Here is a 57,671-nt window from a genome sequence, read left to right on the forward strand (position 1 = left end):
CGCTTCCGGGGACAGACCATTGCGGCCGAGACCGGTGTCGACCTTCAGATGGGCTCGGGCGGTGACGCCGGTGCGGCGAGCCGCCTCGGCGAGTCGGTCGAGGGCTCCGACCGTCGAAATGCCCAGTTCGATGTCGGCGCGCACCGCCTCGTCGAGATCGGTGGTCGGTCCGTAGAGCCAGGCGAGGATCTGCGCTTCGGGGCCGAGCAGGCTGCGCAGGCGAAGGGCCTCGGGGATCGTGGCCACACAGAACTCGCGCCAGCCGGCCGAGAAGAGAGCCGGAGCGACGAGGTCGATGCCGTGGCCGTAGGCATTGGCTTTGACGACGCATTTGAGGCGGGCGGGAGAGAGGCGATCGGCAAGGACGGCGGCGTTGTCGCATAGGGCCGCCTCGTCGATCTCGGCCCGTACGAGAGCCTCGGGGATGTCGAAAGATGTCACTGAATAAGACTACCGCCGACCCCCGCCGACCAGCACCTTCGTTACGCTGATCCCCCGCGACATTCGGCTCCGGCGCAGGTGTCGCAGGTGCAGCCGACGAGGTGTTTGGCGAAGACCGGCTCGACGAGCCATTCGATGAAGAAGGAGACATCATGCACACCACTTCAGCCCGCATCCTCGCAATGGTGATCACGGCTGTCCTGTCCGCGGCGGGCCTCACCGTGATCGGACAGACCGATCCCGCCGAGGCGGCCGCGAAGTACTGCACCGGCGTCGAGGCGAACAGCTCGGTCACGGCCGCGAAGGCCATCGAGGTCAAGCAGCGGTCGACGATCACCGCCGATATCTACCTGTGCAAGAAGTCCGGCGACCGGTACGTCCGCGACAGCGGACCCTACAAGGCCCGCCTCGGCTACAACGGCACCACGTCGAGCAAACGGGAAGGCGACGGCAAGACCCCGAAGGGTGTGTTTTGGATGCGCGATGGCTTCGGCACCTCGGCGAATCCCGGGTTGGGCAAGCCGTGGACGAAGGTCACCCGCGATCACGTCTGGGTCGACGGTGACGCGACGAAGGCCGAGGGCTACAACACGATGCAGCTGAAGTCCGAAGGGTACGAAGGCGAATCCCTCTACCAGCCGAAGCCGTACAAGTACGCCCAGGTCATCGGCTACAACGAGGCTCGCACACCGGGGAAGGGATCGGCGATCTTCCTGCACGCGAACGCGGAGTCGATGAAGACCGCCGGCTGTGTGTCGATGTACGAGGCCAGTCTTGTCAAGGCGATGAAGTGGGAGGGCACGACGAAGACGCAGATCCTCATCCACTGAGGTGGGTGAGCGGAGTCAGTCGGTGCCGTGGATGAGTTCGCCGACCACCTCGGCGAGGGCATCGGCGAATCCGGACGCGGTCACCGCACGTCGGCCGGCCTCGTTGTGCAGCAGCACTCCGAGTCCGGCCAGGCGAGCCCACTCGCGGGGTGGACGCGTCCGGTCGTCACTGTCGTAGCGGCCGTGGGCGGCGGTGATCGCGGCGAGCGTGCCGAGGATCCCGGCGAGCACGTCCCCGGAGCCCGCGGTGGCGAGGGTGCCCGGCCCCGGCGTGGGCAGAACGACGTGTCCGTCGGGGGCGGCGATGACCGTGTGATGGCCCTTGAGCAGGACGATCGCGTCGGTCAGCTCCGCGGCTCGCTGCGCCCACCGCATCGGGTTCGCCCCGATCCGACCTGCGGTGATGATCTCGCCGAGGAGGCGGCTGAGCAGCCGCGCCAGCTCGGCGCCGTGCGGGGTGATGATGAGCGGGCGGTCGGCCAGCCAGGTGCCTGCCATCGATTCGGCGCGGGCGATCATGTCGAGGCCGCCTGCGTCGACGACGACCGGTGTGCGGTTGCCGGCCAGCGCCTCGGCGACGCCCTGCACGAATTCGGGTTCGGGGTCGCCCGGGCCGAGGACGACGGAGTCGATGCGTCCGGAGGCGTTGACGACCTCGGGGTGGAGGCCGAGGACGTATTCGGCGACGAGCGGGGAGCCGAGATAGCGGACCATCCCTGCTCCGGTGTTCACCGCCGAGGTGGTAGTGAGCACGCCCGCGCCAGGGTAGTCCTCGGAGCCGGCGAGGACCCCGGTGACACCGCGGGAGTACTTGTGCCCGGTCTCATCGGGGCGCGGGAATCCGGTGACGAGATCATCGCGATCGAGCAGTTCCGCAGTGGCCGAGCGGGGGTCGAGGCCGAGGCCGATATCGATGACGTCGATGGTTCCGATGAACTCGTCCACACGCGGATCGATGAGTTCGGCCTTGAGTCCACCGAAGGTCACAGTGCGGTCGGCGTGGAGTCGTTTCTCTGCCCCGGTGTGGTTCGGGTCGAGGTCGGAGGGGACATCGACGGCGATGAGGCGGCCGGTGCGGTGCGGGGCCCAGTCGGCGATGAGTGAGGAGATGTGGTCGGGCAGGCCCTTTCTGCCGCCGGTGCCGAGGATCCCGTCGAGGACGAGATCGGCACGGGAGAGTTCGCGCAGAGCGTCGCCCCGGGCCGCATCGACCTCGGCCGAGGTGAACGCGATGACCTGCGCACCAGCGCTTCGTGCCGCAGCCAGTCCATCGTCGTGAGTGCGGTCGAAGAGGGTGATGACCGTGATGGCGGCACCGCGCCTGCCCAATGTCGCCGCGGCGAAGAGTGCGTCTCCGGCGTTGTTGCCCGGTCCGGCCAGTACGCTCACGCGGGTGCCGGCGACCTGTCCGTGGTCGGCCTTCAGTATGGCGGCCGCACTGTTCGCCAGCGCTCGGACAGCACGGGCCATGAGCGGGATGCCGGCTTCGAGCAGCGGCTTCTCGGCCTCCCTGATGGTGTCACTCGGGTAGGCGAACATGCTTACCCCTCAGCTAACTGCGCCAGCCGGCGCCCGGCCAGATGGGCGAGAAACAAAGCTTGGTCGGCCAGGCCGTCGTCGCTGTGGCGGGCGCGCGGGGAATGATTGGCTTCGCGTTCTTCGACCGGCAGATTCGGCAGGGCAACCCCGAAGTGTCCGTAGGCTCCGGGCACGGCGTCGAGCACGCGGGAGAAGTCCTCAGAACCGGGCAGCGGATTCGCCTTGCGCACGGTCCGCTCCTCGCCGAAGAGGTCGGTGAAGGTCGAGAGGAAGAACTCGGCTTCGGCGTCGTCGTTGATCGTCGGCGGCAGGATCTGCTCGTACTCGACGTCGGTGCTCAGACCGTGGGCGGCGACGAGGTCACGAACGAGCTGAGGCAGCTCCGCCTCGGCGCGGGAGGTCACCGCTTCAGAGAACGTGCGCACACTGACGACCAAGGTCGCGAAGTCGGGGACGACGTTGGGAGCGGTGCCGCCGTTGAACTGGCCGACGGTGATCACGAGCGGGTCGAAGATGTCGAAGCGGCGGGTGACGTACTCCTGCAGCTGGCCCACGAGCATGGCGCCGACCTGGATTGGGTCCTTGCCGGTGGCCGGGCGGGAGGCGTGCGTGCCTTTGCCGTTCACGGTGATCGTCATCTTCGAGAACGCCGCCATGTACGATCCGGGTCGGGAGCTGGCGACACCGAGGTCGGCGTCGGCGGAGACGTGGATGCCGAAGGCGGCCTTGACGCGAGGTCCGGCAGCGTCGAGGACGCCTTCGTCGATCATCTTTCCGGCCCCGTCATAGCCTTCTTCGCCGGGTTGGAACATGAACACGACGTCGCCGGGCAGGGAGTCGCGGTCGCGGTGGAGGAGTTTGAGTGCGCCGACGAGACCGGCGGTGTGCAAATCGTGGCCGCAGGCGTGCATCCTCCCCGAGGTGGCCGCGAAGTCGAATCCGGTCGCCTCGGTGACGGGCAGTCCGTCCATGTCCCCGCGCAGGAGGACGGCGGGTACGACCCCGGTCGAGTCCTCCTTGCGGGCGCCTCCGCGCAGAACGACGACGATCGACGACAGCCTCTCCCCCGTGCTCACCTCGACGTCGAGGCCTTCGATGGCGTCGAGGACGAGCTTCTGCGTCACCGGCAGGTCGAGTCCGACCTCGACGTTCTCGTGCAGCGCCCGGCGCAGGGTGACCAGGCCGGGCGCGATGTCGTTCGCGTCATCGGCCGTGGGCAGGTGCACGGAGGTGGCGGCCGCCTCGGCGGGGGTCGGGATCGTGGGGGTGGCGGGGTCGGTGGCGGTTTTGTCGGTGTCGTTGGGAAGTGAACTCATGCCCTGAGTCTATTACCACCGTCGATTCCCGCTTCCGCGATATCGACCCTGTTCGCCGACGTGGAACCCCGACCGTCTGGTCGATCAGCGCTCCGGCATCTCTCCGAGGCGCGCACCCTTCCCGTACATCGAGTGGGTGAAGTGCTCGGCGGCACCTTCGATGCCGGGGCTCAGCGACGGCCCCTCCCCCTCGGCGATGACGAAAGTCATCGTCAGGTGCGCATCGTGGGTGATCGACAGGTGGATGTTCGTTCCGCCGATGGCACGGAAGTGCTCGAGGACGAGCCCGCGCAGACGGAAACTCGGCGCACCCGATAAGGCGGGGACCACCTCGGCGGACTGCCACGGCAGCCATCCGGGAAAGCCGATCGCCTTCTTCAGCGCCTCCTTCGCGGAGAACCGCGCCGCCAAGGAGGCGTCCGTCCGGCGTTTGCCGTTGCGTTTCAGCTGCTCACTCGGGGTGAGCAGACGGTCGAGGAGCTCGGGCACCCGCTCGATGTGCTCGGCGAAGCGCGGCACGTCGGCAATATCGGTGCCGATTCCCAAGATCGCCATGCTCGCGTCCTTACTCGACCGTGACCGACTTCGCGAGGTTGCGCGGCTGGTCGACGTCGAGGCCCTTGGCCGTGGCCAGCTCCATCGCGAAGATCTGCAGCGGAACCGTCGTCAGCAGCGGCGCCATGAGCGTCGTCGTCTCGGGCACGTAGATGACCTCGGAGGCGAACTGATCGACCTCTTCGTCACCCTCCTCGGCGATGACGACGGTGTTCGCACCGCGGGCACGGACTTCCTGGATGTTCGAGATGACCTTCGCATGCAGCGAATCCCGGCCGCGCTTGGACGGCACGACGATGATGACGAGCTGACCGTCGTCGATGAGCGCGATCGGTCCGTGCTTGAGCTCACCGGCGGCGAAGCCCTCGGCGTGGATGTACGCGAGCTCCTTGAGCTTGAGCGCACCCTCCATCGCCACCGGGTAGCCGACGTGACGGCCGAGGAACAGCACCGAACCGACATCCTGGTTGCGGTCGGCCAGCGCAAGGACCTGCGACTTCGTCTCGTCGAGGATGTGCTGGATCTTCGCAGGGATCGACTGCAGCTCGGCGAGGATCGTGCCGATCTCGTCGCGGAACTTGTTGCCCCGCAGCTGGGCGAGGTAGAGGCCGAGCAGGTAGCAGGCGACGACCTGCGACAGGAAGGCCTTCGTCGAGGCCACGGCGATCTCCGGGCCGGCGTGGGTGTACAGCGCGGCATCGGATTCGCGTGGGATCGTCGAGCCGAAGGTGTTGCAGATCGCGATGACCTTCGCACCCTGCTGACGTGCGTGGCGGACGGCCATGATCGTGTCCATGGTCTCCCCGGACTGCGAGATCGCCACGACGAGCGTCTTCTCCGTGACCACCGGATCCCGGTAGCGGAATTCGTGGGCCAGCTCCACCTCGGTGGGGATGCGGCACCAGTGCTCGATCGCGTACTTCGCGACCTGACCGGCGTACGCTGCGGTGCCGCAGGCGATGACGACGATCTTGTCCACGGACTTGAGCACGTTCTCATCGATGTGCATCTCGTCCAGCGTCAGGCGGCCCTCGGTGTCGAGGCGGCCGAGCAGGGTATCGGCCACGGCCTGCGGCTGATCGTGGATCTCCTTGTCCATGAAGGACGCGAAGCCGCCCTTCTCCGCCGAGGCGGTGTCCCAGTCGACCTCGAACTGCTCGCCCTCGACGGAGTTGCCTTCGGTGTCCGTGATCGTGACCGTCTCCGGGGTGATGGTGACGACTTCGTCCTGGCCGATCTCGACGGCTGTGCGGGTGTAGTCGATGAACGCGGCGACGTCGGAGCCGAGGAAGTTCTCGCCCTCACCGAGGCCGATGACCAGCGGTGAGTTCCGGCGCGCGGCGACGACCTGACCGGGAGCGTCGGCATGGACGGCGAGCAGGGTGAACGCACCTTCGAGTTCGGTGGCGGTCTTGCGCATCGCGGCGGTGAGGTCGCCGGTCACCTTGTAGTTCTTCGCCAGCTGGGCGGCGGCCACCTCGGTGTCGGTCTCGGAGAGGAACTCGACGCCTTCGGCGACGAGGTCCTTCTTCAGGTGGGCGAAGTTCTCGATGATCCCGTTGTGGATGAGCGCGAGCTTGCCGCCGTCGGCCAGGTGCGGGTGGGCGTTGAGGTCGGTGGGTCCACCGTGGGTGGCCCAGCGGGTGTGGCCGATTCCGGTCTGCGCAGCGGGCAGCGGGTTGGCCTCGATCTCCTCGGTCAGGGCGGAGAACTTTCCGGCCTTCTTCGCCGAGGCGAGCTGACCCTCGGGCGTCACGAGCGCGACGCCGGCCGAGTCGTAGCCGCGGTACTCGAGCCTCTTCAGGCCGCCGAGCACGACATCGAGCGCCGAGTGGTCGGCATTGTCAACGGGGGCCTTGGATACATAGCCAACGATTCCACACATGAGGGAGATTTTACGCACTGATAGCCGATCTCGGGTATTCCGGCGAGTCACGATCGGGTCAACGTGACGAACTGCACGCGCACGCGGGCACAATGGGACCGCCTCGGTGAGGGTGGGGGCTTTCGCCGACCTGGGGCGGGCGGCGAACATGACGCATGACACAATGGTGGAATGAGCCATGTCGACCCTCAATTGGACCGTGCGCGCAAGCTCGCCGGCCTCAATACCGCCCGGCGCAGCGAGCCGGACACGACGTCTCCGTTCTGGGAGTTCGATCGGGAGGTGTGGGGTACGCTCGCCCAGGCTACGCCGCTGCCGCTGAAGCAGCGCGATATCGAACGGCTGCGCGGGCTCGGCGATCGGATCAACCTCGACGAGGTGGCTCAGGTCTATCTGCCCCTGTCACGGCTGCTCAACCTCTACGTCTCCGCACGGCGGGCGAAGCACGACCTGACCAGGGAATTCTTCTCTCCGCTGCACGAACGCGGGTTGGAACCGCAGGATGCCAAGCGCACGCCCTTCGTCATCGGCGTCGCCGGATCGGTGGCCGTGGGCAAGTCGACGACGGCACGTGTGCTGCGCGAGCTGCTCGCCCGCTGGCCCGACACTCCGCGCGTCGAGCTCATCACCACCGACGGATTCCTCTACCCCAATGCCGAACTCGACCGTCGCCGCCTCAACGGGCGGAAGGGATTCCCCGAATCCTACGACCGGCGCAAGCTGCTCAAGTTCATCTCCGCCGTGAAATCCGGGGCTCCCGAGGTCCGTGCGCCTGTGTACTCGCACCACACCTATGACATCGTTCCCGGCGCCGAGGTGGTCGTGCGCTCCCCCGATGTCCTCATCGTCGAGGGCCTCAACGTCCTCCAACCCGCCCGCCCCCGTCAGGACGGAACCGTGGGCTTGGCCATCAGCGACTATTTCGACTTCTCCGTCTACGTCGATGCGCGCTCCCGTGATATCCGCCAGTGGTACATCTCGCGGTTCCTCAAACTCAAGCACGGTGCGTTCCAGGACGAGGACTCGTACTTCCACCGGTACTCGCAGCTCGACGACGACGAGGCGATCACCTTGGCCACGGAGATCTGGGACTCCATCAACTTCCCGAACCTGCGCGAGAACGTCCAGCCCAGCCGCGGCCGAGCCGATCTCGTGCTCCACAAATCCTCCGACCACACGATCCGGAAGGTGCAGCTGCGGAAGCTGTGACGGTAGTTGCCGGGTCGGAGCATCAGGTCTTGGCGGCCGCCTCGGCGAGCTTGTAAGCGGACCTGTGAGGGGAGTCGCCGGGCGGTGGGGAAATAGTTTCACCGCTCTGGCGGTTGCACAGTATGCACTGAACTACTCACCGCCGGCAGGCCACCCGCCCGCGGCGGCGGCCGGATGCGAGCGATCCTCGCGCCGTCACGGGCTCCCCCGTGCATGCTCGGTCGTTTCGGCAGCAGAAAGGGACCCAGTATGAGCGTGCCATCCGCACATCACCTCATGTACTCCTCGGTCAAGAGCAAGAAGACCCCCGAGACGCGCATCCAACCGGGCATCTACAAGCGGATCGCCGGGTATGCAACCCGGCACAAGCGCAAACTCATCATCTTCCTGCTGCTGTCCGTACTCACCGCGGGCATCGGCGTCCTCAACCCGGTGCTCGCGGGCGACGTCGTCAACGCGATCACCGGCGGCGGGCCCGTGTCCACGGTCGTGTGGCTGGCCGTGGCCATCGGCGGGTTGGCCATCGCCGATGCGGCCATCTCGATCACGAACCGGTACCTGTCCTCACGGATTGGTGAGGGACTCATCTTCGATCTGCGCACGGCCGTCTATGATCACGTCCAGTCGATGCCGATCGCATTCTTCAACCGCACCCGCACCGGCGCCCTGGTCTCCCGGCTGAATACGGACGTCATCGGTGCGCAGCGAGCGTTTTCGAACACCTTGTCCGGCATCGTGTCGAACTTCGTCTCCCTCGCCCTGACCGTCGGCGTCATGGTCACGATCTCCTGGCAGGTGACCGTGCTGTCGATCCTGCTGCTGCCGCTGTTCATCATCCCCACCCGTATGCTCAGCGGGAAGCTCGCATCCCTGCAGTTCGAAGCGGCCAACAATTCCGCAGACATGTCGACCCGCATGACCGAGCGCTTCTCCGCCGCCGGTGCCACCCTGGTCAAACTCTTCGGCAATCCTCGCCAGGAGAACGAGGAGTTCGCCGACCGCGCCGGCCAGGTCCGCGATATCGGGGTCAAGGTTGCGATGCTGCAGTCGACGTTCGTGTCCTCGCTGACTCTGGTCTCCGCCCTGGCGCTGGCTCTCGTCTACGGCGTCGGCGGTGCACAAGCCGTCGTCGGCAACCTCAACGCCGGACAGGTTGTGACCCTGGCACTGCTGCTGACCAGGCTCTACACGCCGCTGACGATGCTCGCCAACGCACGCCTGGACATCCAGAGCGCCGTGGTGTCGTTCCAGCGGGTGTTCGAGATCCTCGATCTCGTGCCCTACTTCAAGGAGCCTTCGCAGCCAAAGGCCCTGCCCACCGGTGGGCTGGATGTGCAGTTCGATCACGTCGACTTCGCCTACCCCAGCGCCTCGCAGGTCAGCCTGGCCAGCCTCGAAGACGTCTCCGTGCTCGACACCCGCGGCGGCGATCAGGTTCTCCACGATCTGAGCTTCACGATCCCCGCCGGGCACACCGTTGCCCTCGTCGGATCCTCGGGTGCGGGAAAGTCGACGATCGCGGCGCTGCTGCCTCGGCTCTACGACGTCACGGGCGGCACGATCACCATCGGCGGCGTCGATGTCCGCGATCTGTCGTTCGCCGATCTGCGCGAGGCCGTCGGCGTCGTCACCCAGGACGGTCATGTATTCCACGAGTCGATCCGCGCCAACCTGGCGCTGGTCAATCCCGATGCCACCGAGGAGCAGATGCTCGATGCCATCGACCGGGCACAGTTGAGAAGCGTCATCGATGCGCTTCCCGATGGACTGGACACGGTCGTCGGCGAACGCGGGTACCGTCTCTCCGGAGGCGAGCGTCAGCGCCTGACCATCGCCCGGATGCTGCTGGCGTCTCCGGAGATCGTCGTGCTCGATGAGGCCACCTCGGCGTTGGATTCGACGAATGAGGCCGCGATCCAGCGTGCCCTGGCCCAGGCGATGCACGGGCGGACGGCTCTGGTCATCGCCCACCGTCTGTCGACGATCCGGCAGGCCGACACGATCCTCGTCGTCGAAGCCGGTCGCATCATCGAGAAGGGCACTCACGAGGAGCTCGTCGGTCGCGGCGGCCGCTACGCCGAGCTCTACGCCACCCAGTTCGCCTCGAGCTGAACGTCGATCAAGGGCCCGCCCGAATATGCTGCGGCGTACCGCGACATATCTGAGCGAGCCCTTGATCGAGCAAAAGGCACCGGCACCGCCTACAGCGCGAGGTGCTCCTTGACCGACGCGGCCAGGCGCTCGGCCTGGGCGGAGGCGGCATCCTCGGTGGCGGCTTCGACCATGACGCGGATGAGCGGCTCGGTGCCCGAGGCACGCAGCAGCACGCGACCGGTGTCGGCGAGTTCGGCCTCGACGGCGGCCACCTCGGCAGCGACCTGCGGGTGATCGACGTTGTTCTTGTCCACGCCCTTGACGTTGACGAGTGCCTGCGGCAGCTGCGGGATCTCCGCGGCGAGGTCGGCCAGAGTCCGCTTGGCGTCGGCCATCCGCTTCATCAGGTGCAGGGCGGTCTGCACTCCGTCGCCGGTGGTGCCGTGATCGAGCATGAGCACGTGTCCGGACTGCTCCCCGCCGAGCGCATACCCGTCGGCGAGCATCCGCTCGAGCACGTAGCGGTCGCCGACAGCGGTCTGCACCGTCTCGATGCCGTACTTGTCCATCGCCTGCTTCAGACCCAGGTTCGACATGACGGTCGTGACAAGGGTGTTTCCGCGCAGCACGCCGAGCTCCTTGAGTCCGATCGCCAGGATGCCCATGAGCTGGTCGCCGTTGACGACCCGACCCAGCGAATCCACGGCCAGGCAGCGGTCGGCGTCGCCGTCGAAGGCTACGCCGAGGTCGGACTGAGTCTCGACGACGAGCCGCTGCAGCGGTTCGAGGTGGGTCGAGCCCACACCGTCGTTGATGTTGAAGCCGTCGGGTTCGGCGGCGGAGACGATGACTTCGGCGCCGGCCTGGCGCAGTGCGGCGGGTCCGACGATCGAGGCGGCACCGTGGGCGCAGTCGACGACGACCTTGAGCCCCGACAGCGGACGCACATTGTCGGCGTCGACGCAGCGCACGAGGTGCTCGGTGTACTCATCGGCAGCGGCCGGGTAGCGCGAGATGCGGCCGACGTCCGCGCCGGTCGGACGGTCCCAGTCCTCATCGAAGATCGCGAGGATCTCGTCCTCGACTGCGTCGTCGAGCTTCGTGCCTCCGGCGGCGAAGAACTTGATGCCGTTGTCGGGCATGGGATTGTGAGAGGCGGAGATGACGACACCGAAGGCCGCGCCGGTGTCCTTGACGACCTGGGCGATGCCCGGCGTCGGCAGCATTCCCGCGTCGAGGACGTCGACTCCGGTCGAGGCGATGCCGGCGCTCAGTGCTGCGGAGAGGAATTCGCCGGACACACGCGTATCACGTCCGACCACGGCGAAGGGGCGCTTCTCACCCGTCCAGCCGCGGCTGAGCACGCGAGAGCCTGCGACCGAGAGCTGGAGCGCGAGTTTGGCCGAGATATCGCGATTGGCCAGTCCGCGCACTCCATCGGTGCCGAAGAGTCGAGACATAGTGGAGATCCTTTCGTCAATGTCGGAGTCGATCTTAGTCGATCCGCGGGGTGTCGCTCGTGATATCAGCACCCTCGCCGAGGCGGCCGACCGCAGTCGCGGTCGAGCGCAGCGCCGGCCACGTCAGTGACCGTGTGAGATGAGTCCGGATATGAGAAATGCGGCCCCGAACCAGGTTCGGGACCGCATTCTCATGTTCATGATGCTGAACTGTCGATGACTGCGACTCAGTGGCAGACCAGCCGCAGTCGGTTCGCCAGCGAGATCAGCGCTTCGAGAACTGAGGTGCCTTGCGGGCCTTCTTGAGACCGGCCTTCTTGCGCTCAGGGACGCGAGCATCGCGGCTGAGGTATCCGGCCTTCTTCAGCTCGGCGCGGTTGGACTCCGCGTCGATCTGGTTGAGCGAACGAGCCACGCCCAGGCGGACGGCACCGGCCTGGCCGGAGGGTCCACCGCCGGAGATCCGGACGATGACGTCGAAGCGTCCGCCCAGGTCCAGCAGGGTGAAGGGCTCATTGACGAGCTGCTGGTGCAGCTTGTTCGGGAAGTACTCTTCGAGAGTACGTCCGTTGATGGTCCACTCACCGGTGCCGGGAACGAGGCGCACACGAGCAATTGCCTGCTTGCGGCGGCCGACTCCGTTGCCGGGGGCGGTCAGGGACTGTCCACGTCCACCGGCGGTGCTTTCGCCCAGGCCTGCGGATGCGGGAGTCTCGGAAGTGTATTCGGTGATCTCTTCTTCGACAGTTTCTGTCGCGTTGGTGGTATCAGCCACGGTTCTCCTCGGTATGTCTAGAGCTCAGGCGCTTACTGCGCGACCTGGCTGAGTTCGTACGGCTGCGGATTCTGAGCGGCGTGCGGGTGCTCGGCACCTGCATAGACCTTCAGCTTCTGCATCTGGGCACGTCCGAGACGAGTCTTCGGGACCATACCGGCGACAGCCTTTTCGACTGCACGCTCGGGGTGGGTGGCGAGGAGCTCGGCATAGTTCACGCTCTTGAGGCCACCGGGGTATCCGGAGTGGCGGTAAGCGCGCTTCTTCTCGAGCTTCGCACCTGTCAGCGCGACCTTGTCGGCGTTGATGATGATGACGAAGTCACCGGTGTCGGTGTTCGGAGTGAACGTAGTCTTGTGCTTGCCGCGCAGGAGGCGTGCAACCTGCGAAGCAAGGCGACCGAGCACCTGGTCAGTGGCGTCGATGACGTGCCACTGGTGCTCAACGTCACCGGACTTAGCTGTATACGTACGCAAAAGTAGCCTTCTTTTCGTATCTGTGTTCAGTGCAGCGCCGGATCCTCATCGGGTCGTGAGTCCAATGGGTCTCAAGCGCTGGTTGTCTTCAATCGGGTGAACCTATCGACGCATTCCCCTCACCTACGGGCCTGCAACGCATGAGGCTATGTAAGGGAGTGCGACAAGCACACACAACGACAATCAAATATACATGCCCGCAGGCCCGGGGAGCAAACGACCAGAGCGGTCTCAGGGCCAGCTGAAACCCGAGCCGATAGTATTGATCTGTGCCGACTCACTCCAGCCTGCCCTTCCGACTTCCCGCATTGAGAATCCTGATGCTGGGTCTCCTGGTCGGGCTCCTGACGGCAGGCCTCGCACTCGGCCCCTCCTCCGCGTCGGCATCAACCGACGGTCCGGCATCAACGGACAGTATGGCGTCGGACGACGGTTCGGCTGCGAACGCGAATGCGTCCTCCGCGCAGTCCACTGACACCAGCAGGCCCCCGGCCGGGCAGACGGTCGTCTTCGGCGTTCCGGGTCTGACCATCGATGATATCGATCCCGAGCGCACTCCGAACCTTTACAGTCTGCTCTCCGAGGGTGCGGCCGCGAACCTCAATGTGCGCACGATCGGCTCGGCCACCTGCCCCGCCTCCGGTTGGCTGTCCTTCGGGGCAGGCGCCCGCGCACAAGCCGGACCTTCCCCCATCGCCGAGGATGCCGACCCCGATGACTCGGCACGCTGCCCGACGATGATCGCCCCCACCACGGACGGATCCGTGGACACCGAGGACGGGGCCGCCTCGGAGAAGGAGGTGGCGAACAGTGATGAAGCTCATGGCGACGAATCCGCGGCCGGAACGACGACGGCTCGGATCGAGGGCTTCGATGCGGTCAAGGAACCCAATATCGGCTCCGGCTACTCAGTCGACTACGGCATGCTCGCGCGCACCGTGACTGAAGCCGGCAAGGCCGTGCCCTCCGGCACCGATGCGACCGATGCGGACTCCCTGCTCGAACCATGCCTCGCAGCCGAGGGGCCCGGCGCAGCCTATGCAGCCGCGGACGAAGACGGGGTGGTGACGAACTTCACGGACGATGCGACGGCCACGGACTGCCGCCTCGGCGTCGTCGACCTCGGCGCGATCGGCATCCGCTCCTGGCTGTTCGACCCGATCCCGAACTACTCCTATACCGTTCCGCCGAACTACGACCGGGAGACCCGCGTCGCCGAAGCCGACCGCCGCCTCGGCGTGCGTCTGCAGGAAGTGCGGGAGAAAGCGAAGGACGGGGCCGCGGATCCGACGATCATCGTCGCCGGCCTCGGTGACAGTTCCGGACTGCCGCAGCTGCGCGCGTTCATCGCTTCCGGGCCCGGCTTCGAACCCGGGTCCCTGTCCTCGGCGACGACCCGCACCCCGGGGCTGCTTCAGATCACCGATCTGGCGCCGGGCATCCTCGATGTCCTCGACGTCGATTCCCCGCGCGCCGTCGGCTTCGACTCCACCCCGACCGATGATGATCCGCAGCAGCGCATCGACGATCTCGTCGCCGAGGCGCAGAAGTCGACGACGATCCATCAGAATCTCTCGACGTTCTCTATCACTCTTGACGTCATCTTCTACGTCCTCTTCATCGCGTGCGCGGTCCTGCTCAACCGCTCCATCCTCGGTCGCCGAGGCGGCGCCACCCTTGCGCCCCACGTCCACCGATTCCTCGGTTGGGTGTCCCTGGGCGTCGCGGCCCTGCCGATGGGAGCGTTCCTCGCCGGGCTCCTTCCCTGGTCGAGAATGGCCGACCCCGGGCTCGGCCTGTTCCTCTCGGTCATCGGCACGGCCGCCGTTCTGTTCGCCTTCGCCCTTATCCCGCCATGGGGTCGAACCTGGAGAGGACGGGTCGGCGCCCTGGCCGGGGCGAACCTGCTCATCCTCGCGACCGACCTGGCCACCGGGTCCCATCTGCAGGCGAACTCGCTGCTCGGCTACAACCCGATCGTCGGCGGTCGCTACTACGGTCTCGGCAATCAGGGTGCGGCGATCTTCATCGTCAGCCTCTTCATCTTCCTTGGGCTGATGGTCTCGTGGTTGCGGGCGCGCGGGCACCGAAAGGCAGTGATCATCGTGCCGGTCGTCGTCGGACTGGCCGCCGTGTTCGTCTCCGGTAATCCCTCCTGGGGAGCGAAGTTCGGCGGCACGATCGCCATCCTCGCCGGTCTCATGGTCCTGCTGGCGCTTCTGTCGAAGATCCGACTGACTCTGCTGCGCCTCGCCCTCATCGGTCTGTCTTCGCTGGCCGTGCTCATCGGCATCGCCTTCCTCGACTGGCTGCGCCCGGCCGGGACACGCTCTCATTTCGGCACGTTCTTCGACCAGATCGTCACCGGTGAGGCCCTGCAGGTCGTCGGCCGCAAGCTCGGCGCGAACCTCCACATCATCCAGGTCAATCCGGCTCTGGCCATCGTCACCCCGCTCGCGGCCATCGCGATCCTCATCTTCCTCCGCTACCTCCTCCACTTCCCTCGCGTCCACGCCGGCAGCCGGACCGGGCGTCTGGTCAACAAATGGCGCGGACGGCTCCCCCAGCTCTTCACCGATTCCGACCTGCACTATGGATTCTTGGCCGCCGCCACCGGACTCGGCGTCGGGCTCGTGCTCACCGATTCCGGGGTCGCCGTGCCCTCGACCGGAGCCATGGTTCTGCTGCCCTTCCTGCTGGCGCTCAGTGCTGAACACGCCGAGGAGGCTCACCGATGAGAGCCCCCGTGACCTCCCCCGCCGCTCGAGTTCTGCTCGGGATCCTGGCCATCGCCCTGTTCGTCCTCGGCCTGCCCCAAGCCGGGCAAGCGGCGTTGGGCGCGGGTCCGTCTGCAGGTGCGGGCGCGTCGGCTCGGGCCGACTCCCAGGCGGCAGGCAAGAACGGGGGCACGGCTCCGGCCACGGAAGACGACGACAGTGGGGCCGCCTCGGCGAATCCTGGGGTCGTGTCGATCAACGTCTCCGGGTTCAGCTTCGAGGATCTCGATCCGCGCACCACACCGCACCTGTGGGTGATGATGAAGGGCGGGCAGATCGGGACGATCACACCGCGCAGCGTGCGCTCGACGAGCTGCCCGGTCGACGGCTGGTTGGGACTCGGATCCGGGCGGCGGGCCGCCGACGAACCCCGCGATCAGTGCCGCGAGCCGGCATCTCCCCTCGACGGCTGGGTCGCCGATTGGGACGTGTACGCACAGGTGGCACGCGGCGACAACTACGATGCCTCCCTCGGGGCGCTGGCCGAGGCAGTGCCCGATATCCGCGCCTTCGGCAACGGTGCCTCCATCGCGGCGGCCACCCCAACCGGCCGCGTCGAGAACTGGTCGCCCGTCGGATCCGACCTGGGCGCGGACGTCGCGAAGTCGGCCGCAGACGGCGAGCTCGCCCTTGTCGATCTCGGCAATACCGCAGCCGACGGCTATTCGCTGAAGAATCTCGACGCTCAGGTCGGGGACATCCTCGAATCGACCGGGTGGATGAGCCCGGATCGGCCGAACCGCCTCGGCGAGGGACGCGTTCCCGTGATGTTCTCCTCGATCGCCGACGGCGCGCACGAAGGGTCGTCGATGCAGGCGACGATGGTGGTCGCCCCGGGCGAGCAGGCGGGGCTGCTCACCTCGTCGTCGACGCGGCAGCCGGGACTGGTGCAGGTGCCCGACCTGGCGCCGACGCTCGTGGCATTGTCCGGGGCCGAGGAGATGGACAATGCGGCCGGGGCGCCGATGACCTCGGGGGCGCATGGCTCCGATTGGCACTCGCGCTATCAGGCGGTGCTCGACCGGCAGGTGGCGGTGAAGACGCAGAACGATCTGTCGACATGGTTCTTCCCGGTCGTCGCGGTGCTCATGATCGGCCTGTTGGCGTTGGCATGGTTCATGCGGAAGAACCACCGGGAGCTCGTCCATTCCGGGGCGTACCGCCTCGGTGTCATTTTCGCGGCGATGCCGATCTCGACGTACCTGGTCAATACCGTGCCGTGGGAGCGGGCGACGAACCCGGACATCGCGATGCTCGGAGCTTTGGCCGGGTGGGCGCTGCTCCTCGGGGTGCTGGCGCTGCTCGGGCCCTGGCGGCGGCACAAGTTCGGGCCGGTGCTCTTCGTGTCCACCGTGACCGTCGCCGTGCTCGCCTACGACGTCGTCACCGGATCTCAGCTGCAGATGTCGACGCTGTTGGGTGAGCCCCTGCTCATCGCTTCCCGGTTCTACGGGATCGGGAACTCGGCGCTGGCGCTGTACTGCTGTGCGCAGCTGATGGCGGTCGCCGGGTTCGCGTCCCTGGTGACCAAGCCGCTGCATCGCGTCCTCATCGTCACCCTTCCCGTGCTCGTCTCCTGCGTCATCCTCGCGGCACCCGGACTGGGCACGAAGTTCGGTTCCGTGCCGACCCTCATCATCGGAGTCGCCTACCTCGTGCTGGCCGCGGCGAGCATCCGGTTCTCGCTCAAACGGCTGGGGCTGACGGTGGGCATTGCCGGATTCGTCATGCTCACCGTGCTGTTCCTCGACTGGCTGCGCCCGGCCGATCAGCGCACGCACTTCGGACGGTTCTTCGACTCGATCATCAGCGGTCAGGCGCTCAGCGTTCTGGCCCGCAAGATCGGTATGAATATCGACATCCTCACCCAGTCGTGGATGACTCTGGTGCTGCCGCTGGTCATCATCGGTGTGTTCTGGATGGCGCTCGACCCTGCGCGCTTCCGACTGCACGGGCTTCAGGACACTTATCGGCGGATCCCGCTGTTGAGGGCGGCGTTGATCAGCTTGGCAATTCTGCTGGGGGTCGGCACTCTCATCAACGACTCGGGCATCGTCGTGCCGGCCGTCGGCATCCTCTTCCTCGTCCCGGTGCTCACTCACCTCGAGACCTTCCGCGCCGGCCGCCCGCCGGTCCCGCCGACGTCGCCCACCGGCGACGGTGCCGACGGCTCCGATGCATCGTCACGCCCCTGACGCTGCGGGCATCACGCACCGGTAGCGTCAGCACCCACCCTTCCTCGCAAACCGCCCCCGCAGCGAATCAACGCCTCGGTGCACCGGGGCGACGTGCGACTACCGGGTGGAGATGACGTCAAGGGTGCGGGATGCATCGCGCCAAACGCCCCTCACCGACACATCTGTCACCGTTAGTCGCAGCACCCACCCTTCCTCGCGAACCGCCCCCGCAGCGAATCAACGCCCCGGTGCACCGGTGCGACGTGCGACTACCGGGTGGAGATGACGTCAAGGGTGCGGGATGGTCCCGCGGGAACTGTTCCGGTGAGCAAAGAGTCTGAGAATGACGGCGGGCCGGAGAGAAGAACTCTCCGGCCCGCCGGTCTGATGCCGGCCTGACTCAGCTCTGGAGGCTGAGCTTGCGGCGGCGGACGATCGTGACCGCAGTGGCGCCGGCGACGATGAGCGCCAGAGCCGCAGCGACGATGTTGAAGGTCTCGAAGCCGGTGCGCGGCAGGTCGCCACCGTCCTTCGAACCGTTCGCATCAGCCCCGGAGCCATCGGCCGAACCGCCGTCGGCCGATGCATCTGCACCGTTCGCGTTGCCGCCAGCTGCGCTGTCGCCGCCATCGGCATTGCCACCGGCCGCACTGTCTCCGCCGTCAGCAGCGCCGCCATCGGCATTGCCGCCGTCGGCGGAACCGTCATCGCCGGCCGAGGCATTCGCATCGTCACCGACTGCAGCGGTGGCTTCGAACTCATGCGCCAGCGGCAGCGGGTTGTCATCCCACCATGGACCATCGACGTTCGCCTGCACGTCAGCTTTGACGGTCACCTCACCGGAGGCGTCCTTCGGTGCCGTCACCGTCACAGCAGTCTGGGACTCCCCCGCCGGGATCGAATCGAGGGTGATCGTCTTGGCCGCCTCGGCGCTGACCTCAGGGGCCTTGCCCTTGGTGGCGCTGCTGGAAGCAGACTGGGACTCGGACTGCGCGGCCGCCTCGGCGGTATAGCCCTCCGGCAGATCGACGGTGACGTCGATGGGACCCGCGACCTCGGACTTCGCATTCGTCTTGAGCGCGAACTCAGCGCTCTCACCGGGCTTGATGGCCTTCGGCCCGGTCAGCTCGGCGCTCAGATCACCGTTGTCGATGACGTCCTTGGCCGCGTCTGCCTGGCGTTCGTTCTTGTCCGGGGTGACGTCCTCGCCTTCGGCCTGGTGCTTGTTGAAGTAGTTCTCCCAGGTCTCGAAGTCGGTGAGTCCCGACTGCTCGAAATCGCCCTTGGCGAAGGAGGAGAAGTTGTCACCGCCGGTGGCGAGGAAGCTCAGCGTCGCGACCCGGTAGTCCTTGTTCGGGTCGATGTCCTTGCCATCGACCTTGACGGACTTCACGTGCTCGCCCTTGTCGGCATCCGTGTCATAGACGACGTCGAGGTCCTCGGAGATGCCCAGGTGGAGGAACGACCGAGAGGCGCCGTCGGGCTGCCACTGCTCTTCGAAGAGGCCGATGACGTCCGACCCCTTCATCGTCACGACACCATGGTCGTTCGCGAAGGGAAGCACGCTGTTGAGCTCGGCAACGGTGACTTCGCACTTCTCTTCGGTGTTGTAGATGTCATCGCAGAGCAGGTCGGTGCGCAGTCCACCCGGGTTCGTGATGCCGAAGTCGGCTTCTTCCAGCTGGGTCTCTTCGACACCTTCCTTGAGCGCATCCGCGACGAGGTTGCCGAGCGTGGACTCGGCACCGCGGTCCTCCTCGCCGTCCTTCTTCGCTCGGGTGATGTCTTCGCTGATCGTGCCGGTGACCTCGGAGCCGAGCTCCTTGGCCTTGTCCTCTGCGTCGCTGACGATGCCGGCGACCTTGTCGACGACCTCGGAGTCATAGCTCTTGCCCTCGGTCTCGATGAGGTCGATGCCGCTGGCCTGCCAGTTGCTGTTGCCGTCGACTCTCATGGTCACCTGACCGACGTATTCGCCGTAGCTGCCGGCCTCGATGACGGGACGGGTGCGGTCGGGCTCCCCTGGCACCGGCGCTTCGAAGGCGTACGGCATATGAGTGTGGCCGGTGAACATGGCGTCGACCGAGGCGTCGGCCTCGGTGACGAGCTTCTTGAACTCCGCGTTCGACGCCTTCGCGTCCTCGAGGCTCTCTGTCGACGACGCGCCGAGGTGGGCCTCGACGACCGTCATATCCGGGCGTTCGGCCTCGGGGAGGTTCTCGAGATCGTCGGCGACGCGGTTGACTGCGTCCGTGGGGTCACCGAAGTCGAGGTCGGCGATGCCGTCCGGTGAGACGAGTGAGGCGGTGTCTTTGGTGACGACGCCGATGACGGCGATCTTGACTCCCGACACGTCGACGATGGAATACTCGTCGAGGCCGTCGACGACATTCTGTGTCCCCTTGTCATAGACGTTGGCCGCCGAGTAGGGGAAATCGGCTTCGTCACTCACTCGTCCCGTGAGGTCATCGATGCCTTTGTCGAATTCGTGGTTGCCGACCGCAGAGGCCTCGACACCCATGGCGTTCAGGACATCGAGCGTGGGCTTGTCGTTCTGCGATGAGGAGGTGTAGGTCGAAGCACCGATGTTGTCACCGGTAGAGAGCAGAGCGGTACCCCTGTTGTCGCCGCCGGTGCCGAACTTCGCTCGTTCCTCCTCGACCACCGAGGCGACCTGTGTACCCGCCTCGGAGATGCGTCCGTGGAAGTCGGTGATGTTGAGGAGCTGGACTTTGGTGCCCTCGGGCGCCGACTGCGCATCGCTGCCGGAGTCCTGCTCTTCACCGGCGTCGTCCGACGGCGCGGACTTACCGTCGGCGGACGAGTCGTCGGGCTCCGCGGGGTCCGCGGGAGCCGCGGGAGCCGCTTCACTCGGTGCCGTGGCACTGTCTTCAGCGGAGTTTCCGTTGCCCAGAGAGGGTGCCCCGATGGCAGGCGCGAGGCCGGGCAGAGTCAGCATTGACACTGCGGCGCCCGTGGCCAGCGCTTTGGTCACAAGTTTCGACATGTATTCGGTTCCTTCGATCGTTCAGTAAGGCGCACATCAACCGTGCCGGTGGGGATGAAGACGGATTCCATCCTGCAGTGCCAATGCGAACTGAAAGTTTCTTAAGTGTGAATCTACACAGGATTCTCACAACTGGAAAGAGGAATTCTCACATGATCGCGACTTGCGCGATAAAAGCCGACTTGAAGCTTCGGCTTGAAGCTTCGGACAGCAACCCGCCGAACCGTCGGCCTATTCCTGGTCGCGGCGGGCCATCGTCTGGGCGTTGCGAGCCGCGTAGTCCCCGGGTGCCGGATAGCCGACCTCGGTGAGGACGAGTCCTTCGGCAGGCGTGACGAACATGGGCACATCCGGGGTCAGCCCGGCGTCCGCCTCGGCGATGAGTTCGGCCGGGCGGGTCACCGCCCAATTGCCGGATCCGACCTTGATCAGTCCGCCGACGAGTGCACGGACCATGTGATGGCAGAAGGCGTCGGCGCGCAGATCGATGGTGATCACAGCATCCTGATCGCGTGAGACTCGCAGTTCGTGGAGGGTGCGGATCGTCGTCGCGCCCTCCCGGGGTTTGCAGAACGGCAGGAAATCGTGGAGCCCTTGGACCTCGCTCGCGGCCTCGGCCATGGCTTCGGCATCGAGTTCACCCTTGTGCCGCGGCGTCACCTGCGTCAGCAGCGGGTCGATGAATGACCGATGATCGGCCAACCGGTACTGATACGACCGCCACAGCGCAGAGAACCGGGCGTCGAAGTCCTCTGGCACCTCGGCCACCGCGTGGACGACGATGTCGTGGAACTCACCGGCGATGAGGACTCCGCGCAGACGTGACAGGAGGGCCGCCTCGGCGGATCGATTCGACTGGCCGATGAGCTTGCCGATCGCCTCGTCGCCCAGATCGATATGCACGACCTGACGGCGAGCGTGGACGCCGGAGTCGGTGCGGCCGGCGACGACGGTGGCCACCTCGGTGCCGGTGATCCTCTCCAGTCCGGATTCGATGGCGGCCTGGACCGTGCGCAGCCCCGGCTGCTTGGCCCAGCCATGGAAATCCGTGCCGCGATAGCCCAGGTCGAGGCGGAAGCGGGTCATCGGGTCATCCTCGCCGAGGCGGGGCCCGCCGTTCCGGGTCCGCCATCGTCATCGATCGCTTCGGTGAATGGGGCGCGGGGCTTGAAGACCCCGCCGAAGAGGCGGGAGACCAGTCGCGCCCGCTGCCGGTGATAGCGTTCGACGTTCGTGTTGTAGAAGCGCGCACCGGCGAGGATCCGTTCGGTGAGCACCTGCAGCTGACCGTGCAGAAGCTGGATCGTCGTGTCGATCTCTTCGTTGACCGCAGCCCGCTGGGAACGAGCAGCGTCCGAGGTGAGGGACCTCTCCGTCAGCGCCGCGGGGATGAGCGCGGCGTCATCGACGGCGTCGGTCAGAGCGTTTTCGGCTGCGGCGCCACGGTGGTCGAAGGGGGCGCGCTCGGCAGAGGCGAGCGCGAGTTCGAGCCGGGACAGGTCCTGTCCGGCGATCTGCTGGAGGGTGCCGAGATAGGCGGGCACGAGAGCGTGGCGGGCGCGGATCTCGCCGATGAGCTGGCGTTTGGCTTCGTCGCACAGCGACCGGGCCATGGACAGCTGGTTGAAGCGCAGGACGGTGAGGATGACGAAGAGGACGATGAGAGCGGCGAGCACGCAACCGCCGACGATGAACCAGACCACGGCCATTCCCCTCGTTCCATGTGCTGCGCGAGCATTTCCGAGACCTCAGTTTACGCGGGGTTCAGACTCGTCGCGAACAGGTCATCATCCGGACACCCACGCGCCTGAGAGCAGTCACTGAGAAGGGCCGCGTCCGGTCACCGGCCGCGGCATTCCGCCGTCACTGCAGCGGGAGTGGACCGATTTCGGCCAGATGTCGCCGACCTGTCGCCTTCGGGTCATGCGTTCGTCACCCGGCCGACCTTAGCTGGGGCACGTGAGAGTAGCGATCATTGCAGAATCCTTCCTCCCCAATATGAATGGGGTCACCCACTCACTCCTGCGGGTCCTCGACCATCTGGCCGACCGCGGCGACGAAGTCCTCGTCATCGCTCCGGGCACACGCAGGGACGGTCCGAAGGAGGTCGCCGGTGCCCGCATCGTCCGGGTTCCCTCGATCGCCTTGCCGAAGTATCGGCGCATCCGTGTCGCTCCCGGCGGCGTCACCCGCATCCGCCGACTGCTGCAGCGGTTCGCCCCGGACGTCGTCCATCTGGCCAGTCCGTTCGTCCTCGGATGGCGCGGGGTCCTCGCCGCCCAGGCACTGAATCTGCCGACCGTGGCGATCTACCAGACCGAGGTTCCCGCCTATGCCGCCCGGTACGGAATGCACGGCATCGAGGCCATGCTGTGGAACCACGTCCGCAATATCCACCAGCATTCCTCTCTGACGCTGGCCCCATCGTCGTACACGATCGATCAGCTGCAAGGGCTCGGGGTCGCCGAGGTGGCACTGTGGGCCCGTGGGGTCGATTCCTCCCGTTTCGACCCGGGTCACCGGTCCGAGGCCTGGCGTCGAAGCGTTGCCCCGAATGGTGAGAAGATCATCGGCTTCGTCGGCAGGTTGGCTGCGGAGAAGCAGGTCGAAGACCTTGCCGCGCTCACCGATCTGCCCGGGGCGAAGGTCGTCATCGTCGGTGACGGCCCCTGGCGGACGCGTCTGCAGCGGCTGCTGCCGGAGGCTCATTTCACCGGGTTCCTCGGCGGGGATGCTCTGGCCCAAGCTGTGGCGAGCTTCGACCTCATGGTCGCCCCGGGTGAGCTCGAGACCTTCTGCCAGACGATTCAGGAGGCCATGGCCTCCGAGGTGCCGGTCATCGCTCCCGCCAGAGGCGGCCCACTCGACCTCGTCGACTCCTCGCGCACCGGGTGGCTCTACACCCCGAAGGATCTCGGTGCCATGCGAGCGCATGCGGCGGACCTCCTCGGCGACGAGGCGAAACGGCGGGCCTTCGGGGTCGCCGGTCGTGAGCAGGTGCAGGCCAGGAGTTGGAAGAGCGTGTGCTCACAGCTCGTCGGCCACTATTCGCGGGCGATCGAGAATCCCGCCCCGCAGGTGCTCGGCCGCGGATTCAGCTCGATGGTCAACTCCGGATTGGAGAATCCGCTCCCCTACTGAGGTGACCGGCCTGCTGGAGGAATCCTGCGTTACTTCAGTATGATTTATCCCGCCCCTATTTCACCGCCTACTCAAGATTGCGACACTGCACCACGTTCTGTCGCCAATGTGCGACGAAATCTACATCGTGGTAGTGGGCAACAAGCGGAGTAGAGACTACCCGCCCAACGATTCAGCAAACCATTGCCCCTGAGAATCGGTCACTGCCCCGCCCCGGGGCGGGCCGCTCGCCGTCGTCTCTTCCACACCTCTAAGTTCCTTTTCTACCGAAAGCTCTCGGCCACTATCGGAACATCCCTAGGTACTCCTAGCACTGTTGCGCTTAGTCGTCGCTAGGACGATAGACAGACTGCTTTCTAAAACCATCCGGGTCCAAGGTCGCCCAGCAAGAAATTCGTCAACAAACTGGCGAGCGACGACATCGAACTTTAGAACGAACGTCCACTCCCCGGCGATCCTGACCGCGTACTTGACGGCCTCATCGGCAGCCAACAACCGCGATGCCTCTGAAATATCTGAGTCCTTAACCCTCAGCCACATGACAACTTCGGTGTTCAGCCCCAAATGCCGAGGAGGGAGGACCGCTCTGATCTGCATTTGCCCCTCGCGACGCAGTCGTTCCAGACGTCGTCTTACTGTGGCCACCGAAGTGCCTACTTGACGAGCAATTTCATCGTAGTTCTTTCGCCCATCTTCCTTAAGGACCCTCAGTATTGCAGCGTCTTCTGCGACAAGGTCAATTTCGTTTCCCAATTTGAGCTCAGCAGCTTGGGGACAACTAGCAAGTAGCACCTGCCGTTCGTCAGAGTTGAGCACTCCAGGCCGCCAAATCCTAGCAGTGCGCAGGTAGTTGAGGACTGGATAGGCTCGCCACTGCAAAATTCCGGGGATCGCTGGGAACTCATCAAGAAGAAACTTCTCCTGTTCGTCTAGGCCCACTGCGACAGCACCGATGACGTCGCTTGTTCCCGTCGTCAGATGAACCCAAAGAGCTGGATCGAGTTTGCTCATAGCAGTCGATGTCATCCGTGCCTGGCCAGGCCCACTATTTACTGCGAGCACGAAACCGTGCGCCGGCACGTTAAAGGCGACTATGCGGACTACCTCGCTCTTCAGCATCGCATTCCCTCGACGTGCCACTGTCCGTTCATTGACGCCGATCGCATTCGCAATTCTTTGCCACGATGCTCGACCGTCTATGTGCAACGCCTCGAGTATCTTCTGATCAGTGTCATTTTCAGACATCGGCCACATCCCTCCGCGCAAGTTTCCTCCACACATGTGTCTTAAATCATCAGTATGTATCAGTCCATTGACCTGAGAAATCGTCGACTGAATACTGGACGAATCCTCAAAAATGAGATTTGTGTCATAGATGGGAGTACATATGGCCGGATTCCTTCTGCGCCGTGCTGCGGCACTCATTCCTGTGCTGATAGTGGTCGCGATCGTCACCTTCCTTCTCATCCACATCATGCCCGGTGACGCAGCTGCAGTGATGTTGGGCCCCGAAGCTACTCCGGCACAGGTCGAAACCCTACGTGAAAGCCTTGGCCTGAATCAGCCTTTATATGTCCAGTTCTTCACATGGGTCGGCAACGCATTGCAAGGGGACCTCGGACAATCGTTCTTTATTGGACTCCCCGTATCCACCGTTATCCATGCCGCACTTGCACCGACGATCAACTTGGCAATCTTCGCGGAAGTAATCGCGATTCTCATAGGTGTCCCTGCGGGTATCGTCGCTGCGCGCAAACAGGGTAGCGCCACTGATCAGTCAGTGATGATCGGTGCACTGCTCGGAATCTCAGTACCGAGTTTCCTTCTCGGCCTCTTCCTCATGCTCGTATTTTCCGTGCTACTGGGCTGGCTCCCTGTAGCTGGCTACTCGCCGCTCGAGGACGGAGTCTTCGAAACACTGAAGTACCTCTTCCTCCCCGGGATAGCCCTCGGCAGCATGCAAGCTGCTCTGATTGCCCGAATGACACGCACTAGCATGCTCGAAACCTTGTCCAAGCCATACTTGAAGACGGCCAAGGCTAAGGGACTCTCGGGCAACCGGATCATTTACAAACATGCTCTGCGTAATGCTTCCATGCCGATCCTCACCACTATCGGACAGACGCTGGGTACGTTAGTCGCCGGAGCCGCAGTCGTTGAAACGGTGTTCAACGTCCCGGGAATCGGCCAGCTGATCATCAATTCCATAGAACGCCGAGACATCGTCGTCATCCAAGGAGTCATCCTTGTCATCGCTGTCTCTTATGTCCTCATCAATTTCCTCGTCGACGTTCTCTACAGCGTCCTCGACCCGCGCGTGAGACTTTCCTGAGGAGGACCATCATGACGGACACCATGACGATCGGTTCGCTCAATCGATTCAACAAGACCTACTCTCGGCGTTCGATGTTCATGAAACGATTCGGCGCCCATAAGTTGGCAATCACTGGCGGGATCGTGCTCGTCGCCATCTTCCTCATTGCCGTGATCGGCCCACTAATCGCCGGCGATCCACTATCGCTCAACCCTTCCGAGCGACTGGCGTCTCCGAGCCTTCAACATCCGTTCGGCACTGACAACTATGGTCGCGATATTCTGGCAAGAGCCGTCGCGGGGGCGAGAGTATCGTTGCTGGTGGGTGCCGTGACAGCATTCATTACTTCAGTGCTCGGTGCAGTCGTGGGCCTGTTCGCTGCTTACAACCGGATTGCTGATGCGATCCTCATGCGGATCTCCGACGGATTGATGGCTTTTCCAGCAATCCTCCTCGCAATCGCCATCATGGCGGCGATGGGGCAGCAGACCTCAAATGTGATCATCGCCCTGAGTATCGTCTTCACTCCTTATGTCGCAAGGATTGTCCGATCCGCCGCGCTCGTCGCCAAAGAACAGACATACGTCGAGGCACTGCGGTCGCAAGGAGCGTCGCTCTTCCGGATACTTTGGATCAACATCTTTCCCAACGTCCTTTCTCCACTCATCGTCCAAGCAACTTTCGTATTCGCGGACTCGATCATCACAGAGGCCGCTCTGAGCTTCCTCGGTGCAGGGGTTCCGCCACCCGCACCCAGCTGGGGAAACATGCTTCTTGACGGAAAAACGCTCATCTACAACGCCTGGTGGATGACCGTGTTTCCGGGGGCCTTCATCATGTCCACGATCCTTGCCGTCAACCTGCTCGGCGACGGTCTCCGCGATCTGCTCGATCCGACTTACAACCGCAGAAAGTGAGCTTAAAAATGAACAGTCTGTTGGAAGTCGTCGATCTAAGGACCAGCTTCGACACAGAACGCGGCAACGTCACAGCTGTCGACGGAGTATCTTTCTCCGTCGCACCCGGTGAGGTTGTCGGCATTGTCGGAGAATCGGGCTGCGGGAAGAGTGTGACCGCCGAATCGATTCTGCAGTTGCTCGACCCCTCATCGACAAGCTATTCGGGCCAGATCCTCTTCGGTGGAGACAACCTCCTTCGCCTCAATGAAGACGCGTTGCGCAAGATCCGCGGCAATAGGATCTCGATGATATTCCAAGACCCAATGAGCGCACTCAATCCTGTGTTCACCATCGGCGACCAGCTCACGGAAGCCATCCTCGTCCACAAAAGGATTGGGAAGCGACGTGCACGCGCACTCGCAGTCGAGTTACTCGAAAAGACAGGGATACCCGAACCAGGGCGCCGCATGCGACAGTATCCTCACCAACTTTCCGGCGGGCAACGTCAACGAGTCATGATCGCAATGGCACTTTCTTGCGAACCCGAGCTGCTCATCGCCGACGAGCCGACTACAGCATTGGACGTTACGACCCAGGCCCAGATCCTCAAGCTCCTCATCGAACTCAAAGATGAATTCGATGCGGGGATTCTCTTCATCACCCACGACCTCGGGGTCGTGGCCGAGATCTGCGATCGGGTGGTAGTCATGTACCTCGGCGAAGTCGTCGAATACACCGATGTTCACACCTTGTTCAACAATCCTGCCCATCCTTACACCCGTGGGCTGATGGGGTCGACCCCTGGCGTCGACGCAGATCCCGAAGTCGATCTGCCTATCATTCCCGGAGCAGTCCCCACACTGCATCACATTCCACAGGGATGCCGCTTCGCAGAGCGCTGTGCATTGGTGCTTTCAGAATGCCGGCAACAGACCATCGAACTCGAAGTCCTGTCCGACGACCACGCATCACGTTGCATTCGCAGCGAAGAACTCGCCACCGGGGCCTCAATGTCAAACGGAGGCGTCCGATGAAATCTGAGCAATCGGTACTCGAAGCACACCACTTGTCCAAAACCTTCTCGACGAGATCCTTCCTGGGGCGCACCACTTCCGAAAACCGCGCGGTCGACGATGTCAGTCTGTCCCTGAACGCGGGACAGACTTACGCTCTCGTCGGAGAATCGGGATCCGGAAAGTCGACTACCGGTCGGATGTTGCAAGGGCTCATCACGCCGACCTCTGGCCATGTCACAGTCAGAGCTGCCGATGGATCTACCGCCGTGCAGACGACTGCCCGAGCTAATCGAGACGTCCAGATGATATTCCAGGACCCCTACTCTTCCCTCAATCCCAGACGACGGATCCGAGGAATCCTCGAAGAGGCGTTACGCATCGTCGGAGAAAAGGATCCTTCAGTATTGCGGACAAAGGTCGATGAGGCGTTGAACGCGGTGGGGTTCTCAGACGAACATGCACAGCGTTACCCTCACGAATTCTCTGGGGGCCAACGGCAACGCATCGGAATCGCTCGGGCACTGGTCGTCAACCCCAAGATCATCATCTGTGACGAACCCGTTTCTGCGCTTGACGTTTCGATTCAGGCTCAAATCCTCAATCTGTTGCGAAAGCTACAGGCCGATCTCGGCCTCTCCTACCTGTTCATCACTCACGATATGTCTGTCGTCCGATATCTCTCTCACCGAGTCGGAGTCATGTACCACGGCCGAATTGTCGAAGAAGCCGATACGCCAAATCTCTTCGCTGCCCCGCAGCACGAATACACCAAACGACTCTTATCCTCCGTCCCGATCCATCATCCGTCCCTACGAACTTCAGCGAAGGCCTGACACCATTGATTATCGAAAAGATCGCCGTCCGCCGGGCAAGCCTCAACCTCATCACCCCGTTCACCACAAGCTTCTCCACACAGACAAACCGTGACTTCCTCATCGTCGAAGCAACCTCGGCAGATATCACCGGATACGGCGAATGCGGAGCATTCGCCTACCCGTACTACTCGGAGGAATATACGTCAGGGTGCGAACTGGCCGTCACTGAACTTTTGATTCCTCTACTCAGAGGAGCCGACATTTCACACCCAGACGAGGTCCGGGAACGTTTGGCCCCGATCAAACGCAACAACATGGCTAAAGCAGCCGTCGAAGGTGCCGTTTGGGACCTATGGGCGAAAATGCAAGGTGCCTCCCTGGCCAGCGCCATCGGCGGATCGAAACATGCCGTAGACGTCGGAATCAGTATCGGTATCAACGACTCTCCGACCGAACTAGTGGATGTTGTGTCTCACGCCATCGACGAAGGTTTTGCTCGGATCAAGATCAAGATCAAACCCGGTGCAGACCTGCCGTTCCTCCGGGCAGTGAGAGCAGAATTTCCGGATGTCCCGCTGATGGCTGACGCCAACAACGCCTACAATCTGGCCGACCTCGATCACCTCCGCCAGCTGGATACGCTCGACTTGATGATGATCGAACAGCCCCTGGCACATGATGACATCGTCGATCACCGCCACCTCCAGCAAGCACTGAGGACTCCGATCTGCCTCGATGAGAGCATCCATTCTCTTAGCGATGCCCGCAAAGCAATCGAGTTGGGAAGCTGCCGCATCATCAACATCAAGATCGGACGAGTCGGAGGAATCAGTGAAGCAAAAGACATCGAAGCGCTCTGCCGCGAAGAGGGAATCGACGTCTGGTGCGGAGGCATGCTCGAGTCCGGCATCGGTCGCGCACACAATCTGGCGATCGCCTCACTTCCCGGATTTACTCTGCCTGGAGACACCGCCCCCTCAGCACGCTATTGGAACAAAGACATCATCATCCCTGAAGTAACAATGAATCGCGGCTGTGTTGCTGTACCCACTGGGCCAGGTATCGGTTTCGCCGTCGATCACGCGATGCTCGACGAAATCACCACCGGGATCCGAGAATTCGAGGTCGATGCCCGATGAGTACACAGACACTCCAGTCGGACGACGTAATCGGGTCGACCGCAACCGGTCTGACAAGGAGAATCCACGCCGGTACTATCACCGCAACCGAAGTGGTCGCCGCATTCCTCGAGCGAATTGCCAAAGTGAATCCGACCGTCAATGCTCTGCTCGACGTCCAACCGGATCGCGCCATGGCGGAAGCCTCACGAATCGACAAGCTCGACCCGGCTCAACGACGGCAGATGCCGCTGGCCGGGCTACCGGTAGCAGTCAAAGATCTCATTCCCGCTGCCGGCTTTCGCCATACACAGGGAAGTTCGATCTTCGCTGGCAGAATTGCGTCACGCGATCATGCTGTCGTCGAACGCATGAAGCACGCTGGCGCGATCGTCGTCGCAAAGTCCAACACCCCAGAGTTCGGCCTCGGTTCACACACTTTCAACGAGGTCTCAGGCCTGACTCGCAATCCCTACGGCCTGAATCATTCCGCCGGAGGCAGTTCCGGCGGCGCAGCGGCGGCACTTGCAGCACGGATGATCCCGATCGCCGACGGCAGCGATACAGGCGGTTCGCTGCGTAATCCCGCGTCGTTCTGCAATGTTGTCGGATTGCGGCCCTCTTTGGGAACTGTCCCAAACTTTCCCAACGGCTATTCCTATGGCTCCCTCTCAGTCAAGGGACCGATGGCAAAGACTGTGAGAGATGCCGCGCACTTACTGCGTGCAATGTCAGGTTTCTCGCGTAAAGATCCCTTCTCCTTTGCCACAGAAACCGCTGAACTCGAGGAAGTTGCGGGCTCTGACTTCGGTTCACGGCTAGGTGCTTCGCAAATCTCTGCGGCGTACACCTTGGACTTCTCAGGCATGTTTCCAGTCGAAGAGGAAGTCAGAAGAATTACAGAGGCAGTAGTCGACCAATTGCGCTCGGATGATTTCCGCATCAAGAACACGCATCCCAGCCTCCCTTTTGCGAAGGAGTCCTTTCGCACCCTACGTGGCCTGCAGATGCTGGCGACCCTAGGGCCCCTGTCCGACGAACACAAGGCTGAGATGAAGGACGACGCTCTGTGGAATGTTGAAGTCGGTCGACAGGTAACCGGGGAAGAGGCTTCGTCTGCATTGCTCGGTCAAGCTCAGACGTGGTCGTCGATGGCTGACTTCCTACAGAACTACGACGTGCTGATAACACCGACTGTGCAGGTGCCGCCGTTCGCAGCTGAGATGCGTTACCCGCGCACTATTAACGGCGAGACGATGTCCGACTATCTCGAATGGATGACGTTGCCAAGCATTATCACGACAACCAATCATCCTGCGGTCTCAGTACCCGTAGGCTTCACCGATTCTGGGCTACCCGTTGGGCTTCAGATCATCGGCCGGTTTCGAAGCGAAGGTCGGTTGCTTGAGATAGCCAAACGCGTTGAGGACCGAATTGGCTCCTGGGCGGTTGCTCCGACGATCGACACCACTGCGCAGGCCAACCGTTTCCCACACATCAGCTGATTGAAGAGCTTGAAAGGAAGCCTCCCCCATGACATCACAATGCCAGACTCTTATCATCGGTGGGCGCGTGGTAGATCCCCGCAACGGCATCGACGACGTTCTCGCAGTCGGCATCACCGATGGCCAGATCGTACATGTCGGTCCCAATACAGTTCCAGCAGAACACACGATCGATGCCGCGGGACTTGTCGTATCTCCCGGATTTATCGACCTCCATTCACACGCACAGAATCAGATCGGCCATCTGTTGCAGGCATTCGATGGAGTAACCACAAGTCTCGAGCTCGAATGCGGTGCTGCTCCATTTCTGCATTCTCTCAATGCAGCCGAGGCTGAGGGCCGCTCGCTCAATTACGGCTACTCCGCGTCGTGGCTGTTGTCACGCATGATCGTCATGGAGGGCATGAGCTCCTCAGCTGTCGAAGATCTACCCACACTCCCCCTCGATATCTTCGGCGCGCTGCAGGCCAAACAGTGCTGGCAGAAACCGGCGACTGCAAAACAGATAGACGCAATCATCGACCTCGTTGCGGAACAGCTGGACCAAGGTGCCATCGGAGTCGGCGTCTTGCTGGGCTATGCTCCGGCGGTCGACTCAGTGGAGCTTCAGGCACTTGCGGAAATGGCTGCAAAACGCCGCGCTCCACTGTTTGTTCACGTCCGCTACGGTGCAAACGTCGCAGATCACTCAGCTGATGAGTCAGTCGCTGAGCTCATCGAGCTCTGCGAGCGCACGGGTGTACAGATTCACATCTGTCACTTCGCGAGTTCGAGCGCCGGTGCCGGAAATGGACCGGCTAACCTTCTGAAAGCGGCGATCGAACACGGCCTGCCTATCACCACCGAATCGTATCCGTTCGAGTTCGCCTCGACAGTCATCGGTGCGGACTTCCTTTCTCCAGAAATTCTCGAAAACAGCGACACACTGGCATCCACCATCACCTATCTGCCTCTGAACGAGAAGGTCGCCACCTATTCGAGGCTAGCTGAGTTGAGAGACCAGGACCCTGGCGGACTGTGCCTCATCCAATACTATGGTCCGGGCCAATCGGCAGGTGTCGACGAACTGATGTCGACGTTATCGTTTCCGGGAGCTGCTTTTGCCTCTGATGCCATGCCGCTGACGGCTATAGATCGTGCAGATTCTAAAACCCGCTTCCCCACTACATTGCCTGTACCAACAGGTTTCGCGGTACATCCGAGAAGCGGCTCCTGTTTCATCCGGGCACTCACCTGGTTACACCGGGACACCCATGCTATGAGTTTGAGTGAAGTCATCTCGCGTTCCAGCGAAATTCCCTCGCGTATTCTCAGTAGAACTGCTCCCAGTTTCGAGTCCAAGGGCCACCTTGGTGTAGGGGCCGACGCCGATATCGTCGTCTTCGACCTATCTGCCGCAGAGCCTCATGCCGACCCTGTCCCGGTTGGTACTGCGCAAGGTGTTGTCCATCTATTCATCAATGGCGAGCAACTCATCGATCAAGGGCAATTAGGGACCACGTCCCAGGGCCGCCCCGTATTCGCCAGCAACTCAACAGCTCAGCAGGGAGATGCAGAATGAGACGAGTTCTCCTATGTGCAATTCTGGCACTGTCATTGCCACTCTCGGCCTGCATGGGCGGTGGCCTGGGGGATGCCCAACGAGGAGATGGCAATAACTTCACCATTGCTTGGAATGCACAGCCTCCGACCCTCGACCCCCTGATGACAACGTCAACGGCGACGCGAGACATTGCGCGCAACTTCTTCGAGCCTCTCATCACGCTCGACTCTGAAAACAAAGTCAAACCTGTTTTGGCAAAGTCAGTGTCGCTATCCGATGACGGAACGCTCGTACGGTTCAAACTCCGCAGCGACGTGAAATTCCACGATGGTTCGATGATGGAAGCTTCCGATGTTGTGGCCTCGCTCAACGCCTGGATTGAGAAGGCGTCTGTTGGACAGCTGTTCTTTTCTAAAGCAGAGGTATCGTCGCCGGCCAAGGACGAAGTCGAAGTCCGATTGCCCGATCCACTCTTCATCGCATTGACTCTCTTGGCCGATCAGGGACAGCTGCCCGGTATCCAGCCCAAAGAAATTCTTGGCGAGGCTGGATCTGACCCAGTCAAGGAATTTATCGGAACCGGTCCGTACATGATGAAGAAATGGAACACTGATCAGTACGTTCAGTTGGCCCGATTTGACGATTATATATCGCCTGAAGGAAAGGCAGATGGGACTGCGGGTCAGAAGCGAGCCGCCTTCGACAACATCTTCTTCTATTTCGTCAACGACCCTTCCACGAGAATGTCAGGCCTTCAAACAGGCGAATACGATGCGGCGAACGCTCTACCTCCGGACAACATCGACATGCTTGAGGGCGACGACAATATCTCCGTCACAACCGGAGATAATGGTTTTAACGCAGCGATCTTCAACAAGAAGACCGGTGTGATGTCTGACCCGAATATGCGCCGTGCGGTGTTGGCCGCGACAAACATCGACGACGTCCAGAAGGCAGCCTTCTCTCAAGACAAACTCTTCGACACGAACGGCGCGCTGATGCCGAAGTCCTCCGAATGGTACTCGAACGAAGGCTTGAGCGAATACAACAATCCTAATCCTGAACGAGTTGCTGAACTGCTCAAGAAGGCTGATTACAACGGAGAGCCAGTCCGAATTCTCACCTCCCGCGAGTACGAAGAGCACTACAACAATGCCGTAGTGATGAACCAGGAACTCAATGAGGTCGGAATCAAATCGCGACTGATCGTCACGGACTGGGCCACTGTCCTTCAGAACAGGACCGACGAATCAAGTTACGAAATCTTCATCACCGGTTTCTCACCGACTTCGACTCCACTGACTCAGGTGTTCTTCGACCCTGTATGGCCTGGTTGGACAGATAGCCCCGAAATCGAAGACGCATTCGACAAAGTAATCCATGCACCTAGTAGTGATAGGGCCGTCTCAGCCAAAGACAACCTGCAGAAGGCGTTCTATGACTATCTACCGGTGCTGAAGTTCGGAGGGAGAACGACGACCACAGGCATCAGGTCGGGGTTCAGCGGCCACGTATTCACCGCCGCGTCGGGCGATATCTTCTATAACGTCCACCCTGATGAAGGTTGAGGCGCGAGGGTCCACTTGATTCGCCGAGTTCGCCGACCGCTCATGTTGCCGTCTCTGTATCAAGCCATACGGCGTGCGTTCGACGCTGAGGTGAGCATTAGGCGTAAACGGGCAAGCCGCACTCAGCCGAGGCCAGCAGTCCAGTCCTGGACAGTCGTCACTGTCGCCTGCTTCGGGAACACCTTCTCGGTGAGCACCGTGTGGACCTCGGGGTCGCGGTCGGCGCAGGCGTCGGAGAGCACTGTGAGTTCGAAGTCGAGATCGGCGGCCTGACGCACTGTCGAGAGCACGACACCGCTCGTGGCGACTCCGGCGAGCACGAGAGACGAGGCCCCGTAGCCGCGCAGCAGCACCTCGAGATCGCTGCCGGTGAAGGCGCTGATGCGACGCTTGGTCACGATCGGCTCACCCTGATGCCGGTCGAGGGTTTCATGGATGCTCGTCGAGGCGTGGGTTTCGTCGACGTCGCCGTGGGCGGCGATCTGCGCAAACGATGCCGTTGCGGCCAGTTCCGGATGTCCTTCGCGCAGGGCCACTCGCACCCAGACGACGGGGATGTTGTTTCCGCGGGCCGCGGCGACGGCGTCCCGTGCACGTTCGAGCACTCCGGTTGAGGCGAAAGCGTCGTCTCCGGCGATGCCGTTCTGGAAATCCATGGCCAACAGGACAGTGTTCTCGGCGCCGGTCATCATGTCTCCTTCGGTTCGGACGGGGTTCGCCCCGTCTCTCGCCGAGGCTACTCCTCACACCGGATGGTCCGCTGAGTCCCGACTCAAGGCCGGCTGAATCTCACACGCCTCTGTGGCGGAGGCAGTTGCCAAGTGCGACGCACGGGTGAACAGAAGCGAGCGGTCCGTGCCTTTCGACGCGGACCGCTCTGTCAAACAGTGCGACGACGGCTTGTCAGCTGTAGGCCCCGATCGTGACCTGCTCTAGGCTCTCGTTCGGATTGGCACCGTATAGACGAATCAGATCAGTTTGCCGTGGGGTGTCGAACGGATGGATTTCTTCATTGTCGATCTCAACGAACAGTTCAGCAGGGCGCCCGTTCTCATGTCTCTTAACCCAGTCCAATGCTTCCCGCACATTGTCGACGTCGGAGAGGACGAAGGCCTGGAGCCTCCAAGCAGTTGTTCCATCGCCTTCCCAGAAGTTGACTCTGTACGTCGGCTCGTCATCCACGTAGGAGCATTCGGAATGAACTGTTTCGTGGGTTCTCATTTCGATCCGTTTCAGTCGATTGGAGCAAAGGTGACCGTAATCTCTTCGCTCACACCCTTGCTTGAAGATTGCGGATCACCATCGTCGCCACATCCCACCCATTTCGTCTTCCCATATTCCTTCTTTGTTGGCGGGGTTGACATCTTATAACCCTTCGGCGGCGTCATTTCGGCCCGGGCCCAGCCCTGGAATCGTCCTGCCCCTTCGCTGCAGGGGACTCCCCGGTTGTTCGCGATCTTTGACTTGTTTGAGTTGTTGACCATGCCGGCGGCCCACTGTTTGTTGTTTGGGCTTACACGAATCAACGAATAGCTCAACCCGAGGGACGAAACGCTTGCCTTTCCTCCGCCGCCATATTTGCAGTTCACAGTGGCAGTTCCGTTGATCGTTCCTTTCACATGATGTGAGACGTGGACATAATGGACTTTGAGATGGCAACCTACGTAACGGCCTTTTGCCTGCGGGCTGGCAGACTCAGCTTTTGAACCGTCCGGCTCAAGGATCTTGACCGAAGATTGACCGTCGGTGTATTCGACAGCGCCCTCGGATCGTTTTTCGGTCAGTGTGGACGTAGAGCCTGCTGACTGCGGTTCCCCTTGATTGGCAGTCGAGTTGGCGTGCGCGGGGCGCAGGCTGATAAGCGCGAGTGCGCAGGCGAGAGGGACAGCGCAGAGTGCTCGTGTGCGCATTGCTTTGGGGATCCTCAACGTTATTATCTATCTGTCAGGGGATATGACGTCAATCACGCTATCGAGGGGCTCACAGCTCTGCAACCACAGCATCCCGACAACGTCACATGTTGCGAAAATGTAATTTTTAAGAAATGGCTACGCGAGCCGTTAGTTCACAATAAAAGCAGGCTGTTACCCGTACTCGACTGTTGGTAACGATCGCAGCTGTGTAACAGAATTGATGATGCTCTGTTGGGTTTCATGTCGTGGATTGTCACTCATCATGCCTCCCACTATCCGGCGATGCGCATCGTGGCGTTGTGGTGCACCGCCGCCTAGTCTCCCGCCCACAGCGACCGACTGCATCTTGAGCCCCGAAGCGTCGATGACTGGTGCCGCCCCAGCCGCCCCGCAACGCGAAGGAACTTGTGCTCGATGCGGGTTCACAGGTCGTTCCGCTTAGTCATCGCCCGTACCTACTGCGATTCGCGGCGGCCATTTTGTTTCGTAAGTCACAACCCCATCGCGGCGACTTGCGTCGACCTCCATTAGCCCCAGTAGGGCAGAGCCCCTCCCACAGTGAACGTATCTGGAGCAGGAGATCACGGGCCTCAGTCTGCCTGGGAGCAAACTACTGCACTGGCCACGACACGATACCGCGTCCGCTGACCACAACAGCGGTTCGCACTACGAGCTCAGTCCACGATGCCGCGGGCGTCGAGTGCCCGTCCGGTGTCCTGTGCATACTTGACCGACCGCAGGATCGCCGGCACCACTCGGGCTTTGAGGCTCGAGTCCAGTCCCCTGGCGCGGGCGGCGCGTTCGGCTTCCCCGAGCAGACCGGAGATATGCGAGATCGCGCGCACCATGAGACTCGCGGTCAGCGCGATCGTTTCGGGGGTCGCGCCGACGAAGCGCAGAGGTGAGACCAGAGTGGTGAACGTGTCGAGCAGCTGCGCGACCGATGTCGTCAGGGTGAGGATCAGTGCCGCCTGCACACAGGCGAACACGGTCCCGCCGACAGCCAGCCCCGACTCCATGGACCCGAATAGGTACTGCAGTCCCATGACGATGGCGACGAGCACCGCCACGTAGATCCACGTGCGCAGGAAGTTCTTCACCCGCAGCCGGGCGGTGAAGCCGATGACGACGAGAGCGGCGAACATCGACCAGTTGATCGCCGCATCGCGGAAGATGAGCGCGACGATGCCGATGACGGCGATCACCGCCAGCTTCACTCCCGTCGGCACTGAATGCAGCCATCCCCGAGGATGCGCCACCTTCCCGAAGAGCTGCGGCCGAGCCTTGATGCCGGCGTTCTTCCGCCACGTCACCGCCTGGGTCATGGCGTATCGCTCATGATGAGGGTCCGGTAGGCGGCGACCGCCTCGGCAGGGGCGGCATCAGCCACGATCCGACCGTCGTCGACAACGATCGCGCGCTGGGCGATCTGCGCGAACTCGAGGTCATGGGTGGTGAGGATGATGCGCACCCCGCGCCTGGCCACGAGCTCCTGGAGATGCACGCGCAGCCGCTCCTTGTTGCGCAGGTCGAGCAGGGTCGTCGGCTCGTCGAGGACGAGGATCTGCGGATCCACCGCAAGCACCGCGGCCAGTGCCACGAGCTGACGCTGACCGCCGGAGAGTTCGTAGACGCTGCGTTCGGCCAGGTCGGCGATGCCGAGCTCGTCGAGCACCGCCAGGGCCGCTGCCCGCCTCTCACGCTTGGGCACGGACTTGCGCAGGGACAGTTCGATGTCCTCGATCGGGGTGGGCATGACCAGCTGCGCGGCCGGATCGGTGAAGACGAAGCCAACCATTGAGCGCACCTTCGCCGCCTGCCGGCGCGGGTCGAAACCGTCGACGAGGACCTCTCCGGCGTTCGCGGTGACCAGCCCGTTGAACAGTTGCAGCAGGGTCGACTTCCCCGAGCCGTTGGCACCGATGACGGCGACGACATCCTCGGTGAGGGTGAGATTGACGTCTTGGAGGATCGGGCGCACGACATCGCCGTCGGGTCCGTCGTCGAGGACTCCGACGCCGACGTCGCTCAACCGGATCTCACGTGTCACTTCGCGCCCTGTGCCTGCCCGGCCGACACCGATTCGACGCTGATGCCGCGACGGCGCAGCACATCGGGGAATGCGCGGTGGATGAGCACCGCCACCGAGGCGGCCAGGATGTTCTTCACGATGTCACCGGGCCAGAAGGCGAGGTCCGCGACCGCAGCCACGCCGAGCGGCAGATCGCCGTTGATCGACATGCCGAGAATGCCCAGCGGGTGGTTGAGCAGGAGACTGCCGCCGAAGCCGCCGAGGAACAGCACCACACCGAGCTTCATTCCGCTGAAACGGCGCACGGCCCAGCGGGCGATGAGTCCGGCGAGGAGAGCATAGAGCGCGAAGGAGAGGATATAGCCGGCACTTGGTCCCGCGAGCACGCCGATTCCGCCGCGCATTCCCGAGAAGATCGGGAGTCCGACGAGACCGAGGACGACGTAGAGCAGGGTGGCTGCGAATCCGCGCCAGGGTCCGAGCACCATCCCACACAGGGCGATCGCGAAGGTCTGCAGAGTGATCGGCACACCGAGAGGACCCACCGGAACAGGAGGCATCATCGCAAAGGCCGCGAGCATCGCCGCGAAGACCGCGACGAGGGCGATATCGCTGCCGGCCGAGCGAGGACGGGTGAACCCCGCCGAGGTGGTGCTGTGGGTCGGTGTCATGAGTACTCCATTGGTCGTGATCCTCCCCGACGGGATCGGGGACGCCCGAGGCGGCCTCGAGCACCCTCCCACTGTAACTGAACGGTGTTCAGGAGCGGTATTCGGGGTCGCGGTCGAGGCCGCCTCGGCGAGGGTGTCCCGCACGTTCACGTGCGCAGTGCCCCCTCAACGGTCGCGGAGGATCACTCCCATTCGATCGTGCCCGGAGGCTTCGAGGTGACGTCGAGGACGACGCGGTTGATGTCGTCGACCTCGTTGGTGATGCGGTTGGAGATCACGGAGAGCACATCGTAGGGGATGCGCGTCCAGTCAGCGGTCATCGCGTCCTCGCTCGAGACCGGGCGCAGCACGACGGGGTGGCCGTAGGTGCGGCCGTCGCCCTGGACGCCGACGGAGCGGACGTCGGCCAGGAGCACGACCGGGCACTGCCAGATCTCTCCGTCGAGGCCGGCCTTCGTCAGCTCTGCGCGGGCGATCGCATCGGCCTTGCGCAGGATGTTCAGGCGCTCCTCGGTGACCTCGCCGATGATGCGGATGCCCAGTCCGGGGCCGGGGAACGGCTGACGGGAGACGATGACCTCGGGCACGCCGAGTTCGCGGCCGATGGCGCGGACCTCGTCCTTGAACAGGGCGCGCAGGGGTTCGATGAGCTGGAACTGGATGTCATCGGGCAGGCCGCCGACATTGTGGTGGCTCTTGATGTTCGCGGTGCCCGATCCGCCGCCGGATTCGACGACATCGGGGTAAAGCGTGCCCTGGACGAGGAACGCGATCTCTTCGCCTTCGCCTTCCTGAGCCTCGAGCACGAGGTCGGCGGCAGCGGTCTCAAAAGTGCGGATGAACTCGCGACCGATGATCTTGCGCTTCTCCTCCGGGTCGGTGACCCCGGCGAGCTGGGACAGGAACTGCTCACGCGCATCGACGGTGACCAGGCGGACGCCGATCGAATCGACGTAGTCCTTCTCGACCTGGACGCGTTCGTCCTGACGCAGCAGCCCATGATCGACGAACACGCAGGTGAGCTGGTCGCCGATGGCCTTGTGGACGAGCGCTGCGGCCACGGAGGAGTCGACCCCGCCGGACAGACCGCAGATGACCTTCTTGTTGCCGACGCGGGCGCGGATGAGTTCGACCTGCTCGTCGATGACGGATTCGTTCGTCCAGTCGGCGGTGAGGCCTGCGACGTTGAACAGGAAGTTCTCGAGGATCTTCTGCCCGTTCTCCGAGTGGAGGACCTCGGGGTGCCACTGCACGCCGGCGAACCTCTTCGCCGCGCATTCAAAGGCCGCGACGGGAGTGTCAGGGGTGGAGGCGAGGACGTCGAAGCCGTCGGGCGCCTCGGCGACGGAGTCTCCGTGGGACATCCAGACCTTGTAGTTCTCGGGGGTCTCGGCGAGCAGCGAGCCGGTCTGGGACACGGAGACCGGGGTCGATCCGTATTCGCGCTTGTCGGTCTTGGCCACGCGTCCGCCGAGCGCGGTCGACATGAGCTGGAAGCCGTAGCAGATGCCCATCGTGGGCACTCCGAGGTCGAACACGGACGTGTCGAAGCTCGGGGCGCCGGCGTCGTTGACGCTCGAGGGTCCGCCGGAGAGCACGATGGCTACGGGGTTCTTCGCGGCGAACTCGGACGCCGGGGCGTCGTGGGCGATGATCTCCGAGTACAGGCCGGCTTCGCGGATGCGGCGCGCGATGAGCTGGGCGTACTGGGCGCCGAAGTCGACGACGAGGACGGGGGGCACCTGCGTGCTCTGGGATTGCGTCATGATCCAATTCTAAGCGTCGCCGACCAGACGCCCGAATTCGGGTCGTGCTCCACTCGCAGGGCGGATGCGCGCGGGTCGGCGGGCCGCCTCGGCCAAGGCGGGGTCCCTCTCAGGACTTGGGGGCGACGACGACGGCGGCTTCGAGTTCGGCGTCGACCTGGCGGTGGATGCGGCGCTCCAGGATGAACGACATCACGGGCACGACTCCGGCCAGGGCGAGGATGAGATAACGGCCGAGGCTCCAGCGCATCTGCTGGTTGAGCCAGAAGCAGCCGATGAGGTAGACGACGTAGCACCAGCCGTGACAGATCGCGATGGCCGCGGCGAGGTTGAAGCCGCCGAAGTTCAGGGCGGTCTCGGCGTCCGCGGCGATGAGGTACTTGTAGATCATCTCGACCGTGAGGATGAGCAGCATCGTGCCGGTGATGAGCGCCATCACGCGGTAGAACTTCAGCGCGTTGCGGGCCGATGTGAAGCGTTTGACGCTCCAGACGTTGTTCTCATCGAAGTCGGGGCGGGAGTCCAAGGACTCGTGTTCTTCACTCACGCTCAGTTTCCTCCGGTCGTGCGGGTGTCATTGTTTCGGGCTTCGGCGTTCCTGCTTCGCCGCTTGCCCGGCTTGGCGCCGCCGTGACGATGGGCCGGCAGTCCGGTGAGTCCGGACATCACCTCGGGGTCGATGGTCGCGTCACCCGCGGGCTTGACGACAACATACTCGACGCTCTTCTCCGAATCCTGGGAGTCCTCGCCGAGGCGGCGCCGGACGTAATCGTCGCGCAGCAGCTGGAACCACATATAGAGGGCCATGGCCGCGAAGATGATCCATTCGAGGGCGTAGACCGCCGACTGCAGATCGAATCCGCCCTCGTCGCGGGTCGTCGTGGTCGGAACCTGTTCGAGACCGTCGGTGCCCACCGAGGCGGCGGCACCGGTGGCCTTCTCCGGGATGAGGAAGCCGGAGTAGGTGAGCAGGTCGGGGAACAGGTTGATGATCTGCGAGGTCGAGACCGTGTGCACCTGCCCGTCGGGCAGATCGTTGCCCTCAACGGGGCCTTCGATCGGTCCGATGCGCGCGGTCAGTTCGACCTGACCGTCCCGGGCCTCGGAGGTCATCGCCGTATCCTCGTCGGTGGTGAAACCGCGGACGACGGGGATCGCGATCGTCTTCTCGTCGACGTTCGCGGCTTCGACGCCTTCACCGAGGTGGCCGCCGTCCGGGGCGAACATCGTCACGACCCAGTACCCGGAATCACCGTCCTGGACGCGTCCGGGGACGACGATCTGAGCATCGGGGATCCAGTGTCCTGACAGGCTGACCCGCTGGTCGGCGAGGATGCCGGGCATCGGGGCCTGGGCATCCATGACGTCGTTGAAGTCCTTGAGTTCATCGACCCCGGAGGATGCAGCGACGTCGTTCTTGTGCTGGGCCCGGTCGACCTGCCACGCAGAGAGTCCGACGAAGCAGGTGACGAGCACCAGGACGAGGAGCAGGGACCCCAGCCATTTGGGAGTCAGTGCCAGGCGGAACAGTTCAGACCACCGAACCAGTCTGGTAGGGCGAGACGGTGACGTCGACGCGTTGGAATTCCTTGAGGTCGAGGTAGCCCGTGGTGGCCAGTGCCCGACGCAGGGCGCCGGCGAGGTTGAGTTCGCCGATCGCGGTGCGGCCGGGGCCGAAGAGCACCTGCTCGAGGCTGCCGACGGTGCCGAGCTCCACACGGTGCCCGCGCGGCAGATCGGGGTGATGGGCTTCGGCGCCCCAGTGCATTCCGCGGCCGGGAGCTTCGGTCGACCGGGCCAGGGCGGTGCCGAGCATGACGGCATCGGCGCCGACCCCGAAGGCCTTGACGATGTCGCCGCTGGTGCCGAGTCCGCCATCGGCGATGACATGGACGTAGCGGCCGCCGGATTCGTCCATATAGTCCCGCCGGGCGGCGTGGACGTCGGCGACGGCCGTGGCCATCGGGGCGTGGATGCCCAGAGTCTTGCGGGTCGTGGCCGCCGCTCCCCCGCCGAAGCCGACGAGGACGCCGGCGGCACCGGTGCGCATGAGGTGCAGGGCCGCGGTGTAGGTGGCGGCTCCGCCGACGATGACGGGCACATCGAGTTCGTAGATGAACTGCTTGAGGTTGAGCGGTTCGGTATGGGTCGAGACATGCTCGGCCGAGACCGTGGTGCCGCGGATGACGAAGATGTCGACTCCGGCATCGACGACCGTCTTGTAGAACTCCTGGGTCCGCTGCGGGGTCAGGGCACCGGCGACGGTGACTCCGGCTTCGCGGATCTGCTCGAGGCGAGCGGTGATGAGTTCGGCTTGGATGGGTGCGGAGTAGAGTTCCTGCATCCGGGAGGTCGCCATCTCCGCCGGCAGTTGGGCGATTTCGGCCAGCTGCGGGGTGGGGTCCTCGTACCGGGTCCACAGACCTTCGAGGTCGAGGACGCCGAGTCCGCCGAATCGGCCGAGCGCGATGACGGTCTCCGGGGACATGGCCGAGTCCATGGGAGCGCCGATGAAGGGCAGCTCGAACTGGTAGGCGTCGATCTGCCAGTTCAGGGACACGTCTTCGGGATCACGGGTGCGCCGAGCGGGGACGATGGCGATGTCGTCGAGCGAATAGGCGCGACGGCCGCGCTTGCCTCTGCCGATTTCGATTTCAGAACTCACCCCAACAGCCTATCCCACCACCCCTGGCGCACAGTCTCAGCCCACTATGAGGAACAGTCCATCTCCCCTCCCAGGACTACCCGACGGCGGCCCAGCTACCTGGCGCCAGGTTACTGGGCCGCCGTCGGGTAGCAGTTAGGGGGTGGTGAGGTGGGTTGCTACTGCCTCTTCCGTTGCGGCGGCGAAGGCGCGGACGTGCGGGAGGTGGGCGTCCTTCTCCCGGATGTGCATGACGACTCGGCGCTGCGGGACGGGGTCGGTGAGGTCGACGGCGACGAGGCCGGGCGGCAGCTGCAGAGTCGAGAGCCGCGGGAGGACCGTGATGCCCATGCCCGAGGCGATGAGCGCCAATGCCGCGAAGTCATCCTCGCAGGCGGCGAAGCTCCTGCGTTCGAATCCGGCCGCGGCACACGCATGGTCAACGACCTTGCTCGACGGCCCGGCCCACATGTCGTAGTCGACCCAGTGCTCATCCTCGAGGTCGATGAACGGCACGGACTCACGGCCCGCGAACCGGTGCCCGTCGGGGACGACGACCCGATAGTCGTCGTCGAAGAGCGGGATGCGCGTCATCTCCGGCAGATGGTTCTCACCGTCCTGCGGCGCCTCGGCGCGGATCTCGATGAGGCAGTGCCCGCGCCTGTTCTTCGCCGGCTCATTGAGTTGGATGTCGAACCGCAGATCCGGATGATCCAGGGCAACAGCATCAATGATGCCCGGCAGCAGACGCGCGTTGAACGAAGTGAACGCCGCAATCCGCAACCGGGGCCTGCTGACGGTGCGGAAGCCTTCGACCAGATCGTCGAGGCGGCCGACCGCAGTGAAGACCTCCGCCGAATCATCGGCCAGGCGCCGGCCGAGTTCGGTGACCTCGATGCCGCGCCCCGACCGCCGGTAGAGCGGAGCCACGACGGCCTTCTGCAGGGTGGTGATGTGCTGACTGACGGTCGCCGGTGTGTAGTTGAGGTTCTTCGCCGCGGCGACCACGGAACCGGTGGCCGCGACGGCCCGCCAGACCCGCAGACGATTGAGATCCCACATGCCCCCAAGACTAACCGCTGAGCGTCCGGAAAATCATTAGGCACTGCCTGATGATCATTCACAATCAATTGCTTTTCTCGATTGATCGATTCCGGCAGAATGGTGGCCGGCTCCGCCGATATCGGACTACGCCCCGACACCCGTGTTCCATCCCCGCCGACCATTCCCATCACCTTCGAAGGAGTGCCGTGACCGGACCCGAGATCCTCACCATCACCGGAGCCGCGGCCGCACTGGCCGTGACCCCCGGCCCCGAGACGATCCTGACGATCCGCCTATCCTCGCTGCGCCGCAAGGCCGGTCTCGTCTATGCGCTCGGCACGGCCACGGGCACCGTGATCTGGATGGCCCTCGCACTCACCGGCGTCTCCGCACTGCTGACCGTCTACCCGGCCGCAGTCCAGGTGCTCAAGATCGGCGGCGGCCTCTATCTCTGCCTCCTCGGCATCCTCGCCGGTCGGCAGGCGCTTCGCCTGCGCCGGGATCTGAAAGCCGCCGAGGCGGCCGACCGCCCCAGCGCGAACGCCACCCCTTTCGCGTCGACCGGCCCCGACTCCCCCGACGGGCCCGTGACCGAGATCGCCCACGTCATGGAGTCGACCTCGTGGGGCCACCTGCGCTCGCTCGTGTCCTATCGCCGCGGCATCATCTCGTCGCTGTCCAACCCGAAGGTCGGCCTGTTCTTCCTCGCGATCCTGCCGACCCTCGTCCCCGCCTCCCCGACCGGCGTCGACTACACCGTACTCGTCGCACTGATCCTCGGCGTGCTCCTGTCCTACCAGCTCGTCCTCGCATGCCTGGCCAGCCTCGCGGCATCGGCGATGGCCCACCGCAGCGCCGACTTCTTCATCGAAGCCGCCTCTACGCTCATCCTGCTCATCATCGGCATCGCCGTCATCGCGATCCCCATCTGAGCCGCTCCGGACAACGAAAGGCCGGATGCCGAGGCTGATCGTCGCCCGGAACATCAGAGAAGGGCGGGGCACCGAGGTCGATCCTCGGCTGCCCCGCCCCTTTCGGTTCGGTGGGCAGACCCTCACTCAGCTCTCATTCGCCGAGGAGGCTCCCCCACTTCCGCTGCCACCTCCGTCAGTGTGCGTTCCGGTCCCAGGTGTGCCGCTGTCCACGGCGTCCGAGTTCGTCTTCTCCGCCGCCTCGGCGAGGTCGACTTTGTCGAGCATCTTCGCGGCTGCCTCACGTCCGCCGAGGCCGAAGGCCAGAGCGGCCGCTGCGGCACCGCCGATGACGACGGCCCCGAAGGCGAGGTTGATGATCGAATCGGCCAGGCCCATATAGCGCAGGCCCATCGCGATGAACAGGGCGATCGCCGAGTAGCGCAGCACCTTGCTGGCGAGGTTGTTCGTGATGAACTTGCCGATGATCGCGGCGATGAGGAACCCTGCGGCGATGATCGCAGCGCCGAAGAGCACGCTGCCGCCGAGGTCGAGGATCTCGTTGAGGATGTTCGTGATCTCGGGGAATCCGAGCATCCGGGCCGCCATGATCGCGAAGAAGATCATGATCGCCACCTGCACGAGGCGAGTGATCACGTTAGAGGCGCTGGTGCCTTCGGGCACGATCCCGATCTCGTTGATGGCTTTGTCGGTGCCGATGCCCTGGAGAATCTGCTCGAGCAGATTGCCGAGGAACTTGGCGATGACGAAGCCGATGGCCAGCAGGATGCCGGCGGCGATGATGAGCGGGATCGCGTTGAGGAAGATCTGGAGCATCTGCTGGGCAGGCTCCGAGATCGCCTTGATGCCGAGGACCTGCAGCGCCGAGATCGCAACGACGATGATGATGATTCCGAACACCAGATTGCCGATGAGGTTCGAGATCTTCGCATTCGCCTCCGCGTTCGGGTTCGGTGCATGGCCGGGGTGCCCGCCCTGCGGCGGCATGCCCTGTTGTCCCTGCGGCGGCATGCCCTGTTGTCCCTGCGCCGGCATGCCCTGCTCACCCTGCGCAGCGTACTGCTGGGTGGCGTCGGGGTGCGGTTGAGCGTTTCCGGCACCCTCGGCCACTCCGGTGGCTTTGTCGCCGAGCGAACGGAACTTCGACGTCAGCTTCGTCAGATCCACGGCGTTGAGAGCGGTCTGGACGAGCTGTTTGGCGATCTTCGCGAAGACATAGCCGATGAAGAAGATGAATCCCGCGCCGATGATATTGGGCAGGAATCCGAAGATTCCATCGAGCAGACCCTGCAGCGGAGTCAGCACCTGATCGAGGTTGAACAGCTGGAGCACGGCGATGAGTCCGAGCAGCCAGATGACGAGACCGGCGATCTGTCCGACTGACTTTCCGATCTGCTGACCATTGCTGCCATCGCGTTGAAGTGCAGGAACCTTGGTGACGAGTTTGCCGATCGCCCATTTGACGATGGCGGCGAGAATCCAGGTGACAATGAGAATGACGATTGCCAGCCCGACTTTCGTCAGGACCGACCAGATATCCAGATCTTGCATGTCGCTTATCTCCTTCGAACTCAGCGAAACGGCAAGTTTCGTTTTCTCTTGCTGATTTTGAGTCTATTCTCAGCGAACACTGAGAACAAAGGTCCAGCGACTGATAACCGACAATTGAAACCACAGCTGTCGATGATTCTCGATCGGTTACATATGCATATGTCGATCGCTCAACAGGATCTTCACATACTCATCACAATTGCATATCGCGTCAGAATTCCAGCGGCAGATTGTCGATGAGATGAGTCCCACCGACCGTCGCGGAGACGAGCAGCAGGGCCGGTCCCGTGAAGTCCGGTGTGCACTGCCTCAGGGTCGCGGCTTCGACGAGGCTGCAGTAGACGATCTCAAGATCCCCACGTTCGGCGGCCGGATCCAGCTCGGCGAGCGCGGCCGCCTCGACGGCAGCGGGCAGGCCTGCAGAAAAACCACTGGTGCCGGCCCCAGAGTCAGAACCGCCACCGCCGCCGGACTCTGCCGTCCCACGGCCCCGCTCGGCCACCTCGGAGGCGGCGGTGAGAGCCCGCGGAATCGCCAGGGCACGGGCACGGTCGTCCGGCGCCAGGTAGGAGTTGCGGCTCGACATGGCCAGACCGTCGGCGTCCCGGACCACCGGCAGGCCGATGAGTTCGATATCGAAGTTGAGATCGGCGATCATGCGTTTGACCAGAACGAACTGCTGGATGTCTTTGAGCCCGAATACCGTGACGTCGGGGGCGATGAGGGTGAAGAGCTTCGCCACGACGGTGAGCACGCCGTCGAAGTGCCCGGGCCTGGCCGCGCCTTCGAACACGGCTCCCATACGCCCGGCGACAACACGCACTTCGGGTGCGGACGGGTACATCTCGGCCAGCGCCGGGGCGAAGACGAAGTCGACTCCGGCCTCTTCGCACTTCTTCAGATCCTCTTCGATCGGCCTCGGGTACTGGACGAAGTCTTCGTCGGCGCCGAACTGGAGGGGGTTGACGAAGATCGAGGTCACGACGAGATCGGACTCTGCGCGGGCACGCGTCATGAGCGCCTGATGCCCGGAGTGCAGGGCGCCCATCGTCGGGACGAGACCGACGCGGCCCGACTGCTCGGCCCGCCACCGGCGCAGTGCTTGGATGCCGCCGACCTCCATCAGTCGAAGCTCCTCTCGGGTTCGGGGAAGACCCCGGACTTCACTTCGTCGACATAGGTGCCGACCGCCTCGGTGAGCACGGAATGCAGGTCGGCGTAGCGCTTGACGAAGCGCGGAGCCTTCCCCGTGCGCAGGCCAGCCATGTCCTGCCACACAAGGACCTGGGCATCGCAGTCGGCACCGGCGCCGATGCCGACGGTGGGGATCGTCAGTTCGGCAGTGATCTGGCCGGCCAGCCCGGAGGGCACCATCTCCATGACTACGGAGAAGGCTCCGGCTTCGGCCACGGCGCGGGCATCGTCGAGCAGGGCGCTGCCTGCGTCGCCGCGGCCCTGGACCTTGTAGCCGCCGAGGTTGTGCTCGGCCTGCGGGGTGAAGCCGATGTGCGCCATGACCGGGATGCCCGCCGTCGTGATCGCCTTGATCCGCGAGGCCATCCGCGCCCCGCCTTCGAGTTTGACCGCGTGGACTCCGGCTTCCTTCATGAATCGCACGGCCGTGGCCACGGCCTGTTCATCGGAGACCTCGTAGCTGCCGAATGGAAGGTCGGCGACGATGAGTGCCCGGCTCGTCGCCGAGGCGACGGCCCGGGCCAGCGGGATGAGTTCGTCGACGGTGACCGGCAGGGTGGTCGCGTGGCCATAGACATTGTTCGCCGCAGAATCGCCGATGAGCAGGGCCTCGACACCGGCTTGTTCGAACAGGGCCGCCGTGTACTGGTCGTAACTGGTCAGCATCGCCCACCGCCGGCCCTCGGCCTTGGCCTTGATGAGGTCGAGGGTCCGGATTCGCCGAGGCGGTGCTGCCGGTGCGGACACCGGACCACCGTACGGGGCCGGTTGTTCCGCCGAGGCGGCGCCCGCCGTCGTGCCGGGGCCCGCCGTCGCGCCGGGGCCGGCCGGGGCATTGCCACCGGCAGCAGCGTTGCCCGCAGCGTCGGCGGTGGAGGAGGACGTGAACTGGTTCGAGTGTGCCGCTTCGGGCATGAGAATCCTTCAGATATGCGATGTCGTCGGTGCCGGCGCGGGCGGGGCGAGGCCGACGCTTCGGTCCGAAGCCTCGGTGACTCTCACGGGGGCGCCCACCGCAGTGCGCATCGACTCGGATTGCGAGCCAGACCACAGCCTATTGCATCCCCCGGCGCAGAGCCATCGACAGTGTCACGGCCGCGTCCTGCGCCGCACCGACTGCCTGGAAGTTGTACATTGCCCGCCCACAGGATTAAGCTCAAATCTGCGCAAAGAAATAAACGCACAACTGCGCAAAAGATTTCGGGCAGCTACGACCACGTGCGAAGCACTTCAGGCACGGGTCCCGCCCACCGAGCGAAGGACGATGATGACCACTACAGCTTCGATCGAACTCACCCTCAAGGACATCTCTGCCTCGGGCGCGAACGACGAAATGTGCTCGACGGACCTGCTCGATGCCCCGTGGGATGTCGACGAACGTCCCGGCTATGGTCCCGGTTCCTCGATGGCCGACCCGATTCCGGTCGCCGCCCCACGTCAGGGCGATATCCCCGAGGAGTACAAGCAGGCCACGCCTGAAGAGCTCGATGCCCGCATCCGGGCTGCCAAGGCCACCCTCAGCGATCGTGTCGTCATGCTCGGCCACCACTACCAGCGGGTCGAGGTCGTCGAACACGCCGACTACATCGGCGACTCGTTCATGCTCGCCCAGGCCGCCCAGAACCACCCGGAGGCCGAAGCCATCGTCTTCTGCGGCGTCCACTTCATGGCCGAGACCGCCGACCTGCTGTCTAAGCCGGAGCAGTCGGTCATCCTGCCCAACCTCGCCGCAGGCTGTTCGATGGCCGATATGGCCAGCATCGACCAGGTCGAGGACTGCTGGGAGCAGCTCGCCGAGGTCTTCGGCACCGAACCCGATGCTGACGGTCGCGTCCCGGTCATCCCCGTCACCTACATGAACTCCTCGGCCGCGATCAAGGGCTTCTGCGGCCACAACGGCGGAATCGTGTGCACCTCGTCGAACGCCGAGGTGGTTCTGGAATGGGCGTTCGAACGCGGGCAGCGGGTCCTGTTCTTCCCCGATCAGCACCTGGGCCGCAACACCGCGGTGAACATGGGCATCGGTGTCGACGAGATGCCGCTGTGGAACCCCGCCAGGCCGCTGGGCAACAATGACGAGCAGACGCTGCGTGAGGCCCGGGTCATCCTGTGGCAGGGATTCTGCTCCGTGCACAAGCGCTTCACCCCGGCCCAGATCGACAAGGCCCGCGCTGAGCACCCGGACGTGCGCGTCATCGTTCACCCCGAATGTCCGCGTGAGACCGTCGAGGCCGCCGATGAGGCCGGATCGACCGCGTATATCACGAAGGCCATCGAACAGGCGACCGAACCGACCACGTTCGCCATCGGCACCGAGATCAACCTCGTCCAGCGACTGGCCGCCGAGCACCCTCAGCACGGGATCTTCTGCCTCGACCCCGTCATCTGCCCGTGCTCGACGATGTATCGCATCCACCCCGGCTACATCGCCTGGGTCCTCGAATCGCTCATCGACGGACAGGTCGTCAATCAGATCTCCGTCGACGCCGAGGTGGCCGAACCGGCCCGCGTGTCCCTGGAGCGGATGCTCGCCGCGAAGCCGCGGATCTGATGAGCCGCGTCATCGTCGCAGGCTCCGGGATCGCGGGGCTGACCGCGGCACTTCGCCTGTCCGGCCGTCACACGATCACGCTCGTGACGAAGGGCCGCCTCGGCGAATCGAACACCGAGTGGGCGCAGGGCGGCATCGCCTGTGTCATCGGCCCCGACGACACGGTCGACTCCCATATCGCCGATACGCTCACGGCCGGTGCCGGACACTGTGACCCGGAAGCCGTGCGCACCCTGTGCGACGCCGGTGGGGACGCGATCGTCTCCCTCGCCGAGGCGGGGGTGGACTTCGACACCGATCCGACCAGAGCCTGGGCCAGGGGCGTGGAAGGGGCGCATTCCTATCCGCGCATCTTCCATTCCGGAGGCGATGCGACCGGTCGGGCGATCAGCACCGTCCTGGCGCAGAAGCTGCGCACCGAGGTTGCCGCGGGGCGGGTCACCCTGCTCGAGGACACGATGCTCGTCGACATCCTCACCAGCGACGACGATCACCGCCCCACTGGAGCCACCGGAGTCGCCACAGCCACCGGAGTCACCGTGCTCCGCAACGGCCGCGTCGAGGCCCTGCCTGCCGATGCGATCGTGCTCGCCACCGGCGGTGCCGGGCAGCTCTTCGCGCACACGACGAACCCGGCGGCTGCGACCGGAGACGGTTTGGCCGCTGCCATTCGTGCCGGTGCCGAGGTCTCCGATCTCGAGTTCTTCCAGTTCCATCCCACCGCCCTTCCAGGTCCCGGCTTCCTCATCTCCGAGGCCGTCCGCGGGGCCGGCGCTCTCCTCCTCGACGAGCACGGCCACCGGTTCATGACGGACATCGATGATCGCGCCGAGCTCGCCTCTCGTGATGTCGTCGCACTCGCCCTGCACCGCCGCCAGGCGGCTCAGGACGGACGCCCGTGCTTCCTCGATGCGCGGGCCGTCCCGGATGTGAGGGCGAAGTTCCCGAGCATCACGGCTGGTCTGGCCTCTCATGGTCTCGATCTGTCCCGGGACCTCATCCCCGTCACTCCCGCCGCCCACTACTTCATGGGTGGGGTGGCCACGGATCGCGACGGTCGCACGAGCGTCGAGGGACTCTTCGCCATCGGCGAGGTCGCGTGCACCGGAGTGCACGGAGCCAATCGGCTGGCCTCGAATTCTCTGCTCGAGGGCGCGGTCTTCGCCGCCCGCGCCGCCACGGCGATCGACGCACTGCCGGTCAACAGAGACCATGAACTCCCACTCCCCCAACTCCGTTCGTTCCACCAGACGGCACTGACACGAACCGAGCTGCAGGGCCTGACCTGGGCTCATCTCGGCGTGGAGCGCACCGCCGCACGCCTGCGGACCCTGCTCGACCGCCTCGGTGATGGTTCCCACGACGACGGTTCCCGTAACGCCCACCGAACCTCCGGCCCGACCGCGACCAGCGTCCAGGCGCTCGAGACCGCGAATCTCGCCCTCGTCGCCTGGCACATGGCTCGGCATGCGCTGGCCCGGGAGCACAGCCTCGGCGCGCATACCCGCACCGATACGACACTCACGTCGTCGGCGACCGCGCAGTCCACTGCCACTCCGCCCACCGCTCTGCTTCAGGAGGCCGCCGCATGCTGACCGCTTCAACCATCGATTCCGCACTGCGTGCCGCTCTCAACGAAGACGCTCCCTGGGGAGATATCACCGGCGAGGTCTTCATCCCCGCCACCGCCTCGGCGAGGGCCGAACTGCGTGCCCGCGAAGATGGGGTGCTCGCCGGGATCGAGGTCTTCGCCCGCGCCTTCACACTCGTCGACCAGAGCGTCACGGTCGACCTCGCTGCCGCCGATGGAGACTCTTTCACTGCAGGTCAGGTGCTTGCCACGGTCGCCGGTCCCGCTCGGGCGGTGCTGCAGGCCGAACGGATCGCGTTGAACTTCTGCCAACGGATGAGCGGAATCGCCACCCAGACCCGTGGCTATGTCGATGCCGCCGCCGAGCAGGCACGCATTGTCGATACCCGAAAGACGACTCCGGGACTGCGCGCGTTCGAGAAGCACGCCGTGGTCTGCGGCGGCGGACACAACCACCGTTTCGGACTCTCCGACGCCGTCATGGCCAAGGACAATCACCTCGCCGTCCTCACCGGTGCCGGGCTCAGCGTCGCCGAGGCGATCCGCACCGCCCGTGCCCGTCTGCCGCATACGACGATGATCGAGGTCGAAGTCGACCGGCTCGACCAGGTGCCGGCGGTGCTCGACGGCGGCGCCGATATCATCATGCTCGACAACTTCACCCCGGCTCAGCTGCGCGAAGGCGTCGAACTCGTGGGCGGCCGCGCCGTCGTCGAAGCCAGCGGCAATGTCACCCTGGCGACGGTCCCGGAGATCGCCGCCACCGGCGTCGACGTCATCTCGTCGGGCGCGCTGACCCACAGCGTCCGTGCGATCGACCTCGGTCTCGACCTGAGCCTCGAGGCCTGAGATGACCGGGCGCCTCTACCTCGACACCGCGGCCGCGGCTCCCGTCCGCAGGGAAGCCCTCGAAGCCGCTTGGCCGTATCTGGCCGGGGCGTTCGGCAACCCGTCGAGCCATCACGAGTTCGGTCGCGGACCCGCCGAAGCCCTCGCCGATGCCCGTGCTCGGGTGGCGAAGGTGCTGGGCATGAGGGCCACGGACATCACGTTCACCAGCGGCGGCACCGAGGCGGACAACCTCGCGATCATCGGCATGGCCCTCGGGCAACAGACCCAGGGTCGGGGTCCAACCCAGGGTCGGTCCGGGACCGCGGCGCCGCCTCGGCGACATATCGTCACCTCCCCCATCGAACACGAAGCGGTGCTCGCCTCGGTGGAGTTCCTGACCCGCGTCCACGGGTTCACCGTCACCGAGGCGGCCCCGACCTCCGATGGGACCGTGACCCCCGAAGCCCTCACGGAAGCGATCCGCCCGGACACCGTGCTCGTGAGCTTGGGTTATGCGAACAATGAGATCGGCACCATTGCCGACATTCCGACCCTGGCGGGAATCGCCCATGAGGCCGGTGCTCTCTTCCACACGGACGCCGTGCAGGCGGCCGGGTGGCTGCCGCTGTCCGGATTGAGCGTCGATGCGCTCAGTCTGGCCGGGCACAAGGTCGGAGCGCCGAAGGGCATCGGTGTGGCCGCGATCCGCGCCCGCGTCCCCGTCGAACCGCTCATCCACGGCGGCGGGCAGGAGTCGGGTCGGCGCTCGGGCACGGAGAACGTGGCCTTGGCCGTCGCGTTCGCCACGGCTCTCGAAATCGCCGAGGCGGAGCGGCATGAGGCCGCCGATCGTGTCCGAGCCATCCGTGATGAGTTCATCGCCACGGTACTCGGCAACGTACCCGGGGCGTTCCTGACGGGCACGGCGGACACGGCTGGCCCTGACGGCCGGGCGACGCGGACTCCGAATCACGCGTCGTTCTGCTTCTCGAACACCTCCGGCGAGGCAGTGCTGCTCGAGCTCGATCGCCTCGGAGTGACGGCCTCGAGCGGTTCGGCCTGTGCGGTCGGCTCCGACGAGCCCTCCCATGTGCTCACGGCCTTAGGGATCGCGGCGGAGGTCGCGCAGACGAGTGTGCGCTTCACCTTCCCGTCCTCGATCACCCCCGACCAGGGACGAGCGGCGGCCCAAGCTGTCAGCAGCGCAGCCGAGAGCCTCGCAGCTTCCTTTGCGTGAACCTTTGCGTGAACGGCGTCTCACACCCGAGTTGATTTTGATCACCTTCACGCTCACCAGGTGGGATAGCCCTATCTTTCTCTGTATTTTGGGGCGAGACTGAAAGAGAGGCATTCGTATCAGGATGTGAGGGGGCCGCCATGGATCTTTTGATTCTGTTCATGATCGCAGTGATGTTTGCGACGATCGTCTTCGTCATCGGACGATACGCCTGCCCGAAGCATGACCGAGTGCCCCTCATCGAGGTTGACCACGTGCTTCTGTGGACGACTCTGCGCCGCGGTTGGCATGCACTCGGATCGTTCGGTCCGCTCGTTCATTACCCGGATGACCCTTATGGAGCCTCCCGCGCCTGAGGCTCTGTCGCCTCGTTGGGGCCGAACCTCCGTCGTCTCCGTAGGACCAATCCTGCCGGACGATCGCCGCGGTCGGGTAGCACTCTGCTGTTGTTAAGGTGACAACATGCCTTCCTCTGCGCAGCCGCATCGGAACCCACCGGGCGAGACCGCCACGCTCATCTTCGCGGTCGCCTCGATCCTCGTCTTCATCGGGGTCTGCGTCTGGTTCTGGGTGCAGGCGCCCGAGAATATCGCCACCCATTTCGACTCCGGTGGCCAACCTGATGACTGGACGTCGAAAACGGGACTTCTGTGGATCTTCCTGCCTATAGGCCTCGGCCTGCCCGTGCTCATGTCGATCCGGCCGCTGCTCGAGAAGCTTCCGGTCTCGCTCATCAATGCCCCGCACAAGGAGTATTGGCTCGAGTGCGACGAGAAGACCTACCTCGTCGACTGCCTCATGGAGCTGCTGCGCATCACCGCGGGACTCACCGCGCTGCTCATCGCCGCCATCCTCGTCATCATCGCGGAGACAGCGCGTTCGGCGACGATGCCGGAATGGCTGACGTTCGTGCCGACGGCCATCTTCCTCGCCGCCACGGGACTCGCCGTGTGGCGTTTCTACCGCAGGCTCACCCCACCGAGGTGACCGACTCAAGGTCAGGGCCACCTCGGCGAAGGGGATCCGATGCTCCCTGGAATCAGACGGTGATTTCCTGGGGCAGGAACACGGAGACGTCCCAGTTCTGCATGGCGTGGGCAGAGGCCCAGAAGTGGAGTTCGAAGACGCAGGCCTGTTCGAAGGCGGCGCGCATGCGGGCGGCTTCCTCGCTCGGAGCCTTCGCGAGTTCCTGTTCGAGGATCTGCACGGCGTGGCGGGTCGATTCGTCGAAGTCGGGTGAGTCGTAGGTCTGCACCCAGGTGCGGTAGGGGTGGTCGTCGGCCATCTGCCCGGCCCGGTCGACAAGCACCTTGCCCATATGGGCGTACACCCAGAAGCAGGGCAGGACTGAGGCGACGCCCTCGCCGTAGGAACGGCTGGCGGCCGTGGCGACGAGGAACGATACATAACCCAGCGTCGTCGGTGAGGCCTTGAAACGAGAGCCTTCCGCGGTGAGCTCCTCCAGCGCCGAGGCGAGTCGGGCGTCGGCGAGCAGCTCTCCGTGCATCTCCTCTTCGACGGTGATCGCCTCGGCGGCGGAACCGGCCCAGAACCGGGATTCGTCACGGTCGACGGCCTTCGCCGCGAGGAACGACATGGCCTTGGCGTAGCCGTTGAGGTACAGGCTGTCCTGCGAGATGTAGTTGACGAAGGCCTTCGGATCGAGGCTGCCGTCAGCGAGCTGGGCGAGGAACGGCAGAGCTTCGATCTGCTTGATGATGGGGCGGACGCGGTCCCACAGCTGGGTGGTCAATGGGCCGGCGGTAAAGGTGACGGTCATGGGAACTCCTTTGTGCTCGTGTGACGTGGTGGTTCATATGACGTGGTGAATCGAGTGAGGTGGCGGTTCGGGTGAGGTGGCGGTTCGGGTGAGGCGGCGGTCAGGTGGGACGGATATGTCAGGCGGGTCGACCGCGGACGATGTCGACCTGGTGGTCGACCGGTCCGTGGGCGCCTTCCGGATTGAGGCTCAGCTGCCAGTCAGCAGCCGAAGTGAGAGCGCGAGCAAGGTAATCGAGGGCATTGCCGACAGCCTCGCCGAGGAGGTCCGACCCGATCTCTGTGCGTTCGCGGCCGAGGACGGCCACCTCGGCGGTGATCGCGGCTGACAGGGTGCACCCGGTCCCGTGTGTGTTCATTGTCGCCACACGGGCGTGGCTGAACTCGCGGACCTGGCCATCGGCGGTGGCGAGGATATCGATGACCTCGTCCTCGCTGCCGTGTCCGCCCTTGAGCAGGACCGCTCCGGGTCCGCGTTCGAGCAGGCGCCGAGCCTGGTCACGCATGGCTTCAGTCGTCTGTGCTTCGGGTTCGTCATCGCCGATCAGCAGGGCCGCCTCGGGGAGGTTGGGGGTGATGAGGTCGGCGACGGGCAGCAGGTGGGTGCGCACGGCGTCGACGGCATCGGTCTCGAGGAGGCGGTGGCCGGAGGTCGCGATCATCACCGGATCGACGGTATAGAAGCCGAGCCGACCTTCGGCGGCGCGGGCGACGACGAGTTCGACGAGGTCACGGCTGCCGAGCATCCCCGATTTCGTCGCATCGACGGGCAGGTCGCCGAGCACGGACTCGAACTGATCGGCGACGAAATCGACGTCGATCGGATAGACCCGGGACACACCGTGCGTATTCTGCGCGACGAGAGCGGTGATGACGGTCGTGCCCATGGTCTTCCGCGCGGTGAAGGTTTTGAGGTCGGCGTGGATTCCAGCACCGCCGGAGGGGTCTGTGCCGGCGATGGACAGGGTGATCGGCGGGCGGGTCGTCACTGGCCGCTCCCGGCGAAAGCGGTGAGCAGCTCCTCGGCCGCCGCCTTCGGATCGTCAGCCATGCAGATCGCCGAGACCACGCAGATCCCGATCAGTCCACGTCCCTGCAGGTCAGGGGCACGGTCGGTGTTGATGCCGCCGATCGCGACCGCGGGGATGCCGGCTTCTGCCACCAGTTCGCCGAGGCGGTCCGGTCCGATTCCGTCGGGGGCGTCGGCTTTCGTGGAGGTGTCGTAGACGGGTCCGATGCCGACGAGGTCGACGACTCCGGAGTCGCGAGCGGCGGCGAATTCGTCGCTGTGCGCGGCAGAGAGACCGATGAGCGGTGCCGCACCCAGGGCGGCGCGCACCTCGGCGACGGTGGTGTCAGTTTGGCCGACGTGGATGTGCACGTTCTCGCCTTCGTCGATGAGACGGCGGGCCACTTCGACGCGGTCGTTGAGGACGACGGGGACCGTGCGGTCGGTGTCGCGGGTGGCGGCATCG

General features: G+C 64.1%; 50 protein-coding genes (2 of these 50 running past the window's edge). 21 read left to right on the forward strand and 29 right to left on the reverse strand.

The genetic code is table 11. The features are described 5' to 3' along the window. Positions 1–441, reverse strand: the 5' end (the start) of a protein-coding gene (gene alr, locus SB749_RS00260; protein WP_410708448.1) for an alanine racemase. 774 nt of this gene lie to the left of the window's left edge; 441 of the gene's 1,215 nt are visible here — the first part of the coding sequence; the start codon lies at positions 439–441; the stop codon falls past the left edge of the window. Between the two features lie 152 nt (positions 442–593). On the opposite strand from alr, the gene SB749_RS00265 reads away from it, so the two are divergent. Next, complete coding sequence (locus SB749_RS00265; RefSeq protein ID WP_410708449.1) at positions 594–1,271, forward strand: hypothetical protein; 678 nt, start codon at positions 594–596, stop codon at positions 1,269–1,271. Between the two features lie 15 nt (positions 1,272–1,286). Here the strand turns inward: SB749_RS00265 and SB749_RS00270 are convergent, their stop codons facing one another. The 4 genes from SB749_RS00270 to glmS all read right to left on the reverse strand — a co-directional run bounded on the left by SB749_RS00270 (position 1,287) and on the right by glmS (position 6,566). Continuing rightward, positions 1,287–2,810, reverse strand: coding sequence for a bifunctional ADP-dependent NAD(P)H-hydrate dehydratase/NAD(P)H-hydrate epimerase (locus SB749_RS00270; protein ID WP_410708450.1), 1,524 nt, complete (start codon positions 2,808–2,810; stop codon positions 1,287–1,289). A gap of 2 nt (positions 2,811–2,812) precedes the next feature. Next, positions 2,813–4,126 carry a M20 metallopeptidase family protein gene (locus tag SB749_RS00275; RefSeq protein ID WP_410708451.1) on the reverse strand — a complete coding sequence of 438 codons (1,314 nt, stop codon included), beginning with the start codon at positions 4,124–4,126 and terminating at the stop codon, positions 2,813–2,815. Positions 4,127–4,210: 84 nt separating this feature from the next. Next, on the reverse strand, positions 4,211–4,681 hold the full coding sequence (locus SB749_RS00280; protein WP_410708453.1) for a holo-ACP synthase: 471 nt from the start codon (positions 4,679–4,681) through the stop codon (positions 4,211–4,213). 10 nt (positions 4,682–4,691) lie between these two features. Then, positions 4,692–6,566 (reverse strand): glutamine--fructose-6-phosphate transaminase (isomerizing), encoded by a 1,875-nt coding sequence (glmS, locus tag SB749_RS00285; protein WP_410708455.1) that lies wholly within the window; start codon positions 6,564–6,566, stop codon positions 4,692–4,694. 171 nt (positions 6,567–6,737) lie between these two features. On the opposite strand from glmS, the gene coaA reads away from it, so the two are divergent. Both coaA and SB749_RS00295 read left to right on the forward strand, forming a co-directional pair. Then, the gene (gene coaA / locus SB749_RS00290; RefSeq protein ID WP_025779539.1) at positions 6,738–7,775 is read left to right on the forward strand and encodes a type I pantothenate kinase; all 1,038 of its coding nucleotides are present in this window, start codon (positions 6,738–6,740) and stop codon (positions 7,773–7,775) included. Between the two features lie 249 nt (positions 7,776–8,024). Beyond that, positions 8,025–9,887, forward strand: coding sequence for an ABC transporter ATP-binding protein (locus SB749_RS00295; RefSeq protein WP_410708456.1), 1,863 nt, complete (start codon positions 8,025–8,027; stop codon positions 9,885–9,887). 89 nt (positions 9,888–9,976) lie between these two features. Here SB749_RS00295 and glmM read toward each other — a convergent pair whose 3' ends face one another. From glmM to rplM, 3 genes are all read right to left on the reverse strand, one after another. Then, positions 9,977–11,329: a phosphoglucosamine mutase gene (gene glmM / locus SB749_RS00300; RefSeq protein WP_410708457.1), complete on the reverse strand. Its 1,353-nt coding sequence runs from the start codon at positions 11,327–11,329 to the stop codon at positions 9,977–9,979. Positions 11,330–11,594: 265 nt separating this feature from the next. Then, positions 11,595–12,104 (reverse strand): 30S ribosomal protein S9, encoded by a 510-nt coding sequence (rpsI, locus tag SB749_RS00305; protein ID WP_025779545.1) that lies wholly within the window; start codon positions 12,102–12,104, stop codon positions 11,595–11,597. A gap of 32 nt (positions 12,105–12,136) precedes the next feature. Continuing rightward, positions 12,137–12,580, reverse strand: coding sequence for a 50S ribosomal protein L13 (gene rplM, locus SB749_RS00310; protein ID WP_101543309.1), 444 nt, complete (start codon positions 12,578–12,580; stop codon positions 12,137–12,139). Between the two features lie 320 nt (positions 12,581–12,900). On the opposite strand from rplM, the gene SB749_RS00315 reads away from it, so the two are divergent. Together SB749_RS00315 and SB749_RS00320 are read left to right on the forward strand one after the other, a co-directional pair. After that, a complete protein-coding gene (locus SB749_RS00315; protein WP_410708459.1) occupies positions 12,901–15,318 on the forward strand; it encodes a hypothetical protein in 2,418 nt (805 codons plus the stop codon). Then, positions 15,315–17,552, forward strand: a complete 2,238-nt coding sequence (locus SB749_RS00320; protein WP_410708460.1) for a hypothetical protein — start codon at positions 15,315–15,317, stop codon at positions 17,550–17,552. Before SB749_RS00315 ends, SB749_RS00320 begins: the two co-directional genes overlap by 4 nt. Before the next feature lie 382 nt (positions 17,553–17,934). Here the strand turns inward: SB749_RS00320 and SB749_RS00325 are convergent, their stop codons facing one another. The 3 genes from SB749_RS00325 to SB749_RS00335 all read right to left on the reverse strand — a co-directional run bounded on the left by SB749_RS00325 (position 17,935) and on the right by SB749_RS00335 (position 22,250). Beyond that, complete coding sequence (locus tag SB749_RS00325) at positions 17,935–20,541, reverse strand: bifunctional metallophosphatase/5'-nucleotidase (RefSeq protein WP_410708461.1); 2,607 nt, start codon at positions 20,539–20,541, stop codon at positions 17,935–17,937. 231 nt (positions 20,542–20,772) lie between these two features. Then, on the reverse strand, positions 20,773–21,627 hold the full coding sequence (gene truA, locus SB749_RS00330; protein WP_410708462.1) for a tRNA pseudouridine(38-40) synthase TruA: 855 nt from the start codon (positions 21,625–21,627) through the stop codon (positions 20,773–20,775). Further along, on the reverse strand, positions 21,624–22,250 hold the full coding sequence (locus SB749_RS00335) for a LemA family protein (RefSeq protein WP_370036448.1): 627 nt from the start codon (positions 22,248–22,250) through the stop codon (positions 21,624–21,626). Before SB749_RS00335 ends, truA begins: the two co-directional genes overlap by 4 nt. A 250-nt stretch (positions 22,251–22,500) precedes the next feature. On the opposite strand from SB749_RS00335, the gene SB749_RS00340 reads away from it, so the two are divergent. After that, the gene (locus SB749_RS00340) at positions 22,501–23,682 is read left to right on the forward strand and encodes a glycosyltransferase family 4 protein (protein ID WP_248283937.1); all 1,182 of its coding nucleotides are present in this window, start codon (positions 22,501–22,503) and stop codon (positions 23,680–23,682) included. A 297-nt stretch (positions 23,683–23,979) separates the two neighbouring features. Here SB749_RS00340 and SB749_RS00345 read toward each other — a convergent pair whose 3' ends face one another. Continuing rightward, positions 23,980–24,927: an Lrp/AsnC family transcriptional regulator gene (locus SB749_RS00345; RefSeq protein ID WP_410708463.1), complete on the reverse strand. Its 948-nt coding sequence runs from the start codon at positions 24,925–24,927 to the stop codon at positions 23,980–23,982. A 142-nt stretch (positions 24,928–25,069) separates the two neighbouring features. Between SB749_RS00345 and SB749_RS00350 the strand changes: the two genes are divergently transcribed. The 8 genes from SB749_RS00350 to SB749_RS00385 are packed head-to-tail and all read left to right on the forward strand — an operon-like array spanning position 25,070 to position 34,460. Further along, on the forward strand, positions 25,070–26,014 hold the full coding sequence (locus SB749_RS00350; protein WP_410708464.1) for an ABC transporter permease: 945 nt from the start codon (positions 25,070–25,072) through the stop codon (positions 26,012–26,014). Between the two features lie 11 nt (positions 26,015–26,025). Continuing rightward, positions 26,026–26,913, forward strand: coding sequence for an ABC transporter permease (locus SB749_RS00355; protein WP_410708465.1), 888 nt, complete (start codon positions 26,026–26,028; stop codon positions 26,911–26,913). 8 nt (positions 26,914–26,921) lie between these two features. Then, positions 26,922–27,929 (forward strand): ABC transporter ATP-binding protein, encoded by a 1,008-nt coding sequence (locus tag SB749_RS00360; protein WP_410708466.1) that lies wholly within the window; start codon positions 26,922–26,924, stop codon positions 27,927–27,929. Continuing rightward, the gene (locus SB749_RS00365; RefSeq protein WP_410708467.1) at positions 27,926–28,744 is read left to right on the forward strand and encodes an ATP-binding cassette domain-containing protein; all 819 of its coding nucleotides are present in this window, start codon (positions 27,926–27,928) and stop codon (positions 28,742–28,744) included. The genes SB749_RS00360 and SB749_RS00365 overlap by 4 nt, the downstream gene beginning before the upstream one ends. Positions 28,745–28,749: 5 nt before the next feature. After that, positions 28,750–29,865 (forward strand): o-succinylbenzoate synthase, encoded by a 1,116-nt coding sequence (gene menC / locus SB749_RS00370; RefSeq protein ID WP_410708468.1) that lies wholly within the window; start codon positions 28,750–28,752, stop codon positions 29,863–29,865. After that, the gene (locus SB749_RS00375) at positions 29,862–31,349 is read left to right on the forward strand and encodes an amidase (protein WP_410708469.1); all 1,488 of its coding nucleotides are present in this window, start codon (positions 29,862–29,864) and stop codon (positions 31,347–31,349) included. Before menC ends, SB749_RS00375 begins: the two co-directional genes overlap by 4 nt. A 28-nt stretch (positions 31,350–31,377) precedes the next feature. Beyond that, on the forward strand, positions 31,378–32,910 hold the full coding sequence (locus SB749_RS00380) for an amidohydrolase family protein (RefSeq protein WP_410708470.1): 1,533 nt from the start codon (positions 31,378–31,380) through the stop codon (positions 32,908–32,910). Then, positions 32,907–34,460 carry an ABC transporter substrate-binding protein gene (locus tag SB749_RS00385; RefSeq protein ID WP_410708471.1) on the forward strand — a complete coding sequence of 518 codons (1,554 nt, stop codon included), beginning with the start codon at positions 32,907–32,909 and terminating at the stop codon, positions 34,458–34,460. The genes SB749_RS00380 and SB749_RS00385 overlap by 4 nt, the downstream gene beginning before the upstream one ends. A gap of 122 nt (positions 34,461–34,582) precedes the next feature. On the opposite strand, the gene SB749_RS00390 is transcribed toward SB749_RS00385, so the two are convergent. From SB749_RS00390 to SB749_RS00440, 11 genes are all read right to left on the reverse strand, one after another. Beyond that, entirely contained in the window at positions 34,583–35,152 is a 570-nt protein-coding gene (locus tag SB749_RS00390; protein ID WP_410708472.1) for a cysteine hydrolase family protein, read from the reverse strand. Positions 35,153–35,363: 211 nt separating this feature from the next. After that, positions 35,364–35,681, reverse strand: a complete 318-nt coding sequence (locus SB749_RS00395; protein ID WP_410708473.1) for a hypothetical protein — start codon at positions 35,679–35,681, stop codon at positions 35,364–35,366. 11 nt (positions 35,682–35,692) lie between these two features. Next, positions 35,693–36,370, reverse strand: coding sequence for a hypothetical protein (locus SB749_RS00400; RefSeq protein WP_410708475.1), 678 nt, complete (start codon positions 36,368–36,370; stop codon positions 35,693–35,695). Between the two features lie 677 nt (positions 36,371–37,047). Next, complete coding sequence (locus SB749_RS00405) at positions 37,048–37,698, reverse strand: energy-coupling factor transporter transmembrane component T family protein (protein ID WP_410708476.1); 651 nt, start codon at positions 37,696–37,698, stop codon at positions 37,048–37,050. After that, complete coding sequence (locus SB749_RS00410) at positions 37,695–38,423, reverse strand: energy-coupling factor ABC transporter ATP-binding protein (RefSeq protein ID WP_410708477.1); 729 nt, start codon at positions 38,421–38,423, stop codon at positions 37,695–37,697. Before SB749_RS00410 ends, SB749_RS00405 begins: the two co-directional genes overlap by 4 nt. Beyond that, a complete protein-coding gene (locus SB749_RS00415; protein WP_410708478.1) occupies positions 38,420–39,076 on the reverse strand; it encodes a biotin transporter BioY in 657 nt (218 codons plus the stop codon). The genes SB749_RS00410 and SB749_RS00415 overlap by 4 nt, the downstream gene beginning before the upstream one ends. A gap of 182 nt (positions 39,077–39,258) precedes the next feature. Beyond that, positions 39,259–40,842 (reverse strand): glutamine-hydrolyzing GMP synthase, encoded by a 1,584-nt coding sequence (gene guaA / locus SB749_RS00420; RefSeq protein WP_139908708.1) that lies wholly within the window; start codon positions 40,840–40,842, stop codon positions 39,259–39,261. Positions 40,843–40,951: 109 nt separating this feature from the next. Next, positions 40,952–41,389 carry a DUF3817 domain-containing protein gene (locus SB749_RS00425; RefSeq protein WP_172170792.1) on the reverse strand — a complete coding sequence of 146 codons (438 nt, stop codon included), beginning with the start codon at positions 41,387–41,389 and terminating at the stop codon, positions 40,952–40,954. 2 nt (positions 41,390–41,391) lie between these two features. After that, positions 41,392–42,318 (reverse strand): SURF1 family protein, encoded by a 927-nt coding sequence (locus tag SB749_RS00430; RefSeq protein ID WP_410708479.1) that lies wholly within the window; start codon positions 42,316–42,318, stop codon positions 41,392–41,394. Between the two features lie 55 nt (positions 42,319–42,373). After that, positions 42,374–43,507, reverse strand: a complete 1,134-nt coding sequence (locus SB749_RS00435; protein WP_139468415.1) for a GuaB3 family IMP dehydrogenase-related protein — start codon at positions 43,505–43,507, stop codon at positions 42,374–42,376. 135 nt (positions 43,508–43,642) lie between these two features. After that, the gene (locus SB749_RS00440) at positions 43,643–44,548 is read right to left on the reverse strand and encodes a LysR family transcriptional regulator (RefSeq protein ID WP_410708480.1); all 906 of its coding nucleotides are present in this window, start codon (positions 44,546–44,548) and stop codon (positions 43,643–43,645) included. A 188-nt stretch (positions 44,549–44,736) separates the two neighbouring features. Here SB749_RS00440 and SB749_RS00445 point away from each other — a divergent pair, with 188 nt between their 5' ends. Continuing rightward, entirely contained in the window at positions 44,737–45,462 is a 726-nt protein-coding gene (locus tag SB749_RS00445) for a LysE family translocator (RefSeq protein ID WP_410708481.1), read from the forward strand. A 126-nt stretch (positions 45,463–45,588) separates the two neighbouring features. Here the strand turns inward: SB749_RS00445 and SB749_RS00450 are convergent, their stop codons facing one another. From SB749_RS00450 to panB, 3 genes are all read right to left on the reverse strand, one after another. Then, positions 45,589–47,013: a mechanosensitive ion channel gene (locus tag SB749_RS00450; protein ID WP_410708482.1), complete on the reverse strand. Its 1,425-nt coding sequence runs from the start codon at positions 47,011–47,013 to the stop codon at positions 45,589–45,591. A gap of 211 nt (positions 47,014–47,224) precedes the next feature. Beyond that, positions 47,225–48,136 carry a pantoate--beta-alanine ligase gene (gene panC, locus SB749_RS00455; RefSeq protein WP_410708483.1) on the reverse strand — a complete coding sequence of 304 codons (912 nt, stop codon included), beginning with the start codon at positions 48,134–48,136 and terminating at the stop codon, positions 47,225–47,227. After that, complete coding sequence (gene panB, locus SB749_RS00460; protein WP_410708484.1) at positions 48,136–49,122, reverse strand: 3-methyl-2-oxobutanoate hydroxymethyltransferase; 987 nt, start codon at positions 49,120–49,122, stop codon at positions 48,136–48,138. The genes panC and panB overlap by 1 nt, the downstream gene beginning before the upstream one ends. Positions 49,123–49,474: 352 nt before the next feature. Between panB and nadA the strand changes: the two genes are divergently transcribed. The 6 genes from nadA (at position 49,475) to SB749_RS00490 (ending at position 55,404) form a co-directional block, all read left to right on the forward strand. After that, positions 49,475–50,758, forward strand: a complete 1,284-nt coding sequence (nadA, locus tag SB749_RS00465; protein ID WP_410708486.1) for a quinolinate synthase NadA — start codon at positions 49,475–49,477, stop codon at positions 50,756–50,758. Beyond that, entirely contained in the window at positions 50,758–52,353 is a 1,596-nt protein-coding gene (gene nadB / locus SB749_RS00470; RefSeq protein ID WP_410708487.1) for an L-aspartate oxidase, read from the forward strand. Before nadA ends, nadB begins: the two co-directional genes overlap by 1 nt. Further along, positions 52,347–53,198 (forward strand): carboxylating nicotinate-nucleotide diphosphorylase, encoded by an 852-nt coding sequence (gene nadC, locus SB749_RS00475; protein ID WP_410708488.1) that lies wholly within the window; start codon positions 52,347–52,349, stop codon positions 53,196–53,198. The genes nadB and nadC overlap by 7 nt, the downstream gene beginning before the upstream one ends. 1 nt (position 53,199) lies before the next feature. Further along, the gene (locus SB749_RS00480) at positions 53,200–54,417 is read left to right on the forward strand and encodes a cysteine desulfurase family protein (protein WP_410708489.1); all 1,218 of its coding nucleotides are present in this window, start codon (positions 53,200–53,202) and stop codon (positions 54,415–54,417) included. Positions 54,418–54,557: 140 nt separating this feature from the next. Then, positions 54,558–54,773 (forward strand): hypothetical protein, encoded by a 216-nt coding sequence (locus SB749_RS00485; protein ID WP_410708490.1) that lies wholly within the window; start codon positions 54,558–54,560, stop codon positions 54,771–54,773. A 106-nt stretch (positions 54,774–54,879) separates the two neighbouring features. After that, on the forward strand, positions 54,880–55,404 hold the full coding sequence (locus tag SB749_RS00490) for a DUF1648 domain-containing protein (protein ID WP_410708491.1): 525 nt from the start codon (positions 54,880–54,882) through the stop codon (positions 55,402–55,404). A gap of 52 nt (positions 55,405–55,456) precedes the next feature. Here the strand turns inward: SB749_RS00490 and SB749_RS00495 are convergent, their stop codons facing one another. The 3 genes from SB749_RS00495 to thiE all read right to left on the reverse strand — a co-directional run. Beyond that, on the reverse strand, positions 55,457–56,197 hold the full coding sequence (locus tag SB749_RS00495) for a TenA family protein (RefSeq protein WP_410708492.1): 741 nt from the start codon (positions 56,195–56,197) through the stop codon (positions 55,457–55,459). A gap of 118 nt (positions 56,198–56,315) precedes the next feature. After that, positions 56,316–57,185 (reverse strand): bifunctional hydroxymethylpyrimidine kinase/phosphomethylpyrimidine kinase, encoded by an 870-nt coding sequence (gene thiD / locus SB749_RS00500; protein WP_410708493.1) that lies wholly within the window; start codon positions 57,183–57,185, stop codon positions 56,316–56,318. Continuing rightward, positions 57,182–57,671, reverse strand: the 3' portion of a protein-coding gene (gene thiE, locus SB749_RS00505; RefSeq protein WP_410708494.1) for a thiamine phosphate synthase. The gene runs 269 nt beyond the window's last position; 490 of the gene's 759 nt are visible here — the last part of the coding sequence; the start codon falls outside the window, past its right edge; the stop codon is at positions 57,182–57,184. The genes thiD and thiE overlap by 4 nt, the downstream gene beginning before the upstream one ends.

The sequence above is a fragment of the Brevibacterium sp. SIMBA_078 genome, from assembly GCF_046534565.1.
Lineage (GTDB): Bacteria > Actinomycetota > Actinomycetes > Actinomycetales > Brevibacteriaceae > Brevibacterium.

Bases quoted from the DNA above. Each gene is read 5' to 3' on its own strand.
- SB749_RS00265 (WP_410708449.1), top strand. From the start codon at position 594: ATGCACACCACTTCAGCCCGCATCCTCGCAATGGTGATCACGGCTGTC.
- SB749_RS00270 (WP_410708450.1), bottom strand. From the start codon at position 2,810: ATGTTCGCCTACCCGAGTGACACCATCAGGGAGGCCGAGAAGCCGCTG.
- SB749_RS00275 (WP_410708451.1), bottom strand. From the start codon at position 4,126: ATGAGTTCACTTCCCAACGACACCGACAAAACCGCCACCGACCCCGCC.
- SB749_RS00280 (WP_410708453.1), bottom strand. From the start codon at position 4,681: ATGGCGATCTTGGGAATCGGCACCGATATTGCCGACGTGCCGCGCTTC.
- glmS (WP_410708455.1), bottom strand. From the start codon at position 6,566: ATGTGTGGAATCGTTGGCTATGTATCCAAGGCCCCCGTTGACAATGCC.
- coaA (WP_025779539.1), top strand. From the start codon at position 6,738: ATGAGCCATGTCGACCCTCAATTGGACCGTGCGCGCAAGCTCGCCGGC.
- SB749_RS00295 (WP_410708456.1), top strand. From the start codon at position 8,025: ATGAGCGTGCCATCCGCACATCACCTCATGTACTCCTCGGTCAAGAGC.
- glmM (WP_410708457.1), bottom strand. From the start codon at position 11,329: ATGTCTCGACTCTTCGGCACCGATGGAGTGCGCGGACTGGCCAATCGC.
- SB749_RS00315 (WP_410708459.1), top strand. From the start codon at position 12,901: ATGCTGGGTCTCCTGGTCGGGCTCCTGACGGCAGGCCTCGCACTCGGC.
- SB749_RS00320 (WP_410708460.1), top strand. From the start codon at position 15,315: ATGAGAGCCCCCGTGACCTCCCCCGCCGCTCGAGTTCTGCTCGGGATC.
- SB749_RS00325 (WP_410708461.1), bottom strand. From the start codon at position 20,541: ATGTCGAAACTTGTGACCAAAGCGCTGGCCACGGGCGCCGCAGTGTCA.
- truA (WP_410708462.1), bottom strand. From the start codon at position 21,627: ATGACCCGCTTCCGCCTCGACCTGGGCTATCGCGGCACGGATTTCCAT.
- SB749_RS00335 (WP_370036448.1), bottom strand. From the start codon at position 22,250: ATGGCCGTGGTCTGGTTCATCGTCGGCGGTTGCGTGCTCGCCGCTCTC.
- SB749_RS00345 (WP_410708463.1), bottom strand. From the start codon at position 24,927: ATGTCTGAAAATGACACTGATCAGAAGATACTCGAGGCGTTGCACATA.
- SB749_RS00350 (WP_410708464.1), top strand. From the start codon at position 25,070: ATGGCCGGATTCCTTCTGCGCCGTGCTGCGGCACTCATTCCTGTGCTG.
- SB749_RS00355 (WP_410708465.1), top strand. From the start codon at position 26,026: ATGACGGACACCATGACGATCGGTTCGCTCAATCGATTCAACAAGACC.
- SB749_RS00360 (WP_410708466.1), top strand. From the start codon at position 26,922: ATGAACAGTCTGTTGGAAGTCGTCGATCTAAGGACCAGCTTCGACACA.
- SB749_RS00365 (WP_410708467.1), top strand. From the start codon at position 27,926: ATGAAATCTGAGCAATCGGTACTCGAAGCACACCACTTGTCCAAAACC.
- SB749_RS00375 (WP_410708469.1), top strand. From the start codon at position 29,862: ATGAGTACACAGACACTCCAGTCGGACGACGTAATCGGGTCGACCGCA.
- SB749_RS00380 (WP_410708470.1), top strand. From the start codon at position 31,378: ATGACATCACAATGCCAGACTCTTATCATCGGTGGGCGCGTGGTAGAT.
- SB749_RS00385 (WP_410708471.1), top strand. From the start codon at position 32,907: ATGAGACGAGTTCTCCTATGTGCAATTCTGGCACTGTCATTGCCACTC.
- SB749_RS00390 (WP_410708472.1), bottom strand. From the start codon at position 35,152: ATGATGACCGGCGCCGAGAACACTGTCCTGTTGGCCATGGATTTCCAG.
- SB749_RS00395 (WP_410708473.1), bottom strand. From the start codon at position 35,681: ATGAGAACCCACGAAACAGTTCATTCCGAATGCTCCTACGTGGATGAC.
- SB749_RS00400 (WP_410708475.1), bottom strand. From the start codon at position 36,370: ATGCGCACACGAGCACTCTGCGCTGTCCCTCTCGCCTGCGCACTCGCG.
- SB749_RS00405 (WP_410708476.1), bottom strand. From the start codon at position 37,698: ATGACCCAGGCGGTGACGTGGCGGAAGAACGCCGGCATCAAGGCTCGG.
- SB749_RS00415 (WP_410708478.1), bottom strand. From the start codon at position 39,076: ATGACACCGACCCACAGCACCACCTCGGCGGGGTTCACCCGTCCTCGC.
- guaA (WP_139908708.1), bottom strand. From the start codon at position 40,842: ATGACGCAATCCCAGAGCACGCAGGTGCCCCCCGTCCTCGTCGTCGAC.
- SB749_RS00440 (WP_410708480.1), bottom strand. From the start codon at position 44,548: ATGTGGGATCTCAATCGTCTGCGGGTCTGGCGGGCCGTCGCGGCCACC.
- SB749_RS00450 (WP_410708482.1), bottom strand. From the start codon at position 47,013: ATGCAAGATCTGGATATCTGGTCGGTCCTGACGAAAGTCGGGCTGGCA.
- panC (WP_410708483.1), bottom strand. From the start codon at position 48,136: ATGGAGGTCGGCGGCATCCAAGCACTGCGCCGGTGGCGGGCCGAGCAG.
- panB (WP_410708484.1), bottom strand. From the start codon at position 49,122: ATGCCCGAAGCGGCACACTCGAACCAGTTCACGTCCTCCTCCACCGCC.
- nadA (WP_410708486.1), top strand. From the start codon at position 49,475: ATGACCACTACAGCTTCGATCGAACTCACCCTCAAGGACATCTCTGCC.
- nadB (WP_410708487.1), top strand. From the start codon at position 50,758: ATGAGCCGCGTCATCGTCGCAGGCTCCGGGATCGCGGGGCTGACCGCG.
- nadC (WP_410708488.1), top strand. From the start codon at position 52,347: ATGCTGACCGCTTCAACCATCGATTCCGCACTGCGTGCCGCTCTCAAC.
- SB749_RS00480 (WP_410708489.1), top strand. From the start codon at position 53,200: ATGACCGGGCGCCTCTACCTCGACACCGCGGCCGCGGCTCCCGTCCGC.
- SB749_RS00485 (WP_410708490.1), top strand. From the start codon at position 54,558: ATGGATCTTTTGATTCTGTTCATGATCGCAGTGATGTTTGCGACGATC.
- SB749_RS00490 (WP_410708491.1), top strand. From the start codon at position 54,880: ATGCCTTCCTCTGCGCAGCCGCATCGGAACCCACCGGGCGAGACCGCC.
- SB749_RS00495 (WP_410708492.1), bottom strand. From the start codon at position 56,197: ATGACCGTCACCTTTACCGCCGGCCCATTGACCACCCAGCTGTGGGAC.